48 protein-coding genes (1 of these 48 running past the window's edge) are annotated in these 57,671 nt (G+C 64.3%); 29 read left to right on the top strand and 19 right to left on the bottom strand.

Annotation, left to right across the window (positions count from 1 at the left end):
• Nucleotides 1-7: 7 nt before the first annotated feature.
• The 8 genes from tldD to mreB form a co-directional block, all read right to left on the bottom strand.
• Entirely contained in the window at nt 8-1,447 is a 1,440-nt protein-coding gene (gene tldD, locus ACQ4N9_RS17135) for a metalloprotease TldD (RefSeq protein WP_390968385.1), read from the bottom strand.
• Nucleotides 1,448-1,449: 2 nt separating this feature from the next.
• On the bottom strand, nt 1,450-2,301 hold the full coding sequence (locus tag ACQ4N9_RS17140) for a carbon-nitrogen hydrolase family protein (RefSeq protein ID WP_125465351.1): 852 nt from the start codon (nt 2,299-2,301) through the stop codon (nt 1,450-1,452).
• Between the two features lie 13 nt (nt 2,302-2,314).
• The gene (locus ACQ4N9_RS17145) at nt 2,315-6,124 is read right to left on the bottom strand and encodes a YhdP family protein (RefSeq protein ID WP_390968387.1); all 3,810 of its coding nucleotides are present in this window, start codon (nt 6,122-6,124) and stop codon (nt 2,315-2,317) included.
• Between the two features lie 88 nt (nt 6,125-6,212).
• A complete protein-coding gene (gene rng, locus ACQ4N9_RS17150; protein ID WP_125465353.1) occupies nt 6,213-7,670 on the bottom strand; it encodes a ribonuclease G in 1,458 nt (485 codons plus the stop codon).
• A gap of 53 nt (nt 7,671-7,723) precedes the next feature.
• Nucleotides 7,724-8,323 (bottom strand): Maf family protein, encoded by a 600-nt coding sequence (locus ACQ4N9_RS17155; protein WP_125465354.1) that lies wholly within the window; start codon nt 8,321-8,323, stop codon nt 7,724-7,726.
• 32 nt (nt 8,324-8,355) lie between these two features.
• Complete coding sequence (gene mreD / locus ACQ4N9_RS17160; RefSeq protein WP_125465355.1) at nt 8,356-8,844, bottom strand: rod shape-determining protein MreD; 489 nt, start codon at nt 8,842-8,844, stop codon at nt 8,356-8,358.
• Nucleotides 8,844-9,830: a rod shape-determining protein MreC gene (gene mreC / locus ACQ4N9_RS17165; protein WP_390968390.1), complete on the bottom strand. Its 987-nt coding sequence runs from the start codon at nt 9,828-9,830 to the stop codon at nt 8,844-8,846. Before mreC ends, mreD begins: the two co-directional genes overlap by 1 nt.
• A gap of 215 nt (nt 9,831-10,045) precedes the next feature.
• Nucleotides 10,046-11,083, bottom strand: coding sequence for a rod shape-determining protein MreB (gene mreB, locus ACQ4N9_RS17170; RefSeq protein ID WP_003255163.1), 1,038 nt, complete (start codon nt 11,081-11,083; stop codon nt 10,046-10,048).
• A gap of 208 nt (nt 11,084-11,291) precedes the next feature.
• Between mreB and gatC the strand changes: the two genes are divergently transcribed.
• The 6 genes from gatC to ACQ4N9_RS17200 all read left to right on the top strand — a co-directional run bounded on the left by gatC (nt 11,292) and on the right by ACQ4N9_RS17200 (nt 16,497).
• On the top strand, nt 11,292-11,579 hold the full coding sequence (gene gatC, locus ACQ4N9_RS17175; protein ID WP_110993452.1) for an Asp-tRNA(Asn)/Glu-tRNA(Gln) amidotransferase subunit GatC: 288 nt from the start codon (nt 11,292-11,294) through the stop codon (nt 11,577-11,579).
• A 15-nt stretch (nt 11,580-11,594) separates the two neighbouring features.
• On the top strand, nt 11,595-13,046 hold the full coding sequence (gene gatA, locus ACQ4N9_RS17180; RefSeq protein WP_390968393.1) for an Asp-tRNA(Asn)/Glu-tRNA(Gln) amidotransferase subunit GatA: 1,452 nt from the start codon (nt 11,595-11,597) through the stop codon (nt 13,044-13,046).
• An 11-nt stretch (nt 13,047-13,057) separates the two neighbouring features.
• Nucleotides 13,058-14,503, top strand: coding sequence for an Asp-tRNA(Asn)/Glu-tRNA(Gln) amidotransferase subunit GatB (gene gatB, locus ACQ4N9_RS17185; RefSeq protein WP_125465358.1), 1,446 nt, complete (start codon nt 13,058-13,060; stop codon nt 14,501-14,503).
• A 129-nt stretch (nt 14,504-14,632) separates the two neighbouring features.
• A complete protein-coding gene (locus ACQ4N9_RS17190) occupies nt 14,633-15,007 on the top strand; it encodes a septal ring lytic transglycosylase RlpA family protein (RefSeq protein WP_125860105.1) in 375 nt (124 codons plus the stop codon).
• Between the two features lie 61 nt (nt 15,008-15,068).
• On the top strand, nt 15,069-16,112 hold the full coding sequence (locus ACQ4N9_RS17195) for a calcium/sodium antiporter (protein ID WP_390968480.1): 1,044 nt from the start codon (nt 15,069-15,071) through the stop codon (nt 16,110-16,112).
• A 10-nt stretch (nt 16,113-16,122) separates the two neighbouring features.
• Complete coding sequence (locus ACQ4N9_RS17200) at nt 16,123-16,497, top strand: carboxymuconolactone decarboxylase family protein (protein ID WP_125465361.1); 375 nt, start codon at nt 16,123-16,125, stop codon at nt 16,495-16,497.
• A gap of 118 nt (nt 16,498-16,615) precedes the next feature.
• Here ACQ4N9_RS17200 and ACQ4N9_RS17205 read toward each other — a convergent pair whose 3' ends face one another.
• Both ACQ4N9_RS17205 and ACQ4N9_RS17210 read right to left on the bottom strand, forming a co-directional pair.
• Nucleotides 16,616-17,977, bottom strand: coding sequence for an amino acid permease (locus tag ACQ4N9_RS17205; RefSeq protein WP_390968395.1), 1,362 nt, complete (start codon nt 17,975-17,977; stop codon nt 16,616-16,618).
• 51 nt (nt 17,978-18,028) lie between these two features.
• Nucleotides 18,029-18,970 (bottom strand): AEC family transporter, encoded by a 942-nt coding sequence (locus tag ACQ4N9_RS17210; protein WP_125465363.1) that lies wholly within the window; start codon nt 18,968-18,970, stop codon nt 18,029-18,031.
• A gap of 188 nt (nt 18,971-19,158) precedes the next feature.
• Between ACQ4N9_RS17210 and ACQ4N9_RS17215 the strand changes: the two genes are divergently transcribed.
• Both ACQ4N9_RS17215 and ACQ4N9_RS17220 read left to right on the top strand, forming a co-directional pair.
• Complete coding sequence (locus tag ACQ4N9_RS17215; RefSeq protein WP_390968397.1) at nt 19,159-20,793, top strand: phospholipase; 1,635 nt, start codon at nt 19,159-19,161, stop codon at nt 20,791-20,793.
• A 14-nt stretch (nt 20,794-20,807) separates the two neighbouring features.
• The gene (locus tag ACQ4N9_RS17220; RefSeq protein WP_390968399.1) at nt 20,808-20,996 is read left to right on the top strand and encodes a hypothetical protein; all 189 of its coding nucleotides are present in this window, start codon (nt 20,808-20,810) and stop codon (nt 20,994-20,996) included.
• A 111-nt stretch (nt 20,997-21,107) separates the two neighbouring features.
• Here ACQ4N9_RS17220 and ACQ4N9_RS17225 read toward each other — a convergent pair whose 3' ends face one another.
• Together ACQ4N9_RS17225 and ACQ4N9_RS17230 are read right to left on the bottom strand one after the other, a co-directional pair.
• Nucleotides 21,108-21,668 carry a response regulator transcription factor gene (locus ACQ4N9_RS17225; protein WP_390968401.1) on the bottom strand — a complete coding sequence of 187 codons (561 nt, stop codon included), beginning with the start codon at nt 21,666-21,668 and terminating at the stop codon, nt 21,108-21,110.
• Complete coding sequence (locus ACQ4N9_RS17230) at nt 21,668-22,924, bottom strand: ATP-binding protein (RefSeq protein ID WP_110993463.1); 1,257 nt, start codon at nt 22,922-22,924, stop codon at nt 21,668-21,670. Before ACQ4N9_RS17230 ends, ACQ4N9_RS17225 begins: the two co-directional genes overlap by 1 nt.
• 308 nt (nt 22,925-23,232) lie before the next feature.
• Between ACQ4N9_RS17230 and ACQ4N9_RS17235 the strand changes: the two genes are divergently transcribed.
• The 13 genes from ACQ4N9_RS17235 (at nt 23,233) to ACQ4N9_RS17295 (ending at nt 39,046) form a co-directional block, all read left to right on the top strand.
• Entirely contained in the window at nt 23,233-23,949 is a 717-nt protein-coding gene (locus tag ACQ4N9_RS17235; RefSeq protein WP_125465366.1) for an SIMPL domain-containing protein, read from the top strand.
• A gap of 312 nt (nt 23,950-24,261) precedes the next feature.
• Nucleotides 24,262-25,887, top strand: a complete 1,626-nt coding sequence (locus ACQ4N9_RS17240; protein ID WP_125465367.1) for an ABC transporter substrate-binding protein — start codon at nt 24,262-24,264, stop codon at nt 25,885-25,887.
• 217 nt (nt 25,888-26,104) lie between these two features.
• The gene (locus tag ACQ4N9_RS17245; RefSeq protein ID WP_390968404.1) at nt 26,105-27,697 is read left to right on the top strand and encodes an ABC transporter substrate-binding protein; all 1,593 of its coding nucleotides are present in this window, start codon (nt 26,105-26,107) and stop codon (nt 27,695-27,697) included.
• Nucleotides 27,698-27,872: 175 nt separating this feature from the next.
• Nucleotides 27,873-29,237, top strand: a complete 1,365-nt coding sequence (locus tag ACQ4N9_RS17250) for an OprD family porin (protein ID WP_390968406.1) — start codon at nt 27,873-27,875, stop codon at nt 29,235-29,237.
• A 71-nt stretch (nt 29,238-29,308) separates the two neighbouring features.
• Entirely contained in the window at nt 29,309-30,904 is a 1,596-nt protein-coding gene (locus ACQ4N9_RS17255) for an ABC transporter substrate-binding protein (RefSeq protein ID WP_390968408.1), read from the top strand.
• Between the two features lie 74 nt (nt 30,905-30,978).
• A complete protein-coding gene (locus ACQ4N9_RS17260) occupies nt 30,979-31,989 on the top strand; it encodes an ABC transporter permease subunit (protein ID WP_125465371.1) in 1,011 nt (336 codons plus the stop codon).
• Nucleotides 31,990-31,999: 10 nt separating this feature from the next.
• Nucleotides 32,000-32,926 carry an ABC transporter permease subunit gene (locus tag ACQ4N9_RS17265; protein WP_125465372.1) on the top strand — a complete coding sequence of 309 codons (927 nt, stop codon included), beginning with the start codon at nt 32,000-32,002 and terminating at the stop codon, nt 32,924-32,926.
• A gap of 10 nt (nt 32,927-32,936) precedes the next feature.
• Entirely contained in the window at nt 32,937-33,905 is a 969-nt protein-coding gene (locus ACQ4N9_RS17270) for an ABC transporter ATP-binding protein (RefSeq protein ID WP_125860121.1), read from the top strand.
• Complete coding sequence (locus ACQ4N9_RS17275; protein WP_390968411.1) at nt 33,905-34,873, top strand: peptide ABC transporter ATP-binding protein; 969 nt, start codon at nt 33,905-33,907, stop codon at nt 34,871-34,873. Before ACQ4N9_RS17270 ends, ACQ4N9_RS17275 begins: the two co-directional genes overlap by 1 nt.
• A 385-nt stretch (nt 34,874-35,258) precedes the next feature.
• Entirely contained in the window at nt 35,259-36,068 is an 810-nt protein-coding gene (locus ACQ4N9_RS17280) for a helix-turn-helix domain-containing protein (protein ID WP_390968413.1), read from the top strand.
• 64 nt (nt 36,069-36,132) lie between these two features.
• A complete protein-coding gene (locus ACQ4N9_RS17285; RefSeq protein ID WP_390968415.1) occupies nt 36,133-37,539 on the top strand; it encodes an NAD(P)/FAD-dependent oxidoreductase in 1,407 nt (468 codons plus the stop codon).
• Nucleotides 37,540-37,572: 33 nt separating this feature from the next.
• Nucleotides 37,573-37,914, top strand: coding sequence for a cupin domain-containing protein (locus ACQ4N9_RS17290; protein WP_390968416.1), 342 nt, complete (start codon nt 37,573-37,575; stop codon nt 37,912-37,914).
• A gap of 52 nt (nt 37,915-37,966) precedes the next feature.
• Complete coding sequence (locus tag ACQ4N9_RS17295) at nt 37,967-39,046, top strand: polyamine ABC transporter substrate-binding protein (RefSeq protein WP_390968418.1); 1,080 nt, start codon at nt 37,967-37,969, stop codon at nt 39,044-39,046.
• A gap of 103 nt (nt 39,047-39,149) precedes the next feature.
• Here the strand turns inward: ACQ4N9_RS17295 and ACQ4N9_RS17300 are convergent, their stop codons facing one another.
• On the bottom strand, nt 39,150-40,733 hold the full coding sequence (locus ACQ4N9_RS17300; protein WP_125860125.1) for a peptide chain release factor 3: 1,584 nt from the start codon (nt 40,731-40,733) through the stop codon (nt 39,150-39,152).
• Between the two features lie 168 nt (nt 40,734-40,901).
• On the opposite strand from ACQ4N9_RS17300, the gene ACQ4N9_RS17305 reads away from it, so the two are divergent.
• The 5 genes from ACQ4N9_RS17305 to ACQ4N9_RS17325 all read left to right on the top strand — a co-directional run bounded on the left by ACQ4N9_RS17305 (nt 40,902) and on the right by ACQ4N9_RS17325 (nt 44,783).
• Nucleotides 40,902-41,096: a hypothetical protein gene (locus ACQ4N9_RS17305; protein WP_390968420.1), complete on the top strand. Its 195-nt coding sequence runs from the start codon at nt 40,902-40,904 to the stop codon at nt 41,094-41,096.
• Nucleotides 41,097-41,341: 245 nt separating this feature from the next.
• A complete protein-coding gene (locus tag ACQ4N9_RS17310) occupies nt 41,342-42,055 on the top strand; it encodes an ABC transporter permease (protein ID WP_390968422.1) in 714 nt (237 codons plus the stop codon).
• A 12-nt stretch (nt 42,056-42,067) separates the two neighbouring features.
• Nucleotides 42,068-42,979 (top strand): glycine betaine ABC transporter substrate-binding protein, encoded by a 912-nt coding sequence (locus ACQ4N9_RS17315; RefSeq protein WP_390968424.1) that lies wholly within the window; start codon nt 42,068-42,070, stop codon nt 42,977-42,979.
• Nucleotides 42,976-43,629: an ABC transporter permease gene (locus ACQ4N9_RS17320; RefSeq protein WP_125860131.1), complete on the top strand. Its 654-nt coding sequence runs from the start codon at nt 42,976-42,978 to the stop codon at nt 43,627-43,629. Before ACQ4N9_RS17315 ends, ACQ4N9_RS17320 begins: the two co-directional genes overlap by 4 nt.
• On the top strand, nt 43,626-44,783 hold the full coding sequence (locus ACQ4N9_RS17325; protein WP_390968426.1) for an osmoprotectant ABC transporter ATP-binding protein OsmV: 1,158 nt from the start codon (nt 43,626-43,628) through the stop codon (nt 44,781-44,783). Before ACQ4N9_RS17320 ends, ACQ4N9_RS17325 begins: the two co-directional genes overlap by 4 nt.
• Nucleotides 44,784-44,912: 129 nt before the next feature.
• Here the strand turns inward: ACQ4N9_RS17325 and ACQ4N9_RS17330 are convergent, their stop codons facing one another.
• The 3 genes from ACQ4N9_RS17330 to ACQ4N9_RS17340 all read right to left on the bottom strand — a co-directional run bounded on the left by ACQ4N9_RS17330 (nt 44,913) and on the right by ACQ4N9_RS17340 (nt 48,908).
• Nucleotides 44,913-47,330: a TonB-dependent siderophore receptor gene (locus tag ACQ4N9_RS17330; protein WP_390968428.1), complete on the bottom strand. Its 2,418-nt coding sequence runs from the start codon at nt 47,328-47,330 to the stop codon at nt 44,913-44,915.
• Nucleotides 47,331-47,439: 109 nt separating this feature from the next.
• Nucleotides 47,440-48,402 carry a FecR family protein gene (locus tag ACQ4N9_RS17335; RefSeq protein ID WP_390968431.1) on the bottom strand — a complete coding sequence of 321 codons (963 nt, stop codon included), beginning with the start codon at nt 48,400-48,402 and terminating at the stop codon, nt 47,440-47,442.
• A gap of 17 nt (nt 48,403-48,419) precedes the next feature.
• Nucleotides 48,420-48,908: a sigma-70 family RNA polymerase sigma factor gene (locus tag ACQ4N9_RS17340; RefSeq protein ID WP_390968432.1), complete on the bottom strand. Its 489-nt coding sequence runs from the start codon at nt 48,906-48,908 to the stop codon at nt 48,420-48,422.
• A 584-nt stretch (nt 48,909-49,492) separates the two neighbouring features.
• Here ACQ4N9_RS17340 and ACQ4N9_RS17345 point away from each other — a divergent pair.
• Complete coding sequence (locus tag ACQ4N9_RS17345; protein WP_390968434.1) at nt 49,493-50,656, top strand: type III PLP-dependent enzyme; 1,164 nt, start codon at nt 49,493-49,495, stop codon at nt 50,654-50,656.
• Between the two features lie 47 nt (nt 50,657-50,703).
• Here ACQ4N9_RS17345 and ACQ4N9_RS17350 read toward each other — a convergent pair whose 3' ends face one another.
• Genes ACQ4N9_RS17350 through ACQ4N9_RS17360 form a run of 3 tightly spaced genes read right to left on the bottom strand, consistent with a single transcriptional unit; the run spans nt 50,704 to nt 52,733 of the window.
• Entirely contained in the window at nt 50,704-51,225 is a 522-nt protein-coding gene (locus ACQ4N9_RS17350) for a hypothetical protein (protein WP_430933360.1), read from the bottom strand.
• A gap of 53 nt (nt 51,226-51,278) precedes the next feature.
• Nucleotides 51,279-52,049: a tetratricopeptide repeat protein gene (locus ACQ4N9_RS17355; RefSeq protein ID WP_390968438.1), complete on the bottom strand. Its 771-nt coding sequence runs from the start codon at nt 52,047-52,049 to the stop codon at nt 51,279-51,281.
• Between the two features lie 3 nt (nt 52,050-52,052).
• A complete protein-coding gene (locus ACQ4N9_RS17360; protein WP_390968440.1) occupies nt 52,053-52,733 on the bottom strand; it encodes a Fe2+-dependent dioxygenase in 681 nt (226 codons plus the stop codon).
• Between the two features lie 221 nt (nt 52,734-52,954).
• On the opposite strand from ACQ4N9_RS17360, the gene ACQ4N9_RS17365 reads away from it, so the two are divergent.
• Together ACQ4N9_RS17365 and ACQ4N9_RS17370 are read left to right on the top strand one after the other, a co-directional pair.
• On the top strand, nt 52,955-55,258 hold the full coding sequence (locus tag ACQ4N9_RS17365) for a TonB-dependent receptor (protein ID WP_390968442.1): 2,304 nt from the start codon (nt 52,955-52,957) through the stop codon (nt 55,256-55,258).
• Nucleotides 55,259-55,357: 99 nt separating this feature from the next.
• Nucleotides 55,358-57,671, top strand: the 5' portion of a protein-coding gene (locus tag ACQ4N9_RS17370; RefSeq protein WP_390968444.1) for a PepSY domain-containing protein. It continues 242 nt past the right edge of the window; the window shows 2,314 of its 2,556 coding nt (coding positions 1-2,314); the start codon lies at nt 55,358-55,360; the stop codon falls past the right edge of the window.

Genomic DNA, 57,671 nt, shown 5'->3' on the forward strand with positions numbered 1-57,671 from the left:
TCGTTCATCAAGCGCCCGTACCGCCCACGGTAATGGCGTCCAGTTTCAGGGTCGGCTGGCCTACGCCCACCGGCACCGACTGCCCATCCTTCCCGCACGTCCCCACGCCGCTGTCCAGTGCCAGGTCGTTGCCGACCATCGACACCCGGCTCATCGCCTCCGGGCCATTGCCGATCAGCGTCGCGCCCTTGACCGGCGCGGTGATCTTGCCGTCCTCGATCAGGTAGGCCTCGCTGGTGGAAAACACGAACTTGCCGCTGGTGATGTCCACCTGGCCACCGCCGAGGTTGGCGCAATAGATGCCCTTCTTCACCGAGGCGATGATCTCCTGCGGGTCGCTGTCGCCAGCACGCATGTAGGTGTTGGTCATGCGCGGCATCGGCAGGTGAGCGTAGGATTCGCGACGGCCGTTACCGGTCACCGCCATGCCCATCAGGCGGGCGTTGAGCTTGTCCTGCATGTAGCCCTTGAGGATGCCGTTCTCGATCAGCGTGGTGCACTCGGTCGGGGTGCCTTCGTCATCGACGCTCAGCGAACCACGGCGCCCTTCCAGGGTGCCGTCGTCGACGATGGTGCACAGGCTCGACGCCACTTGCTCACCGATGCGCCCGCTGAACGCCGAGCTGCCCTTGCGGTTGAAATCGCCTTCCAGGCCATGGCCGACCGCTTCATGCAGCAGCACGCCAGACCAGCCCGAGCCCAGCACCACCGGCAGGGTACCGGCCGGAGCAGGGATCGCTTCAAGGTTGACCAGCGCCTGGCGCAGCGCTTCGCGGGCATAGCCCATCACCCGTTCTTCGGTGAAATAGCGGTAGTCGGTACGCCCGCCACCGCCCTGCCCGCCGCGCTCGCGACGGCCGTTCTGCTCGACGATCACGCTGACGTTGAAACGCACCAGCGGCCGAATATCGGCAGCCAGACTGCCGTCGGCGGCGGCAATCAGAATGCGCTCCCACACCCCGGCCATGCTCACGCTGACTTGCTGGATCCGCGGATCGAGCGCACGGGTGGCGGCGTCGACGCGCTTGAGCAACTCGACCTTTTCGGCACGGCTGAGCACGTCCAGGGGGTTGTCCGCTGCGTACAGCGCGGTCACGTCCTGGCTGCGGAACGCCTGCACCGTGCCGTTCTGCCCGGCGCGGGAGATCGAGCGGGCGGCGCGGGCGGCCGAGGTCAGGGCTTCCAGGTTGATCGCATTGCTGTAGGCAAAGCCGGTTTTCTCACCGGACTGGGCACGCACGCCCACGCCTTGGTCGAGGTTGAAGCTGCCTTCTTTGACGATGCCATCTTCCAGCGCCCAGGTTTCCGAAATCTGGCCCTGGAAATACAGGTCTGCCGCGTCGATACCGGGGCCCGCCAACTCGCCGAGCACCGTCTGCAAGCTGTCGAGGGTCAATCCGCCCGGGGCCAGGAGCTGCTCACTGACGGTGGATAACATCTGGCTCATAGTCACTCCGAGGTCTGCGCAGGCCGCAATGCGTCCTGCGGGAAAAAGCGCCGGTGGGTAACCACCGGCATGCGCGCCCGGATGGACGCCTGTTCTTCGCTGTCGCGCGTGGCCAGCAAGACTGCTTCGCCACGCGCCTGTTGCGCGACGATCCGCCCCCAAGGGTCGACGATCGCCGCCTGGCCGTGGGTTTCCCGCGGCCCTGGATGCATGCCGCCCTGGGCGGCGGCCAGTACATAGCACTGGGTCTCGATGGCCCGCGCACGGATCAGCACTTCCCAGTGCGCCGCGCCGGTCACCGCGGTGAACGCCGCCGGTGCACTGATCAGCTCGGCACCGGCTGCGCGCAGGGCGCTGTACAGCTCTGGAAAGCGCAGGTCGTAGCACACCGACAAGCCCAGGCGCCCCACTGGCGTATCGGCGACCACCACCTGGCTGCCATGGGCGTAGTCATCCGACTCGCGGTAGCGGCCACGGTTGTCGGCCACATCCACGTCGAACAGGTGCAGCTTGTCGTAGCGCGCAGCGATCTCGCCGTGCTCATCGATCAGCAGCGAGCAGGCGTGGGACTTTGCCTCAGGCTGGCCAACCGGTGGCAGCGGCAACGTGCCGGCGACAATCCATAACTTGAGGTCGCGGGCCGTGCGTTTCAACCACGGCAGGATCGGCCCCTCGCCCAGGGCCTCGGCCCGCCCGATGGCGGCAGCGTCGCGCCGGCCCATGGCCGCGAAATTCTCCGGCAGCACCGCCAGCCGCGCGCCGCCGGCAGCGGCCTGCTCAAGCAGCGCAGTGGCACGTTGCAGGTTGGCCAGCACATCGTCCTGGCTGACCATCTGGATCACTGCTGACGTCATCGCAACCCCGGGCTTATTTATCAAAAGGTTTCACAAAGGTGATTTTAGGCTCTTTCACCGGCCCCTCGACGCGGTAATGCACGCTGGCAAAACGCGCCACACGGTCGCCGATCAGGCGGTCGACCAGGAACAGTGCCCCACCCACCGCCGGCGCACCAATGATCAGCGCGGCGAGCGGCAGGTTGTTGGTCACCGGCAGCGTCACCATCAGGTTGGCGTCGACCCGATCGCGCGCCAGATCCAGGGTCCCATCGAGCTCGAAGTTGCTCGACGGGCCGGTGACAGTGATCGGCTCGCGGGTCACGTACACCCCCTCGCTCGCCACCAGCAGGCCTTTCACCCGGTCGTAGGCCAGGCCTTTGCTGAACAGGTCGGAGAAGTCCAGGCGCAAGCGCCGGCCAATCGAGTTGAAGTTGAGCAGGCCGAATACCCGCAGGGCCTGGGCGCTGCCTTCGACCTCGACGAACTGGCCAGAACGCAGCGCCGCGTCGAGGCTGCCCGAATAGCGATCGAGGCTCACCCAGGCAGGCGAACCCGGCCAGCGGCCGTCCACGTCCATGCGGAAGTCACGGCTGGTCACGGTGGGCGCAAAGCCCCAGGCTTTGAGCACGTCGCTCAGGTTCTTGCCGTCCAGGCGCCCCTTGTACCAGCTCGACGTGTTGCCCGGTTCACCTTCCCAGCCGCCGCTGCCGTCGATGTGCAGGCCCTTGAGGTCCAGATCGACGTCGCTGAGGGCGATACCACGGGGCACCTGGCGCAGTTTCAGGGTTGCACTGCCGAACAGGTCGTCGCCCCGATACAGCTTGTCGATGGTCAGGTCCAGCGGCGGCACGTTGCGTGGATCGACGCTGGCCAACGGGTCCGGGGCCTTCTCCGGCGCGGTCACACTTGGATCAGCGGGCGGCAGGCGCAGCGATGGCAAGCGGATGGTGAGCGGCACACCCTTGGCATCGGGAATACGTGCATTGCCAATGACTTCCTTGCTGTCCAGGCGCAGGTCCCAGGCTGGGCCGCTGCGCGCCAGGCGCACCACGGCCTGGTTGAGGTCCATGCCGAAAGCCTTGAGCTGGCCGATGCTCAGGTCGACGCCTTGCAGGTTCTGCCGGGCACTGCCGCCTGGGTCCTGGCCGGCCAGGCTCGACATCTGTGCCTGCCAGGGGGCCAGGTCCAGCGTTTCGAGGTGTCCGCGGACCCGCAAGCCCTGGCCGCCGGGCAGGTTGGCCTCACCGCTGCCCAACAGCAGTTCGCCACGGCCCTGGCCAAGCTTGTCGGCGGGCGCGGCATAGGCAAAGCGGGCCAGGTCTGCATAAGCTGCGTCGATACGCCGCTCCGGGCCTTGCAAGGTCAGGCTGAAGCGGCTGTCGCGGATATCCGAGGCCGCCTTGCCGAATGGCGCCGGCAGGTCGATGGCCAGGCCCTTGAGCGAGGAGTTGACGGTCAGACGGTTATCGCGGCTGCCCAGCAGCAATTGCAACTGGTAGGGCAGCTCACCCGAAACGGGCAGTGCCTGCTGGAACTGCAGCCAGTCGGTCAGCGCCTTGAGGCCCACCTGGCCATTGGCGGTGATGCGGCTCTGGATCTGCCCGTCCTTGCCTTCGGCGGCAATCTGCGCCGTGACCGGTTTGCCGAACGCCTGCAGAGCAATGTCCTTGCCGCTCAGCCCCTTGTCGTAATCGAAGCTGAAATCACCTTTGAGGCGGCTCAGCTCCAGGGTTGGCGGCGCCACCTTGAGCGTGGCGTTCGCGGTTGCAAAGTCCACCAGCACCTTGGGCCGCTGGCCATGCTCCAGGGGAATGTCCAGCTTGAGCTTGCCCTTGAGCGGCCCCTCGCCTTCCCAGCCAGCGAAGATCGCCCCCGTGCCGATGGGGGCTTCCTTGAGAATCTTCAGGCCATCGCCGAGGCTGCCGTCGAAATCGCCATCCAGGTAAAGGTGGCTGTGCTGCCCCGCGTCGACATGTGGAATGTTGACGCGGACATCACTGACCTTGGTGTCGAGCAGCATGCCACTGCGGGCATTGACGCGAACGCCGGTGTCTTCGATGAATACATCGCCGTCCACCTGCTGCACCTGCGGCCAGCCCGGCTGGAAGTCCAGTGCCGCGTCATGCACTTTGAAGAACAGGCTGATGTCGCGGGCATGTGGCGGCGCGCCGTGGTTGAGCGAACCCTGGTACTGGAAGTAGCCCTCGTCGACGTTGCCCTTGACGACGGCACTGCGCAGCCATTCGTCGAGCGCCGGGCTGAGCACCTCGGGCAGGTACTTGGCGGTGTAGCGGCCGTCACCCTCGGTCATGCCGACACGCAGGTCCATGTAGTCCTCGCGGCCCTCTTCGAACAGCAGCCGGATCAGGAAGTCAGCCGCGATCTTGCCCTCCTCGCCCAGCACCTTGATGTAGGGGGCGATCAGCGTGAACCCTTCCTTGTCGAGCTTCCAGGTCAGGCGGGCATTGGCCTTTTGGTAATGCCAGGGCTTGGCGAAGATCGGGTACAAGTGCAGCATGAACGCCTCGGTATCCAGGCGCAGCTCACCCTGGCCCAGGTCGCCGCTGATGGCGCCGCTGACATTACCGGCCGCAGGCGCTCCGTGGTAGGCATCGAAGCCGACCTTCTCCAGGTTGGCGGCGAACTGCACACGCTGGTCGCCTTCGGCCTTGGGGCGGATATCCAGGCGCACATTACGCAAGGCACCCGTGACCTTGAGGGCATCGACCACGGCCTTGAGGTTGTCCGGCAGCGGCGCCAGGGCGTCGATCAACGGGGTCAGGGGCGTCAGCTCGAGGCGATCGGCCTGGACCTGCCAGGACTCCTCGGCCGGCGTCTGTCCCGTGCGCTGCGCCAGTTGCAGGTGAGACTCCCAGCGGGTCTTGCCGATGCTCGCGGCAAGCGAGTCCACGGCCACATCGAAACCTTCGCTGCGGCGCTGGAACCAGGCCGACAACGCCACGTTGTCGAGGGCGACCGCTTTACGCTCGCTGTAGGCGCCCTTGAGTTGCGGTGCATTCAGGCGCACCACGGCGCTTTGCAGCTGGCCTTGGCTCCAGTCGACCCAGAACTCCCCGCCGGCCCGCAGGGTATCGGCTTGCCACTGGCCCAGCAGGCGCGGCGGCAGCCAGCGCGCCCAGTCACTCTGCGGCAGGCTGAGGTAGGCTTCGACCTGACCATCGCGCCAGGCCTTGGCCGTGGCCCGGCTGCGCAGGCTGACGGCCAGCGGCTGGCCATCGGGCAAGGTGGCTCGCAGGTCCAGGCTCTGGCGCGAGGCACCGGCCTGCAGGCCGAGGCTGACATAGGTGAGGGTAAGGGGCTCGCGCTGCCACGGGTGCAAGGTAACCTGGCTGTCGAACAGGTCGACCCGGCCCAACTGGCGCAGGCGCTTGAGGGCATCTGCCGGGTCGAGCGGCGCATCATCCTTGTGCGGCAAGCCTTCCAGGGCCCAAGCGCCCTGCTCGTTTTCACGCAGGATCAACTGCAGGCCACCAAGCTGGATGCGCGCCAGGCGCACTTCGCGCGCCTTGAGGCTGGCCCACAGGTCCGGCACCAGCTTGACGTCGTCCAGGCGCAGCGCGGCGGCGCCTTCGCCCAGTTGCAGATCGCGCACCCGCAGGACCGGGGCCAGGCCGCTCCAGCGGCCTTCCAGCGCCCCCACATGCACAGGCAGGCCCAAGGCCTGTTCGGCCTTGAGTTCGGCGTCCGCACGGTATTCGGCGACCAGCGGTATCAGTTGCCGACCGAGGCTGACGTACAGCGCCACCAGCACCGCCAGCAGGGCGCAAATTGCCAACCCCCAGCGGGTCAAGGCGCTCAGAACGCGGGTCAGACGCTCCATGGCCAAGGCCCTCCAAGTCGTCCACTAACTATGGCCGCTGAATAGCGCTTTGCCAGCCCGTCCCTGGGGCAGATAGGTTCAGTGACGGTCAGAGCAGCACCACATCATATTGTTCCTGGGAATACATGGACTCGACCTGGAAACGAATGGTTCGCCCGATGAAAGTCTCGAGTTCGGCGACGTTACCCGACTCTTCGTCCAGCAGCCGGTCGACCACCTTCTGGTTGGCCAGGACCCGATAGCCCTCTGCCTGGTAGGCGCGGGCTTCGCGAAGGATCTCACGGAAGATCTCGTAGCAAATGGTCTCGGGCGTCTTCAGTTTGCCGCGCCCCTGGCAGGCGGCACACGGCTCGCACAGCACCTGTTCGAGGCTCTCGCGGGTGCGCTTGCGGGTCATCTGCACCAGGCCCAGCTCGGTGATGCCGATGATGTTGGTCTTGGCATGATCGCGCTCCAGCTGCTTCTCCAGCGTGCGCAGCACCTGGCGTTGGTGCTCTTCGTCTTCCATGTCGATGAAGTCGATGATGATGATCCCGCCGATGTTGCGCAGGCGCAGTTGCCGGGCAATGGCCGTGGCCGCTTCCAGGTTGGTCTTGAAAATGGTCTCTTCAAGGTTGCGATGGCCAACGAACGCGCCGGTGTTGACGTCGATGGTGGTCATCGCCTCCGCCGGGTCGACCACAAGGTAGCCGCCGGACTTGAGCGGCACCTTGCGGTCCAGGGCACGCTGGATTTCGTCCTCCACGCCATACAGGTCGAAGATCGGCCGCTCGCCCGGGTAGTGCTCGAGGCGATCGGCGATTTCCGGCATCAGTTCGCCGACGAACTGCGTGGTCTTCTGGAAAGTTTCCCGCGAATCGATGCGGATCTTCTCGATCTTGGCGTTGACCAGGTCGCGCAGCGTTCGCAGCGCCAGGCCCAGGTCTTCATAGATCACGGTAGGGGCGCCGCAGGTCTTGATCTGCGAGCCAATCTGCTCCCACAGGCGGCGCAGGTAGCGGATGTCCTGGAGAATGTCCTCGGCACGCGCGCCCTCGGCGGCGGTGCGCAGGATGAACCCGCCGGCGTCCTTCATCTCTTCCTGGGCCATGCAGTCGGTGACCACCTGCTTGAGGCGATCACGCTCGGCTTCTTCCTCGATTTTCAGCGAGATGCCGACATGGCTGCTGCGCGGCATGTACACCAGGTAGCGCGAGGGGATCGACAACTGGGTGGTGAGGCGCGCGCCCTTGGTACCGATGGGGTCCTTGGTCACCTGCACCACCAGTGCCTGCCCTTCATGCACCAGCGCAGTGATGGTCTCTACCGCCGACCCTTCGCGCAGGGAGATCTCCGAGGCATGAATGAACGCCGCACGCTCCAGGCCAATATCGACGAACGCTGCCTGCATGCCCGGCAACACCCGGACCACCTTGCCTTTATAGATGTTGCCGACGATGCCGCGGCGCTGGGTGCGCTCTACGTGCACCTCCTGCAGGACACCGTTCTCCACCACTGCCACGCGTGATTCCATCGGGGTGATGTTGATCAGAATCTCTTCACTCATGGCAGGCTCTCGTCAAGGTTTTCGGTAATGATGGATCGCTGCGGGATGGCTGGCTAGCGCGCTGTCGAACCCTCTTGCGGCTGCCAGACAGCAACGGCGAATTGCTCCAGCAGCTCGGCGGTCTCGCTCAAGGGCAGGCCGACCACGGCCGAATAGCTGCCCTCGATGCCGCTGACGAATACCGCGCCCAAACCCTGGATGGCATAGCCACCGGCCTTGTCCAGCGGCTCGCCGCTGGCCCAGTAGCGCAGGGCTTCTTCGAAGGAGATGGCGCGAAAGCGCACCGTGGTGCTGACGCAGCGGCTGATGCTGCGCCGGCCGTCGGTCAGCGCCACCGCGGTGAGCACCTGGTGCTCGCGCTTGGACAGATCGCCGAGCATGGCCAGGAAATGTTCACGGTCTTCTGGCTTGCCGAGGATTTCGTCGTCGAGCACCACCGTGGTGTCCGCGCCCAGCACCACGCCGTTGCCATCGGTGTGGGCGAAACCGGCCACCGCCTTGGCCTGGGCCAGGCGCTCGACATAGGCTGCCGGGGCTTCGCCGGGCAACGGGGTTTCATCGATGGGGGCACTGACGACCGTGAACGGCACGCCGATCTGGGTCAGCAGTTCACGACGACGCGGCGAACCGGAGGCCAGGTAAAGTTGAGGCATGTGGACATCTCCCTGTCAGTGGTGGCGCAGCGTCAATGAATATGCAAGCGCACGCGCAAGCCGCGCAGGGCGAAGCTGACCCACGGCCAGAGCAAGGCACTGATCACCGCCGACCAGACCAACGCCAGCGTTGGCAGGCGGTTGCCGGTCAGGGCGCTGAGCCATAGCTGGATCAGCTGGGCGATACCGAAGATCACCAGGATCACCAGGCTCTGCTGCCACATGGGGAACATGCGCAGGCGCTGCTGCAACGACAGCACGAGGAACGTGATGAGGGTAAGGATGAGCGCATTCTGCCCCAGCAAGGTGCCGTACAGCACGTCTTCGGCCAGGCCCAGCACGAAGGCGGTGGTCATGCCGACCTTGGTGGGCACGGTGAGGGTCCAGAACGCCAGCAGCAACGCCAGCCACATGGGCCGGAACACTTCCATGAACTGCGGCATCGGCGAGACGCTGAGCAACAGGCCGATGGCAAAGGTCAGCCAGATGGCCCAGCCGTTTCTGCTACGGGTGCTGGCCATTATTGCCTCCGGGGTTGAGCGGGCGCTGCGGCCGGGTGGGCCGGGGCCGTGACGTTTGCGGCAGGTGTCGGAGCTGCGGCGGGTGCGGCAGGCTGCGCGGCGTTGGCCGCGGCTGGCGTTGCCGGGGCCGCAGGGGCCTGGCCATGGCCGGCACCCTGGCGGTCGGCTTCTTCCTGGGCAATCGCCGCTTCCGTTGCACGCTCTTCCGGGGTACGCCGGTCGCTGAACACCAGCAGCATGTAGCGGCTGCGGTTGAGCGCGGCGGTCGGGATGGCGCGGACGATGGCGAATGGCTGGCCGGAATCGTGGATCACTTCATTGACCGTGGCCACCGGGTAGCCGGCCGGGAAGCGCTGGCCCATGCCGGAGCTGACCAGCAGGTCGCCTTCCTTGACGTCGGCGGTGTCGGCCACGTGGCGCAGTTCCAGGCGTTCCGGGTTGCCGGTGCCGCTGGCGATGGCGCGCAGGCCGTTGCGGTTGACCTGCACCGGAATGCTGTGGGTGGTATCGGTGAGCAGCAGCACCCGCGAGGTGTACGGCATCAGCTCGACCACCTGGCCCATCAGGCCACGGGCATCGAGCACCGGCTGGCCGAGGAACACACCGTCGCGCTCGCCCTTGTTGATCAGGATGCGGTGGGTGAACGGGTTGGGGTCGACACCGATCAGCTCGGCAACCTCGACCTTCTCGTTGACCAGCGCCGAGGAATTGAGCAGCTCACGCAGGCGCACGTTCTGCTCGGTCAAGGCCGCCAGCTTTTGCAGGCGCCCTTGCAGCAGCAAGGCTTCGGTCTTGAGTTTCTCGTTTTCGGCGATCAGCTCGGTGCGGCTGCCGAACTGGCCAGCCACACCCTGCCACATGCGCTGCGGCAGGTCGGTGATCCAGTAGGACTCCATCAACACCAGGCCCATCTGACTGCGCACGGGCTTGAGCAGGTCGAAACGCGAGTCGACCACCATCAGTGCGATCGACATCACCACCAGCACGAGCAGGCGTACGCCCAGCGAGGGGCCTTTGGAGAAAAGCGGTTTAATGGGCCGTTCCTCGCGGACGACTCAGGAAGTCACTGAACATGGGGCAACGCACCGGCCTGCTTGCGGATTGACGGAAAACGACGCCCTCACGGGCGCCAACCCAGCGCATACAGGTAGCACTGCGCGTGCTACCTGTAAACCGGGCGATGAAACGGCAGCGTCAGGGCTCACTCGCTGGAGAGCAGGTCCATCGCGTGCTTGTCCATCATTTCCAGGGCGCGGCCGCCGCCACGGGCGACGCAGGTCAGCGGGTCTTCGGCGACGATCACCGGCAGGCCGGTTTCCTGGGCCAGCAGCTTGTCCAGGTCACGCAGCAGCGCGCCACCACCGGTCAGCACCAGGCCGCGCTCGGCGATGTCCGAGGCCAGCTCAGGCGGCGATTGCTCCAGGGCGCTCTTGACCGCCTGGACGATAGTCGCCAGCGACTCTTGCAGGGCTTCAAGCACTTCGTTGGAGTTCAGGGTGAAGGCGCGTGGAACGCCTTCGGCCAGGTTACGGCCACGGACGTCGACTTCGCGCACTTCGCCGCCTGGGTAGGCGGTGCCGATTTCCTGCTTGATGCGCTCGGCGGTGGATTCGCCGATCAGGCTGCCGTAGTTACGGCGCACATAGGTGACGATGGCTTCGTCGAAGCGGTCGCCGCCAACACGCACGGACTCGGCGTAGACCACGCCGTTGAGCGAGATCAGCGCGATTTCGGTGGTACCACCACCAATATCGACGACCATCGAACCGCGGGCTTCTTCGACCGGCAGGCCGGCACCGATGGCAGCGGCCATCGGCTCTTCGATCAGGAACACTTCACGGGCACCGGCACCCAGGGCCGACTCGCGAATGGCGCGACGCTCTACCTGGGTCGACTTGCACGGCACGCAGATCAGCACGCGAGGGCTGGGCTGCAGGAAGCTGTTTTCGTGAACCTTGTTGATGAAATACTGCAACATTTTTTCACAAACGCTGAAGTCGGCGATCACGCCATCTTTCATCGGACGAATGGCCGCAATGTTACCGGGCGTACGGCCCAGCATGCGCTTGGCTTCGGTACCGACAGCGACGACGCTTTTCTGGTTGCCGTGGGTACGGATGGCAACAACCGAGGGCTCATTCAGGACGATACCGCGCTCACGCACGTAAATAAGGGTGTTGGCAGTACCCAGGTCGATAGACAGATCGCTGGAAAACATGCCACGCAGTTTCTTGAACATGGGAAAGTGACCCTGGGGAAAGCGTGGGTAAAAAAGTGCGGCAAACTCTAACAATGGCAGGGATTTTGGGCAAGGAGCCAATATGTTAAATTGGCTGTTTTTCCGAGCATGCCTACCGATGATCGCGGCCCTTTGACCGCCAGAATCCTGACATGTTCCTCATTTTGTTAGCGGACAATTCCGTTCATCGTTCCTCCTGGAGATCCCCATGGCGCTGCAACGCTCCGACGTGGAAAAGATCGCCCATCTGGCCCGTCTGGGCCTGAATGAAGGCGAGCTGCCACGCATTACCGACGCCTTGAACAGCATTCTCGGGCTGGTCGACCAGATGCAAGCTGTCGACACCACAGGCATCGAACCGCTCGCCCACCCGCTGGAAACCACCCAGCGCCTGCGTCCCGACCAGGTCACCGAGAGCAATCAGCGCGACCAGTATCAAGCCGTCGCCCCGTCGACCGAGAACGGTCTGTACCTGGTTCCGAAAGTCATCGATTAAGGGATAGCGCCTGCCATGCATCAATTCACTCTGGCCGAGATCGCCCGCGGCCTCGCTGACAAGTCGTTCTCCTCGGCAGAACTGACCGGCGCGCTGCTGTCGCGCATCAAGCAGCTCGACCCGCAGCTCAACAGTTTCATCACCGTCACCGAAGAGCAGGCACTGGAGCAGGCGCGCGCCGCCGACGCCCGCCGCGCCGCTGGTGAAACCGGTGCGCTGCTGGGCGCGCCGATCGCCCACAAGGACCTGTTCTGCACCAACGGCACCCGCACCAGCTGCGGTTCGAAGATGCTCGACAACTTCACCGCCCCGTATGACGCCACCGTGGTCGCCAAGCTGGCCGCAGCCGGCATGGTCAGCCTGGGCAAGACCAACATGGACGAGTTCGCCATGGGCTCGGCCAACGAGTCCAGCCACTACGGCGCGGTGAAGAACCCGTGGAACCTGGAACACGTGCCTGGCGGTTCGTCCGGCGGTTCGGCCGCGGCCGTGGCCGCGCGCCTGCTGCCGGCCACCACCGGTACCGACACCGGCGGTTCGATCCGCCAGCCCGCGGCCTTCACCAACCTGACCGGCCTCAAGCCGACCTACGGCCGTGTTTCGCGCTGGGGCATGATTGCCTATGCCTCCAGCCTCGACCAGGGCGGCCCGCTGGCCCGCACCGCTGAAGACTGCGCCCTGCTGCTGCAAGGCATGGCCGGTTTCGACGCCAAGGACTCGACCTCGGTCGACGAGCCAGTGCCAGACTTCAGCGCCAACCTGAACGGCTCGCTGCAAGGCCTGCGCATCGGCGTGCCGAAGGAATACTTCGGTGCCGGCCTCGACCCGCGCATCGCCGAACTGGTGCATGCCAGCGTCAAGGAGCTGGAAAAGCTCGGCGCCGTGGTCAAGCAAATCAGCCTGCCGAACATGCAGCACGCCATCCCGGCCTACTACGTGATCGCTCCGGCGGAAGCTTCCTCCAACCTGTCGCGTTTCGACGGCGTGCGCTTCGGCCATCGCTGCGAAAACCCCAAAGACCTCACCGACCTGTACAAGCGCTCGCGCGGTGAAGGCTTCGGCGCAGAAGTGCAGCGCCGGATCATGGTCGGCACCTACGCCCTGTCGGCCGGCTACTACGATGCCTACTACGTCAAGGCGCAGCAGATCCGCCGCCTGATCAAGAACGACTTCGTGGCCGCCTTCCACGACGTCGACGTGATCCTCGGCCCGACCACGCCAAACCCGGCCTGGAGGCTCGGCGCCAAGAGCAGCGACCCGGTCGCCGCCTACCTGGAAGACGTCTACACCATCACCGCCAACCTGGCGGGCCTGCCGGGCCTGTCGATGCCGGCCGGCTTCGTCGATGGCCTGCCGGTGGGCGTGCAGCTGCTGGCCCCGTATTTCCAGGAAGGCCGCCTGCTCAACATCGCGCACCGTTACCAGCAAGTCACCGACTGGCACACCCGCGCCCCCAACGGCTTCTGAGGAATTCACACATGCAATGGGAAGTTGTGATCGGGCTGGAAATTCATACCCAGCTCGCCACCCAGTCGAAGATTTTCTCCGGCAGCGCCACCACCTTCGGTTCCGAGCCGAACACCCAGGCCAGCCTGGTCGATCTGGGCATGCCCGGCGTACTGCCGGTGCTCAACCAGGAAGCCGTGCGCATGGCGTGCATGTTCGGCCTGGCAATCGATGCCGAAATCGGCCCGCGCAACGTGTTCGCGCGCAAGAACTACTTCTACCCTGACCTGCCCAAGGGCTACCAGATCAGCCAGATGGACCTGCCGATCGTCGGCAAGGGCCACCTGGACATCGCCCTGGAAGACGGCACCGTCAAGCGCATTGGCGTGACCCGCGCGCACCTTGAAGAAGACGCCGGCAAAAGCCTGCACGAAGACTTCAACGGCGCCACCGGCATCGACCTGAACCGCGCCGGCACGCCGCTGCTGGAGATCGTCTCCGAGCCGGACATGCGCAGCGCCAAAGAGGCCGTGGCCTACGTCAAGGCGATCCATGCCCTGGTGCGCTACCTGGGCATCTGCGACGGCAACATGGCCGAAGGCTCGCTGCGCTGCGACTGCAACGTGTCGATCCGCCCGAAAGGCCAGGCCGAGTTCGGCACCCGCTGCGAGATCAAGAACGTCAACTCGTTCCGCTTCATCGAGCGTGCGATCAACAGCGAAATCCAGCGCCAGATCGACCTGATCGAGGACGGCGGCAAGGTAGTGCAGGAAACCCGCCTGTACGACCCGAACAAGGACGAGACCCGCTCCATGCGCAGCAAGGAGGAAGCCAACGACTACCGTTACTTCCCCGACCCGGACCTGCTGCCGGTGGTCATCGAGCCCGCGTTCCTCGACAGCGTGCGCGCCGGCCTGCCGGAGCTGCCGCCACAGAAAGTCGAACGCTTCCAGAGCCAGTACGGCCTGTCGGCCTACGACGCCAACGTGCTGGCCTCCAGCCGCGAGCAGGCCGACTACTTCGAGCAGGTGGTGAAGATCGGCGGCGACGCCAAGCTGGCCGCCAACTGGGTCATGGTCGAGCTGGGCAGCCTGCTGAACAAGCTGGGCCTGGAAATCGACCAGTCGCCGGTCAGCGCCGAGCAACTGGGCGGCATGCTGCTGCGCATCCGTGACAACACCATCAGCGGCAAGATCGCCAAGACCGTGTTCGAAGCCATGGCCGCCGGTGAAGGCGATGCCGACAGCATCATCGAAAGCAAAGGCCTGAAGCAGGTCACCGACACCGGCGCGATCGACAAGATGCTCGACGAGATGCTCGCCGCCAACGCCGACCAGGTCGAACAGTACCGCGCCGCTGACGAAGCCAAGCGCGGCAAGATGTTCGGCTTCTTCGTCGGCCAGGCGATGAAGGCCTCCAAAGGCAAGGCCAACCCGGGACAAGTGAACCAATTGCTCAAGTCCAAGCTCGAAGGGTGACCTGAAAGCGCGGCGAGGGCTTCGCCCTCGTTCGCGGGTAAACCCGCTCCCACAGGACAGCGACATACCTGTGGGAGCGGGTTTACCCGCGAAGGGCCGCACAGCGGCCCCAATGGCGGAGCTTCCAAATTGCAGAAATATTTCCTCACCAGCCTCACCCTCTTCGCCCTGCTGGCCGGCTGCGCCAGCCACGACATCGACCCTCGCGGTTACAACGAAACCGGCACCGCCTCCTACTACGGCAGCCGCCACCACGGCAAACGCACCGCCAGTGGCGAACCGTTCAACCAGCACGGCCTCACCGCCGCCCACCGCAGCCTGCCCTTCGGCAGCCGGGTGCTGGTGACCAACCTCGCCAACCAGCGCAGCGTGGTGGTACGCATCAACGACCGCGGCCCGCACACACGCGGCCGGCTGATTGACCTGTCACGCGCCGCAGCAGAAAAAATCGGCATGCTCCGTAGCGGAACGGCGCGAGTCCGGGTACAAGGTCTGAGCGATTGACCTGACTGGAGCCCTCGCCATTTTCGACCTGGCCACCCTCCCCACCTTCAGCCTGCTGCAACTGGGCCTGGGCCTGCTGTTGCTGATCCTCGGCGCCGAGCTGCTGGTCCGCGCGGCGCTGCGCCTGGCCACCCGCCTGCATGTTCGCCCGCTGATCATCGGCCTGAGCCTGGTGGCGTTCGGCAGTACCGCGCCGCAACTCACCGTCAGCCTGCAGGCTGCCTATCAAGGCGCGCCTGATGTGGCGGTGGGCAGCGTGATCGGCAGCAATATCTTCAACGTGCTGGTGATTCTCGGCCTGGCCGCGCTGATCATTCCGCTGCGCGTGTCGCGCCAGCTGGTGCGCCTGGACATTCCCTTGATGATCGCCGCCAGCGGCCTGGTCTATCTGCTGGCCGGCAACGGCCAGCTGGGGCGCTTCGAAGGTGCGCTGTTGCTGCTCGGCCTGCTCGGCTACCTGCTGATGCTCCGGCACCAGTCGCGCCACCATGCGCGCACCTACCCGGCAGCGAATACGCCGGCCACAGGCGCCGGACGCTTCTGGAGCGGCGTATTGCTGCAGGTCTTCCTGGGCCTCGGCCTGCTGAGCCTGGCCGGGCACCTGCTGCTGCAGGCCGCCGTCGAGGTCGCTACCGACCTCGGGCTCTCCGAACGGGTTATCGGCCTGACCGTGGTCGCGGTGTGCACCTCGCTGCCGGAGTTGGCCGCCGCCCTGATCGCCGCGCTGCGCGGCGAGCGCGAGGTGGCCGTGGGCACGGTAATCGGCAGCAACCTGTTCAACCTGCTGGCGGTGCTGGGGCTGACCGCCGTGGTTGCACCCGAGCCGCTGTCGATCTCGCCCAACGCCCTGGATTTCGACCTGCCGGTAATGCTCGGAGTCGCGGCGCTATGCCTGCCGGTGTTCTATTCGGGCTTTCGGGTGACCCGCGCCGAGGGCTTGGTGTTCCTCTGCCTGTACCTGGCCTACGGCCTGCACGTGGTGACGTTCACCACCGGGCTGCCCCTGGCCGGGCGCCTGGAAAACCTGATGCTGTTCTACGTTCTGCCAGCGCTCGGCGTCGTGCTGCTGTATACGACGGTGCGCGCCTGGCGCCGCCAACACTAAGGAAAACAACATGGCTGACACAAAACAGACCGGCGAAAGCATTCGCCGCCAGGTGATGGGCGATGCCTTCGTCGACCGCGCCTTGGGCAACGCGACCGCGTTCACCCAGCCGCTGCAGGACTTCGTCAACGAACATGCCTGGGGCAGCGTCTGGGCCCGCGACGGGCTGCCACTGAAGACCCGCAGCCTGATCACCCTGGCCACGCTGACCGCGCTCAAGTGCCCGCAAGAGCTCAAGGGGCATGTGCGTGGGGCGTTGAACAATGGCTGCACGGTGGAGGAAATTCGCGAGGCGTTACTGCATTGCGCCGTGTATGCCGGCGTGCCGGCGGCGATCGATGCGTTCCGCGCGGCGCAGGAAGTAATCGACAGCTACCAGAACTGAGAGCTCACAAACCTCTTCGCGGGTTAACCCGCTCCCACAGGTACTGTGCATTCCCTGGGATGGCACAGCACCTGTGGGAGCGGGTTTACCCGCGAAGAAACCAACGCGACAACCGAAGTCAGGCCTTGGCCTGACGGTGCTTCTTCATGCGGAACGCCACCCACAGCACCAGGATCCACGCCGGGATCAGCATCACCGAGATACGAATCGGTGGCGTCAGGTACATCACCACCAGAATCAGCACGATGAACGCCAGGCACAGGTAGTTGCTCACCGGGTGCCCCCAACTGCGGTAGGTCGGCGTGATACCGGCCGCCAGCTTGGCCTTGCGGAACTTCAGGTGGGTGATGCTGATGCTCGCCCAGTTGATCACCAGCGCCGAAACGGCCAGGGCCATCAACAGGCCGAAGGCTTCACCAGGCATCAGGTAGTTGATCAGCACGCACATCCCCGTGGCGAATGCCGACACGCCCAATGCGGTGAGCGGCACGCCCCGGCGGCTGACTTTGAGCAGCTGGCGCGGCGCATCACCCTGGGAGGCCAGGCCGAACAGCATGCGGCTGTTGGCGTAAACGCAGCTGTTGTACACCGACAGCGCGGCGGTCAGCACCACCACGTTGAGGATGGTCGCCACCAGGTCGCTGTCCAGCTCGTGGAAGATCATCACGAACGGGCTACCGCCCTGCACCACCTTCTGCCACGGATACAGCGACAGCAGCACCGCCAGGGCACCGATGTAGAAGATCAGGATGCGATACACCACCTGATTGGTGGCCTTGGGGATGCTCTCGCGCGGGTTTTCAGCTTCGGCGGCAGTGATGCCGACCAGCTCCAGGCCGCCGAAGGAGAACATGATCACCGCCAGCGCCATGATCAGCCCGGTCACGCCATTGGGGAAGAAGCCACCGTATTGCCACAGGTTGGCGACGCTGGCGTCCGGCCCGCCGTGGCCGCTGCCCAGCAGCCAGGCGCCAAAGCCGATCATGCTGACGATGGCCACCACCTTGATCAGGGCGAACCAGAACTCCATCTCGCCATACACCTTCACCTGGGTCAGGTTGATGGCGTTGATGGCCACGAAGAAGATCGCCGCCGTGGCCCAGGTGGGGAAGTCCGGCCACCAGTACTGCACGTAGATGCCCACGGCGGTGAGCTCGGCCATGCCGACCAGCACGTAGACCACCCAGTAGTTCCAACCCGAGACGAAGCCTGCAAACTCGCTCCAGTAGTGGTGCGCGAAGTGGCTGAAGCTGCCGGCCACCGGTTCCTCGACCACCATCTCGCCAAGCTGGCGCATGATCAGGAAGGCCATCAGGCCGGCGACGGCATAGCCCAACAGCACGGAGGGGCCGGCCAGCTGGATGGTCTGGGCGATGCCCAGGAACAGCCCGGTGCCGATGGCACCGCCCAGCGCGATCAGCTGTATATGGCGATTCTTCAGCCCGCGCTGCAAGCGCTCGGGCGTGCTCTGGTCTTGCATGAAGTGTCCTTTAGGTGAGGCCGTGTTGTTGGTGTTGTGTGCAGTCAAGCTCTAGATCCAGCCGCCCCACTGCAAGACGAAAATTCCGATATTGGTGGTGATGGCCGCCATCAGTGTAGTGATCACGATGATCGAGGCGGCCAGTTCGTGGTTGCCGTTGGCCGCCCGCGCCATCACATAGCTCGCCGCCGCAGTGGGGCTGCCGATGTAGAGGAACAGGATGCCCAGCTCGGCCCCGCGGAAACCGCAGAGCCAGGCGCCCAGGGTACCCAGTAGCGGCAGCCAGACCATCTTCACCAGGCTCACATCGAACGCCAGCCTGCCGCTGTCGCGCAGCGCCGCCAGCGACAAGGTGCCACCGATGCAGATCAGCGCCAGCGGCAAGGTCATCTGCGCCAGGTAGTCGGCAGAGGTCAGCAGCCAGTTGGGCAGCGGCACCTGGCCATAGGCCATGGGCGTTGCGAGCAGCACGCTGATGATCAGCGGGTTGCTGAGAATGCTCTTGCAGATGCTCCACGGGTCGGACTTCAGGTCCGGGCTGTACACCGCCAGTACCACTGCCGACAGCGAGTTGTACATGAGGATGACCAGCCCGGCCAGCACCGCGCCGAGGGAGATACCGTAGTCGCCGTAGAGGCTGGCGGCCAGCGCCAGGCCGATCACGCCATTGTTGCCGCGAAATGCGCCCTGGGTGTAGATGCCTCGGTCCGCCTGCGGGCAGCGCCAGATCGCCAGGCCCCAGGCCAGGCCGAACCCCACCAGGGTGGCAACGATGAAGTAGAGGATGACCCCGGGCTTGACCGCGGCGGCCAAGTCGGCGTGGTAGATGCCAAGGAACAATAGCGCCGGCATGCAGACGTTGAACACCAGCGATGACGCGACCTTGCTGAAGTTGTCGTCGATCACGCGGATGCGCTTGAGCAGCACGCCCATGAACAGCATGGCGAACACGGGCGCCGTGATGTTCAGTGTCTGGATAAGAAGGGCGAGCATGCAGCCTGATCCTGGGAGTTGCCGTTAGGGGGCTAATCATACGTCAGTGCCAGGGCCTTGCGCCCATCGAAGGTGCCAGTTGGCAGCACAAACTGAGCTTGACGTAGGAAATTTCCCGAATATGATGGCAAATACTGTATATGCATACAGTTAAAAATGGATTATCCCGACATCGCAAGGAGCTGATCATGTCAGGAATGCAAACCGCGCCCGTGGCCAACCAAGCCCAGGCCAAACAGGTCGTTGCCGACCTCGATCAACTGTTCGATCCGCAGGGCATCGACCTTCCCGGGCCGGACAGCCAGCTGATGCTGGTCATGCACGGCCACCACACCCTCAAGTACCATCGCTTCGCCGTGCCGCAAGGCACAGGCCAGGCGCCCAAACGCAAACCCGAGCTGTTCTTCGAAGGGGGTGAGCACACCGCTATCGGTGACAACACCCTGCTGCGCTATGAAGCTGGCCAGCCGGGCATCCCCGCCCACCAGTCGCCCCTGCCGTTGCCCAACGGCCTGAGCCTGACCTACGGTCAGGTCATCGCCCTGGGCGGCGACTTCTATGGCGTGCCCGAGCGGCCCATCGCCGATGGCGCCAGCGAGGCCGAACGCATCACACGCTTCACCCAGGCCTTCGACTCCCTGGCTCGCCTGCCGGCGGCCAAGGAAGAAGCCGGGCAGATCCTCGCCGTGATGCAGGAAGAAATCGCCGCCGCCAACCAGGCCATCCAGGACGGCCGCCAGCCCCACGAAGCCTACGACGCACTGGGCGACAGCCTGTCGGCACGCTGGAATCGCATCACCGGCGGCGGCAGCTTCGCGTCCGACCTGTTCCCGCTTGGCCGCTACCTGAAGCTGGCCGCCAGCAACTGGGACCATTTCGGCCCCTGGGCGCTGCTGGCCTACCAGGCCGGCCACGCCGCAGCCTTGCAGCAAGCCGTGAAGGCGCATGCCAGTGGCGAGGAGCGGGACCTGCAACTGGCCTACGCCATGAATGCCTTCGCCGATCACTTCCTCACCGACCTGTTCTCCGCCGGCCATTTGCGGGTGCCGCGCAAGGCCCTGGCCGACAGCGTCACCCCGAGCGACGTCGGCTCGCTGATTTCGCGTTTCATGCACGATGAAGACAGCAAGTACGGCCTGCTGGTGCGCAACGCCGAAGGCGAGCAATGGCGCGCCTATGGCGACAAACGCTACTTCGACAGCGTCGATGTGGCCAACCGTCGCCAGGTTGGCCGGGCAGTGCAGCGCTCGGCCGACGAGGTGTTCCAGGCGTTCGTCGATGGCCGCCTGCCCTTGGCCAAGGACTATGCCGCCCTGCGCCTGGCACCAGATCTGCACGCCGCCGAGCAGGACCTGGTGCCGGGCAACTTTGCCCCGCTGTATTTCCAGAACGGCAAGACCGTGCTCCGGCGCAAGGACGTCAACAACCTCAACGACCGCGAGCGCATCGCCGACTGGTGGGGCTGGAGCACCTACCTGCTGCTCAAGGACTACAAGCCCAATACCCCCAGCGGATTCATCGCCCCACCGAGTGCGTCACCGGCCATCATTGGCTGGCAAAGCAGCGAACCGGATGGCCTCAACTGGCAGCGTGGCAACTCGGTGCGTTACGCCTTCAGCGTGAGCGAGCAGTTCAACGAATCCTATATCGGGCCGTGGAGCGCCTATGCCCTACTGGGCGAGCAGTTCCACCCGACCGTACAGGTGCCGCTGGACGGCAAGCAGCGCGGGCGCAACCTGTTCCGCCAGTTCCGCGGCGGCTCGCCGGAGCTGATCGCCAGCCTGAACGGCGTGGCAACCACTTACATCGATCGCAATGCGTGACAAGGAGGTCACCGATGAACATCAGGATCAAACTGGAGCTGGCTTCGGGTCAGTCGCTGGCAGGCATGCCGCTGGAGTTGCTGCGTGATGGCAAGGTCATTGGCCGGGCCAAGGTGCCGGCTGGAGGGCTGGTGGCGTTCGAGGCGCCTGCTGGTGCAGGGCAACTGGCGGTGCGAGTTGACCGCTCGGGGCTGAAAGCCTGACAGATTGCTTGGGCCGCCTTGCGGCCCTTTCGCTGGCAAGCCAGCTCCCACAGACAAGTTGTCAACACATCCTGTGGGAGCCGGCTTGCCGGCGATAGGGACGACGCGCTCTTAGCGCCGTACCGGGCGCTTCTGCAATTTGCGCTGCAAGGTGCGCCGGTGCATGCCCAGCGCTCGCGCGGTGGCGGAGATATTGCCTTCATGCTCGCCGAGCACGCGCTGGATATGCTCCCACTGCAAGCGATCCACCGACATCGGGTTTTCCGGCACCAGGGCATCCAGGTCGGTGTGCTCCGACAGCAGTGCAGCCAGCACATCGTCGGCATCTGCAGGTTTGCACAGGTAGTTGCAGGCCCCGCGCTTCACCGCTTCGACCGCAGTGGCGATGCTCGAGTAACCGGTCAGGATCACCACGCGCATCTCCGGGTCCAGCTCCAGCAGCTTGGGCAGCAGCACCAGGCCCGAATCGCCTTCCATCTTCAGGTCCAGCGTGGCGTAGTCCGGCAGGTCCTGCTCGGCCAGCTTCAGGCCCTCCTCGGCAGAGCCAGCGGTACTCACGCGGAAACCACGGCGGCTCATGGCCCGCGCCATGACCCGGGTGAAGGTGGCATCGTCATCCACCAGCAGCAGGTGCGGCAGTTCTTCGCCTTCGACCTGGTTTTCTTCGCTCATCATTCATCTCCTCGCTTGCCATGGGGCAGGCGCAATTCGGTCAGGGTGCCACCCTGCTCATGACTATAGAGTTTCACCGAACCGCCCGCACGCGTCACGCTGGCCTTGCTCAAGAACAGGCCCAGGCCGAAGCCTTTGCCCTTGGTGGTAATAAAGGGTTTGCCGATCGCTTCGGCAATGGCCGGCGGCATGCCGGGGCCATGGTCGCGGATGCTGATGACGATATCCTGGGCGTCCCAGTCAAGGCGCACCTCCAGGTCGTCCGGGCAAGCATCGGCGGCATTGTTCAACAGGTTCAGCAGGGCCTGGGTCAGGTCGGGCGGCGGCGCCAGCCGCGGTACCTGGCCATCACGCAGGCGCTGGAAACGGTAGCTGGCTTCAGGGCGCATCAGGTGCCAGCGGTTGAGCGCTTCGTCGAGCCAGGCCGTGACGTCCTGCTCGACGATGGCCAGGCGGCGGTTGGCTTCGGCGGCGCGTACCAGTTGCTGCAGGGTTTCCTTGCACAGCTTGACCTGGTCCTGAAGGATCTGCAGATCTTCCTGCAGCAACGGATCGGTGTGGTCCTGGCGCATTTCATTGAGCAGCACGCTCATGGTCGCCAACGGCGTGCCCAGCTCATGGGCGGCGCCGGCGGCCTGGGTGGCCACCGCCAGCAGTTGTTCGTCGCGCAGGCTCTCTTCACGGCGCTCGGCACGCAGGTGCTCCTGGCGGCGCAACTCCTCGGCCATGCGTGCGGCGAAGAAAGTAATCACCGCCGCGGCCAGGGCGATACTCAGCCACATGCCGTAGACCTGCATGGTGTCGCGCGACTGCGGCAAGGTTTCCAGCGGGTAGAACTGCACCAACAGCAGGCTGTAGGCCACCAGGGCGATGCCCGACAGCACCAGCGAGTAGATCCACGGCAGGGTGACGGCGGCGATCGCCAGCGGCACCAGGTAATAAGAGACGAAGGGGTTGGTCGAACCACCGGAGTAATACAGCAGCGCGCTGTGGATCAGCAGGTCGCAGGCCAGCTGCAGCGCATACTCGAGTTCGGTGACCGGCAGTGACAGGCGCAAGCGCACGGCGGTGAACGCGCACAGCAGCGACGACAGGGCCAGGGTGACCACCAGCGAGAACCATGGCAGCGGCAGCAACTCGGTCCAGTAGGCCACGCCCACGGAACCGGCCTGGGCAGCCAGCACAAGGATGCGGATGAAGGTCAGGCGCCAAAGGTTCTGGCGTGTAGCGGACAGCGGATGTGCGGCGGCGAGCATGAGCTCTCCCGATGAGGCTCCAAGAAAATCGGCTGGAGTATACCGAAGCCAGGCGCTTCACTGCAGCGATGCGGCAAAGCGCCACACGAGTCAGCTTCAAGACTCTAGCTACAAGCTTCAAGCGTTCTCGCGGCGAATCTTCATTAGATGCTCTGACCTTGGGGCTGTGAAACTTATCTCGATAATATTCACATACTTTCTTACAGCTTGCCGCTTGTCGCTTTGAACTGCCTAAACTGTCCCCGGTCTGATCGGCCATGCGTGGCACGAACGTTCTAACCACGCTTTTCATTGCCAAGGAGCTACACATGCACATTTCCCGTCGCGGCAAAGCCTTCGCCCTGTCCTGCGGCCTGCTCGCCACCCTGCCCGCCGTGGCCGCCGACGAGCCACGCTACAACCAGGTGTCGCTGCGCGCCGAAGTCAGCAAGGAAGTCGCCCGCGACCTGATGGTCGTGACGCTGTACAGCGAAGCGCAGAACAGCGACCCGGGCAAGCTCGCCAAGCAGATCACCGAAACCATGAACAAGGCCGTGCAGCAGGCCCGTGACGTGAAGGACGTGAAGATCAGCCAGGGCAGCCGCAACAGCTACCCGATCTACGACACCAAGGGCCAGAAGATCACCGGCTGGCGTGAGCGCGCCGAACTGCGCCTGGAAAGTGCCGATTTCCCGGCCCTGTCCAAGCTCACCGGCGAACTGCTGCAGGACCTGAAGATGGGCGGCATGGACTTCTCCATCGCCCCGGCCACCCGCAAGACCAGCGAAGACGAGCTGCTCAAGGATGCCGTGGCCGCGTTCAAGGCTCGCGCCCAGCTGGCCACCGAAGCGCTCGGCGGCAAGGGCTACAAGGTGGTCAGCCTGAACCTCAACAGCAGCGGCTACCCGCGCCCGTACCTGCGCAGCGCACCGATGGCGATGATGGCCAAGGCTGCCGACGAAGCGGCGCCAGCGCCCGATATCGAGGCCGGCACCAGCGAAGTCAGCATGAGCGCCGATGGCCTGATCGAAGTCCAGGTGCCCTGACCCCTCCAAGTGGATGTCCGTGGCGGTGAAATCCGCCTCGGACAGCACTTTCCGACTATTCCTACGCACTAATCAGGTGCGTCCACCTGTCATCGAAAATGCGAAACATCTTGAAATTCTTGCCATTTCAGGCCGCGCAAACGATCAACATTCGACAAACTTATATTTTTGCGACATCCATGTACGACCGTCCCACGTTTTGCCGCCAACCACTCTGCTGAGTGTTGCATTGGGAATAGCCCCTGCATAAGTATCCGCAGGTCGGCTCACGAGGCCGCCTCACTCTAAAAAAATGACAACAATGAGGCCACCATGCTCAAACACGCAGTCATTCCGTTCCTGGTCGGCGCAGGCTTGCTAGCCGGCGCTCCCTCCGCCCTCGCCGCGACCAACCTGGTGTTCTGCTCCGAAGGCAGCCCGGCCGGCTTCGACCCAGGCCAATACACCACCGGAACCGACTTCGACGCCTCGGCTGAAACCATCTTCAACCGGCTCACGCAATTCGAACGTGGCGGCACCGCGGTGATTCCGGGCCTAGCCACCAAGTGGGAAGTGTCCGACGACGGCAAGGCCTACGTCTTCCACCTGCGTGAAGGCGTCAAGTTCCACACCACCGACTACTTCAAGCCGACCCGCGAATTCAACGCCGACGACGTGCTGTTCACCTTCAACCGCATGCTCGACAAGGACCAGCCGTTCCGCAAGGCGTACCCCACCGAATTCCCGTACTTCACCGACATGGGCATGGACAAGAACATCGCCAAGGTCGAGAAGGTCGATGACCACACCGTGAAGTTCACCCTCAACGAGGTCGACGCCGCGTTCATCCAGAACCTGGCCATGAGCTTCGCCTCGATCCAGTCGGCCGAATACGCCGACCAGTTGCTCAAGCAAGGCAAGCCTGCCGACATCAACCAGAAGCCGATCGGCACCGGCCCGTTCGTGTTCAGCAAGTACCAGAAGGACGCGCAGATCCGCTACAAGGGCAACAAGGACTACTGGAAGCCCGAGGACGTGAAGATCGACAACCTGATCTTCGCCATCAGCACCGACGCTTCGGTACGCATGCAGAAGCTCAAGAAGAACGAGTGCCAGGTCACCCTGTTCCCCCGCCCGGCCGATATCCAGCCGCTGAAGCAGGACCCGAAGCTGAAGATGCCCGACCAGGCCGGCTTCAACCTCGGCTACATCGCCTACAACGTGATGGACAAGGTCAAGGGCAGCAACGAGCCTAACCCGCTGTCGCAACTCAAGGTGCGTGAAGCCCTGGACATGGCGGTGAACAAGCAGCAGATCATCGAGTCGGTGTACCAGGGCGCCGGCCAGCTGGCGGTCAACGCCATGCCGCCAACGCAGTGGTCCTACGACACCACCATCAAGGACGCCAAGTACGACCCCGAAAAGGCCAAGCAGCTGCTCAAGGAAGCCGGCATCAAGGAAGGCACCGAGATCACCCTGTGGGCCATGCCGGTGCAACGCCCGTACAACCCCAACGCCAAGCTGATGGCCGAAATGCTGCAGTCCGACTGGGCCAAGATCGGCATCAAGGCCAAGATCGTCAGCTACGAATGGGGTGAGTACATCAAGCGCTCCAAGGGCGGCGAGCAGGGTGCCATGCTGATTGGCTGGAGCGGCGACAACGGTGACCCGGACAACTGGCTGGGCACCCTCTATGGCTGCGACGCCATGGACGGCAACAACTTCTCCAAGTGGTGCTACAAGCCGTACGACGACCTGATCAAGCAAGCCAAGGCCACCCCCGACCAGGCCAAACGCACCGAGCTGTACAAGCAGGCGCAACACATCCTCAAGGAACAGGTGCCGATCACCCCGATCGCCCACTCCACCGTGTATCAGCCCATGAGCACGTCCGTGAAGGACTTCAAGATCAGCCCCTTCGGCCTGAACTCCTTCTACGGGGTAAGCGTGGACAAGTAACGGCCATGCTCGCCCCGCCCGCACGGTTTGCGGCGGGGCGACTACATGACCGGGCGGCGCGTAGGACTTTTCCAACGCAGTCGCCGGAATACTCCCGCTCCCTTATCAGTCTCTGAACCATGGCTCCCACGCCTTGACGACTCTATCGTCAGGGCCGGGATGTCATCGCCGCGCTTTGCCTGTCGCGGCCAGAAAAGACCAGGACAAAGGATTTGCCATGCGCCCTACCACGCTGTGCTCCACCCTCTTTGCACTCGGCCTGCTGAGCCACGCGCCGCTGACACTGGCCAACAACCTGGTGTTCTGCTCCGAAGGCAGCCCGGCAGGCTTCGACACCGCCCAGTACACCTCGGCCACCGACAACGATGCCGCCGAACCGATCTACAACCGCCTGGTCGAGTTCGAGCGCGGCGGCACCGCCGTGCATCCGGCCCTGGCCACCGACTGGCAGGTCTCCGACGACGGCCTGCGCTACACCTTCCACCTGCGGCCCGGGGTGAAGTTCCACGCCAACAAGGGCTTCCAGCCCACCAGGGATTTCAACGCCGACGACGTGCTGTTCACCTTCAACCGCATGCTCGACAAGCAGCACCCGTTCCGCCAGGCCTACCCCACCGAATTTCCGTACTTCATCAGCATGGGGCTGGACAAGAACATCGCCAAGGTCGAGAAGACCGCCCCGCTGACCGTGGCATTCACCCTCAACAAGGTCGATGCCGCGTTCATCCAGAACCTCGCCATGGCCTTCGCCGCTATCCTCTCCGCCGAGTACGCCGAGCACCTGCTGGCCGAGGGCAGGCCGAGCGACATCAACCAGAAACCGATCGGCACCGGCCCGTTCGTGTTCCAGCGTTACCAGAAAGACGCGCAGATTCGCTACAAGGGCAACAAGGACTATTGGGCACCGGACCAGGTGAAGCTCGACAACCTGGTGTTCTCCATCAACATCGACCCGTCGGTACGCATCCAGAAGCTGCGCCGCAACGAATGCCAGGTCACCCTGCACCCGCGCCCGGCCGACCTGCCCGCACTCAGGCAGGACGGCAAGCTGCAGGTGCTGCAGCAACCCGGCTTCAACCTCGGCTACATCGCCTACAACACCCAGCACCCACCCTTCGACCGCCTCGAAGTACGCCAGGCCATGGACATGGCGGTGAACAAGCAGGCGATCATCCAGGCCGTCTACCAGGAAGCCGGGCAACTGGCGGTGAACGCCATGCCGCCCACCCAGTGGTCCTACGACGACTCGCTCAAGGACGCACCTTTCGACCCGCAAAAAGCCAAGAGCCTGCTCAAGCAGGCCGGGGTCAAGGAAGGCACCGAGATCACCCTCTGGGCCATGCCCGTACAGCGCCCCTACAACCCCAACGCCAAGCTCATGGCCGAAATGCTCCAGGCCGACTGGAGCAAGCTCGGTTTCAAGGTGCGCATCGTCAGCTACGAGTGGGGGGAATACCTCAAGCGCATGAAAAGCGGTGAGCACGATATCGCCCTGATCGGCTGGACCGGCGACAACGGCGACCCCGACAACTGGCTGGGCACGCTCTACAACTGCGACGCCATCGGCAGCAACAACTACTCGCTGTGGTGCGACCCGCAGTACGACGCGCTGGTCAAGCAAGCCAAACAGGTCACCGACCGCGAACAACGCAGCGCCCTCTACCAGCAGGCCCAGCAACGCCTCAAGCAACAGGTACCGATCACGCCCGTAGCCCATTCCACGGTCAACCAACCGCTGAGCAGCAACGTCAACGATTTCAAGGTCAGCCCCTTCGGACGCAACGTTTTCTCCGGCGTCAGTATCGATTGACCCCTGCATTGTCTGGCCGGGAGTGCGACCCACTCCCGCGGCCGCGTGCAGCCTGGATTTGCCTGGCGACCCCAGGCGAATACCTGCAGTACCGCGTCACCGTTGCAGGCCCGGCCCACGAGGCACGGGTAATAACTAAAAGAATAGAAAGGGAGCTTTGATTTTGAAACGCACCATGAAAACCGCACTGGCCTTGTCCATCGGCGCCTTCAGCGCCCTGGCCCAGGCCGAACCGATGAGCCAGGACTTCGTCCCCACCACGCTCAAGTCCAGCAGTGAACAAGCCGAGGCCAAGGGCTTCATCGACGGCCAGAGTCTGTCCGGCAGTACTCGCAACTGGTATGCCCGCGAACGCGCCACCCGCGCACCACTGTGGAAGTACTACAAGAGCGACGGCACCCGTCATCCCACCCACAGCCGCGACAACTGGGTGCAGGGCACCATCCTCAACTACAGCTCTGGCTTCACCGAGGGCACCGTGGGCTTCGCCGTCGAGGCCGCCGCCTACAACGCCGTTGCGCTGGAGCGCGGCCGTGCCGCCGTGGCCGGCCCCAACAACCGCACGCTCACCCACAGCGACGGCGACGTGATCGGCCAGTGGAGCAAGATGGGCCTGGGCAACGTCAAGGCGCGGGTGTCCAACACCACCCTCACCCTCGGCCGCCAGGCGGTCGACACCCCGATGATCGCCTACATCGGCAACCGCGCGCTGCCGTCGAGCTTCCAGGGTGCGTTCCTGCACAGCGCCGAGTTCGACAACCTGTCGTTCGACCTGGGCACCTTCGACCGCGTCTCGCCACGTACCGAGCAGAGCCTGAGCAAGTTCCGCAGCGAATACGGCAATGGCGTGGAAACCGACCGCGCCAGCACCGCCGGCATCAACTACCAGCCGCTGAAAAGCCTGAGTACCAGCCTGTACGCCACCAAGGTCGACGACTTCTGGAACCAGTACTACTTCGGCGCCAACCATGTGCTGGGCGACAGCGCGGTGCTGAGCCTGACCACCGGCTTGAACTACTACAAGACCGTAGACGCCGGCAGCAAGAAGATGGGCGAGATCGACAACGACACCTACAGCCTGTCGTTCGGCCTGACCCATCAGGCCCACACCCTGAGCGCGTCGTGGCAGCAGGTGAATGGCAACGAGTACTTCGACTACCTGCATGAAACCAACGGCATCTACCTGGCCAACTCGCTGCTGTCGGACTTCAACGGCCCCAACGAGAAATCGCTGCAGATCAGCTATGTGCTGAACATGGCGCCCTACGGTGTGCCGGGCCTCAAGTTCAACCTGTACAACGCCCGCGGCTGGGGCATCGACGGCACCCACTACAAGGGTAACGTCTACGACGTGAAAGGCCTCGACGGCGAAACCCACTACGAGTGGGGCTTCGGCACCAGCTACGCGGTGCAGAGCGGCCCGCTGAAAGACACCAGCATCCGTGCCACCTACACCGCCCACCGCGCCAGCAAGGCCCAGGGCGATGGCAGCCTCGACGAGTTCCGCCTGGTCACCACCATTCCATTCAACATTCTCTGACCGCTGGCGCCACGGCCCGACTCCCCACGGGCCGTGGCGGCTACGCTGGAATAGCACTGCAGGGAGGTTTCATGAAATCGTTACCGCTACGCGCTGCCCTGGCAGCGGTCATCCTGGGCGCTGCATCCACCGTTGCGGCCAAGCCGCTGGTGGTGTGCACCGAGGCCAGCCCCGAGGGCTTCGACATTGTCCAGTACACCACCGCCGTCACCGCCGACGCCTCGGCCGAAACCGTCTTCAATCGCCTGGTCGACTTCAAACCAGGCACCACGGATATCCAGCCAGCCCTGGCCACCCATTGGGACATCAGCCCGGACGGCCTGGTCTACACCTTCCACCTGCGCGAAGGCGTGAAGTTCCACAGCACCGACTACTTCACCCCCACCCGCGATTTCAACGCCGACGACGTGCTGTGGAGCCTGAACCGCCAGCTCAGGCCAGACCACCCGTGGCACGACAAGAGCAGCGTCGGCTACCCCTATTTCGAGAGCATGGCCTTCAAGGACCTGCTCAAATCGGTGGAGAAGACCGACGACCACACCGTGGTGATCACCCTGACCCGCCCGGAAGCACCGTTCCTGCATGACCTGGGCATGGCCTTCACCTCGATCTACTCCGCCGAATACGGCGACCAGTTGCTCAAGGCCGGCAAAACCGCCGAGCTCAACAGCAAGCCCATCGGCACCGGCCCGTTCGTCTTTCAGCGCTACAACAAGGATGCCCAGGTCCGCTACAAGCCCAACCCGGACTACTTCCGTGGCAAGCCACCGGCCGACGCTCTGATCTTCGCCATCGCCACCGACAGCAATGTTCGCCTGCAAAAACTGCGTGCCAACGAGTGCCAGGTGGCGCTGTACCCCAAGCCTGACGACGTGTCCTCGATCAAGGCCGACCCGAAACTCAAGGTTGCCGAGATCGAAGCGCTGGTCACCGGCTACATCGCGATGAACACCGAGCACAAGTACCTGAGCGACGTCCGCGTGCGCAAGGCGATCAACATGGCCTTCGACCGCCAGACCCACGTCGACCAGCTGTTCGGCAAGGGCAACGCGATGGTTGGGGTCAACCCGTATCCACCGTCCATGCTCGGCTACAACAGTGCCAACCAGAACCCGCCCCACGACCTGGACAAGGCTCGCGCCCTGCTCAAGGAAGCCGGCGTACCGGAAGGCACCGTGATCACCCTGTTCACCCGCAATGGTGGTGGCGCGACCAACCCCAACCCACGCCTGTCCGCAGAAATGCTCCAGGCCGACCTGGCCAAGGTCGGCATCAAGCTCGATATTCGCGTGATGGAATGGGCCGAAATGTTGCGCCGAGCCAAGAACGGCGAGGCCGACCTCGTGTCGACCGGCTGGGCCGGTGACAACGGCGACCCGGACAACTTCCTCAGCCCGCTGCTCAGCTGCGATGCAGCAAAATCCGGCGAGAACTATGCACGCTGGTGCAACCCCAAGTTCCAGCAGTTGATCACCCGCGCCCGCGAAGCCATCGACAACGACGAACGCGCCAAGCTCTATAGCGAAGCGCTGGCGGTGTACGATGAGGACCAACCGTGGATCAGCATGGCCCACCCGAAGATGTTCACTGCGATGCGCGAGAACGTCGAGGGCTACGTGATCAACCCACTGACCAACAATAACTTCGCCACCACCAAGGTGAAGTAGAACAACAACGACCGCCGGCGATCTGCAAGGCAGCCGGCGGCTGTGCCCTTAGTGGCTGATGAGGTACCCCCAACATGTTGAGTTTCATTGCCCGGCGCCTAGGCCTGCTGATCCCGACCTTCTTCGGTATCACCCTGCTGACCTTCGCACTCATACGCCTGATCCCTGGCGACCCTGTCGAAGTGATGATGGGCGAACGCAGGGTCGACCCCGAAATGCACGCCCAGGCCATGGAGCGCCTGGGCCTGAACAAACCGCTCCCGGTGCAGTACCTGGACTACGTCGGCAAGCTTGCCCAGGGCGATCTCGGTGAGTCGCTGCGCACCCGCGAAAGCGTCTGGCACGAGTTCACCACGCTGTTCCCGGCGACCCTCGAACTGGCCTTTGCCGCCCTGCTGTTCGCCGGCATCATCGGCCTGCTGGCCGGGGTGATCGCCGCGCTCAAGCGCGGTTCGCTGTTCGACCACGGCGTCATGGGCATCTCGCTGGCCGGCTACTCCATGCCGATCTTCTGGTGGGGCCTGATTCTGATCATGTTCTTCTCCGTGAGCCTGGGCTGGACGCCAGTTTCCGGGCGCATCGACCTGCTTTACGACATCGAGCCGAAGACCGGCTTCATGCTCATCGACACCCTGCTCAGCGACGAAGAAGGGGCGTTCAAGGACGCGCTGATGCACCTGATCCTGCCGGCCATCGTGCTGGGCACCATCCCGCTGGCGGTGATCGCCCGCATGACCCGCTCGTCGATGCTCGAAGTGCTGCGCGAGGATTACATCCGCACCGCCCGCGCCAAAGGCCTGTCGCCCGCCCGCGTGGTGTTCATCCACGGCCTGCGCAACGCCCTGATCCCGGTACTGACCGTGTTCGGCCTGCAGGTCGGCACGCTGCTGGCCGGCGCCGTGCTCACCGAAACCATCTTCTCCTGGCCGGGCATCGGCAAATGGCTGATCGAAGCCATCGGCGCCCGTGACTACCCTGTGGTGCAGAACGGCATTCTGCTGATCGCCTGCCTGGTGATCCTGGTCAACTTCGTCGTGGACATCCTCTACGGCCTGGTCAACCCACGCATCCGCCATCAGCGCTGAGGACTTCGTCATGACCAGCCCGATTCCAAAATCCGTCACTCCGCCAGCCGCGGTTGACCAAAGTTTGCTCTACCCCTCGCCCTACAAGGAGTTCTGGCAGGCCTTCTCGCGCAACAAAGGCGCGGTGGCCGGCCTGGCCTTCATGACCCTGGTGGTGTTCTGCGCACTGTTCGCCCCCTGGGTGGCACCGCACAACCCCAGCGAGCAGTACCGCGACTTCCTGCTCACGCCACCGGTGTGGCTCGAAGGCGGCACCTGGCAGTTCATCCTCGGCACCGACGAACTGGGCCGCGACCTGCTTTCACGGCTTATCCAGGGCGCACGCCTGTCGCTGCTGATCGGCCTGTCGTCGGTGGTGATGTCGCTGATCCCCGGCATCCTGCTGGGCCTGTTGGCCGGGTTCTTCCCGCAGATTCTCGGCCCGTCGATCATGCGCCTGATGGATGTGATGCTCGCCCTGCCCTCGCTGCTGCTGGCCGTGGCCATCGTCGCCATCCTCGGGCCTGGCCTGATCAACACGGTGATCGCCATCGCCATCGTCTCGCTGCCGTCCTACGTACGCCTGACCCGCGCCGCGGTGATGGGCGAGCTGAACCGTGACTACGTGACCGCCGCACGCCTGGCCGGCGCCAGCCTGCCACGGCTGATGTTCGTCACCGTGCTGCCCAACTGCATGGCGCCATTGATCGTGCAGGCCACCTTGAGTTTCTCCTCGGCAATCCTCGACGCCGCCGCCCTGGGCTTCCTCGGCCTTGGCGTGCAACCGCCCACCCCCGAGTGGGGCACCATGCTGGCCTCGGCGCGCGACTACATCGAGCGCGCCTGGTGGGTGGTGAGCCTGCCCGGCCTGACCATCCTGCTCAGTGTCCTGGCCATCAACCTGATGGGCGACGGCCTGCGCGATGCGCTGGACCCGAAACTCAAGAACGCCGCCTGAGGAGACCGCCATGTCACTGTTGCAGATCAACAACCTGAACGTGCGCTTCGGCGACGCCAATGCAGTACCGGTGGTGGACGGCCTCGACCTGAACGTGGACGCCGGCGAGATCCTCGCCATCGTAGGCGAGTCCGGCTCCGGCAAATCGGTCACCATGATGGCCCTGATGGGGCTGATCGACGCCCCCGGGCGCATCACCGCCGATGCCCTCACCTTCGATGGCACCGACATGCTCAAGCTCAGCGGCCGACAACGGCGCAAGGTGGTGGGCAAGGACATCGCCATGGTCTTCCAGGACCCGATGACCGCGCTCAACCCCAGTTACACCGTGGGCTACCAGATCGAGGAAGTGCTGCGTCAACACCTCGGGCTCAAGGGCAAGGCCGCCCGCCAGCGGGCCCTGGAGTTGCTGAAAAAAGTCGAGATCCCGGGCGCCGAAAGCCGCCTGGACGCCTACCCGCACCAGCTGTCCGGTGGCATGAGCCAACGGGTGGCGATCGCCATGGCCATCGCCGGTGAGCCCAAGCTGCTGATCGCCGACGAACCGACCACCGCGCTGGATGTGACCATCCAGGCGCAGATCATGGAGCTGCTGGTCAACCTGCAGAAAGAGCGCAACATGGCGCTCATCCTGATCACCCACGACCTGGCCGTGGTCGCCGAGACCGCCAAACGCGTGTGTGTGATGTATGCAGGCCAGGCCGTCGAAGTCGGCCAGGTGCCGGAGCTGTTCGACATCCCCGCCCACCCCTACAGCGAAGCGCTGCTGGCGGCCATCCCCGAGCACAGCATCGGCGCCGAACGCCTGGCCACCCTGCCCGGCATCGTCCCCGGCCGCTACGACCGCCCGCAGGGTTGCCTGCTGTCGCCACGCTGCCCTTACGTGCAGGACAACTGCCGCCGCCAACGCCCCGCCCTCGACCCACAGGCCCATAGCCTGGTGCGTTGCTTCTACCCGCTCAACCAGGAGGTGGCGTGATGGCCGTCGTTCTTTCAGCCCGTGAGCTGACCCGTCATTACGAAGTGTCCCGCGGCCTGTTCAAGGGCAATGCCCTGGTGCGTGCGCTGAACGGCGTCTCGTTCGAACTGGAAGCTGGCAAAACCCTGGCCGTGGTCGGCGAATCGGGTTGCGGCAAGTCGACCCTGGCCCGTGCCTTGACCTTGATCGAGGAGCCGTCGTCCGGCTCGCTGCAGATCGCCGGCACCGAGGTCAACGGCGCCGGCAAGGCCGAGCGCAAGCAACTGCGCCGCGATGTGCAGATGGTGTTCCAGAGCCCCTACGCCTCGCTCAACCCGCGGCAGAAGATCGGTGACCAGTTGGCCGAGCCACTGCTGATCAACACCTCGCTGAGCAAGGCCGAGCGCCGCGAGAAAGTGCAGAAGATGATGGAGCAGGTGGGCCTGCGCCCCGAGCACTACCAGCGCTACCCGCACATGTTTTCCGGTGGCCAGCGCCAGCGCATCGCCCTGGCCCGGGCGATGATGCTGCAGCCCAAGGTGCTGGTGGCGGATGAGCCGACCTCGGCGCTCGACGTGTCGATCCAGGCCCAGGTGCTGAACCTGTTCATGGATCTGCAGAAGGAGTTCAACACCGCCTACGTGTTCATCTCCCACAACCTGGCGGTGGTGCGCCATGTGGCTGACCAGGTGCTGGTGATGTACCTGGGCCGCCCGGCGGAGATGGGGCCGAAGGAGGATATCTACGATAAACCCCTGCATCCGTACACCCAGGCACTGTTGTCGGCGACGCCAGCGATTCATCCGGACCCGCTGAAGCCGAAGATCCGCATTGCCGGTGAGCTGCCCAACCCGCTGAATCCGCCGGATGGCTGTGCGTTCCACAAGCGTTGCCCGTATGCGACCGAGCGTTGCGCCAAGGAGGTGCCGGCGCTGAGGCAAGTGGGTACAAGGCAGGTGGCCTGCCATTACGCGGAACAGTTCCTTTAAGTCCGCGTAAGCTTCTTCGCGGGTAAACCCGCTCCCACAGGACTTCCATCAAACCTTTGGGAGCGGGCTTACCCGCGAAGGGCCGCAAGGCGGCACCAGGGATCTCAATGCATGAAGAACCAGATCAGAATGATCACCGGAATCGGCACACCAATCATCCACAGCAGTATCGAGCGCATGATGCTTCTCCTCGTTCGTGGTCTACCAAGGTCCGTGCAGCGCTCATGCCAGTTGTGTCAAAAAATGACATCCATATGAAACAAGGCCTTAGCTGTTAAGCCGCTTTGATTCGCCGTGCAAAATGCCGGATCACCGCTTGGCCCCAAAGGCGTTCTGCAATGCCTGGCCTTGTCACCCGCAAGCGGGCCAATGCACTATCGCTGCCATGACCTCGACCACCCTCCCCGACGGCCCCGGGCAAACCCCGCTCACCGCCGACACCGTCATGCGCTACCACCTGTGCTGGAAGCATCGCGACCTGGACGGGGTGATGGCGCTGTACCACCCGGATATCCAGTACCACGACTTCTTCCAGAACCGCGTGCTCGGCCATGACGAGCTGCGCGACTACGTGCGCGCCTGCCTGCCCCACGAGGCCGGCGAGGACATCGTCCACAGCGACCGCATTCGCGTCGACGGCTGTACCGCGTTCATCCAGTACCAGGTCACCGTGCAAGGTGGCGAAGGGCTGGTGGCGTTCCAGTCCAGCGAGGCGATCACGGTCAAGGACGGGTTGATCTGGCGGATCAACGAATACGCAACGCTGGTGCGCCAGCACGCCAAGGGCAGCCAGGCGGACGGCCCGCGCCCGGCCACCAGCCGCCTGGGTCTGTCGCCGCGCCAGCTGTCGACCATGGCCCAGGACCTGGAGCACTACTTCAATCACCAGCGCCCCTACCTGGACCCCGAGCTGGACCTGCAACAAGTGGCCGACGAAAGCGGCTACAGCCGCAACCAGATTTCCTACCTGCTCAACCAGGTGCTGGGCCAGAGCTTCTACCGCTACGTCAACCAGGCGCGCCTGCAATACCTGATGGCCGGCCTGGACAACGGCAGCGCCGAAGCCCCGATCGACCAGCTGGCGTTCAATGCCGGGTTCAACTCGCTGTCGGCGTTCTACAAGTGCTTCCGCGAACACACCGGGCTCTCACCCAAGGCCTACCTCAAGCAAATTTCCCTGCGTGCACGCACGTAAGACAGCCATCGCAGCGCACTAATAGGATCGCCCACAGACCAAGACGGATGTGGAGCACGACCCGATGCAACCCCTGCGCACGATCAGCCTGTGGATGGACCAGCTCGATGAGCCGCTGTGCGCACGCCCGGCACTGCGCGCAGACCTGGACCTCGATGTATGCATCATCGGCGCCGGCTACACCGGGCTGTGGACCGCCTACTACCTCAAGCGCCAGGCCCCGCAACTGAACATTGCGGTGATCGAGGCCAACATCGCCGGCTTCGGCGCCTCCGGGCGCAATGGCGGCTGGCTGATGGGCAACCTACTGGGTGAGGACCGCCTGCTGGCCAGCCTGTCACCGCAACAGCGCCGAGCCAGCATCGACCTGCTGCACGGCATCCCCGACGAAGTGCACAGCGTGCTGCAGCGCGAAGGCATCGACTGCGACTACCGCAAGGGCGGCGTACTCTACTGTGCAGCCCGCTACCCGGAGCAGGAACGCAGCCTGCGCGCCTGGCTGGACGACCTGTATCGCCAGGGCATGACCGAGGACGACTACCACTGGCTGCGCCCCGAGCAGCTGGATGCGCACCTGCGCATCAGCAACCCCTACGGCGCGATCTTCAGCCCGCACACCGCGACCATCCAGCCGGCCAAGCTGGTGCGCGGGCTGGCTCGAGCCGTGGAAAACCTGGGTGTAGCCATCTACGAAAACACCCCGGCCATCGACTGGCAAACCGGCGAGGTACGCACACCCTTGGCGCGCATCCGCAGCCACTGGGTCGTGCCGGCAGTGGAGGGCTATGCCGCCAGCCTGCCGCCGCTCGGGCGCCATCAGTTGCCGGTGCAGAGCCTGCTGGTGGCCACCGAGCCGCTGCCGGAATCGACCTGGGAGCAGATCGGCCTGAGCCAGGGCCAGGCCTTCAGCGAAAGCAGCCGCCAGGTCACCTATGGCCAGCGCAGCGCCGATAACCGCCTGGTGTTCGGCGCCCGCGGTGGCTACCGCTTCGGCGGCAGGCTACGCGAAGATTTCACCCTCACCGACAGCGAAGTCGACCTGCGTCGCTACCTGTTCGGCGAGCTGTTCCCGCAGCTCAAGCACGTGCGCATCACCCATTCCTGGGGCGGCAACCTGGGCATGGCCCGGCGCTTCAGGCCGCACATGCTCTGCGACCGCCAGCGTGGCATGGCCCTGTCGGGCGGCTACGGCGGCGAAGGCGTCGGTGCCACCAACCTCGGCGGGCGCACCCTGGCGGCGCTGATCCTCGGCCAGCACAACGCCCTCACCGCCCAGCCCTGGGTACACGACAACCGCCCGCTGGCCAGCCTGGCCAGTTGGCCGCCCGAGCCGTGCCGCTGGCTGGGCTACAACGCGATCATCCAGAGTTTCGTCCACGAGGACCGGACCCTCGCCAGCCCGGCCAGCGCCCCCTGGCGGCGGCGCCTGGCCAGCGGGCTGGCCGACTTCATGGAAGGCTTCATGCACTGACTTCCCCCTCCACCACAACAGGATCCACCGGTCATGAGCATCACCCAGTTCAAGCACACCGACAGCGCCATCCTGCAGAGCAGCAACCCGGTCGCCGTGCCCCTCGGCGAGCCGGTCGCCGTCACCTCGGTCACCTGCGTCGAACGCAGCGACGGGGTCGAGACCGGCATCTGGGAATGCACCCCCGGGCGCTGGCGGCGGCAGATCGTGCAACAGGAGTTCTGCCATTTCATCAAGGGCCGCTGCACCTTCACCCCCGACGGTGGCGAGCCCCTGGTCATAGAAGCCGGAGACGCACTGATGCTACCGGCCAACAGCGTCGGCACCTGGGACATCCAGGAGACCGTGCGCAAGACCTACGTTCTGATCTTCTGATCCGCTGATCGCCTGCCTTCGATAACAACAGACAAAGCAAGGTAACCCCGACATGCGCACGCTCCTTCTCGCTCCCCTGATGCTGGCCGCCAGCGTGGCCAGCGCCGCCGACACGGTGAAGATCTACAACTGGTCGAGCTACATCGCCCCCGACACCCTGAAGAACTTCCAGCAGGCCAGTGGCATCGTGCCGACCTACGACGTGTTCGACAGCAACGAGACCCTCGACGGCAAGCTGATGACCGGCAACTCCGGCTACGACGTGGTGTTCCCCTCCAACCACTTCATGGCCCGGCAGATCCAGGGCAAGGCCTTGAAGAAGCTCGACAAGTCGCAGCTGCCCAACTGGAAGAACCTCAACCCGGTGCTGCTCAAGGCCCTGGAGGTCAACGACCCGGGCAACCAGTACGGTTTCCCGTACCTGTGGGGCAGCACCGGCATCGGCTACAACATCGACAAGGTCAAGGCGGTGCTGGGCGACAACGCCCCGGTCGATTCCTGGGACCTGATCTTCAAGCCCGAGTACATCGGCAAGCTGAAAAGCTGCGGCGTGGCGGTGCTGGACAACGGCCCCGAACTGCTGCCGATCGCCCTGCATTACCTGGGCTTGCCGCAACACAGCCAGGACCCGGCCGACTACGACAAGGCCAAGGCGCTGCTGATGAAGGTGCGCCCGTACATCAGCTACTTCCATTCGTCGAAGTACACCGGCGACCTGGCCAATGGCGATGTGTGCGTGGTGGTGGGTTTCTCGGGCGACGTGCTGCAGGCGAAGAACCGCGCCGAAGAGGCGAAGAACGGGGTGAAGGTGGGGTATTCGATCCCCAAGGAAGGCGCACCGTTGTGGTTCGACATGGTCGCCATGCCGGCCGATGCCCCGGACGAAAAAGCGGGCTATGCCTACATGAACTACCTGCTGCAGCCTGAGGTGATGGCGGGCATCAGCAATTTCGTGCAGTACGCCAATGGCAACCAGCAGGCCGACGCGAAGGTGGACCCGGCCATCAAGGGCAACACGATGATCTACCCGAGCGAGGATGTGATGGGCAAGCTGTATGCCCTGGAGGCGATGCCGGCGAAGATTGACCGCATCAGGACGCGGATCTGGACCAGCATAAAAGCAGGCAACTGACATTCGTCAGTTGCAAAGTCTCAAGCTGCAAGCGGCAAGAAGAAACGGGCCAATTCGGGCCCGCTTCTTCTTGTAGCTTGTAGCTTGCAACTTGTAGCTGCTGTTAATGATGCTCGCGGGTCGCGCGGAACTTCACATCCGGCCAGCGCTCTTCCATCAGCGACAGGTTGACCCGGGTCGGCGCCAGGTAGGTCAGGTGCCCGCCGCCATCGATGGCCAGGTTCTCCATGGCCTTGTTCTGGAAGTCCTCGAGCTTCTTCTTGTCATCGCAGCTGATCCAGCGCGCCGACCACACGGTGATGGGCTCGTAGGCGCACTCGACCTTGTACTCTTCCTTCAAACGGCTGGCGACCACATCGAACTGCAGCACACCGACCGCACCCAGGATGATGTCGTTGCTGCGCTGGGGGAAGAACACCTGGGTCGCACCCTCTTCGGCCAACTGCTGCAGGCCTTGGCGCAGCTGCTTGGATTTCAGCGGGTCCTTCAGGCGCACGCGGCGGAACAGCTCCGGGGCGAAGTGCGGGATACCAGTGAAGCCCAGCGCCTCGCCTTCAGTGAAGGTGTCGCCGATCTGGATGGTGCCGTGGTTGTGCAGGCCGATGATGTCGCCGGCGAAGGCCTCGTCGAGCTGTTCACGCTCGGAGGAGAAGAAGGTCAGCGCATCGCCGATGCGCAGGTCCTTGCCGGTGCGCACGTGGCGCATCTTCATGCCCTTTTCGTACTTGCCCGAGCAGATGCGCATGAAGGCGATGCGGTCGCGGTGTTTCGGGTCCATGTTCGCCTGGATCTTGAACACGAAGCCCGAGAATTTCTCTTCCACCGGCTCCACGGTACGCTCGTGGGCCACACGTGCCAGCGGGCGCGGCGCCCAGTCGACCACCGCGTCGAGCACATGGTCGACACCGAAGTTGCCCAATGCAGTACCGAAGAACACCGGGGTGAGCTGGCCGTTGATGAACTCGTCCTGGTCGAACTCGTGGCAGGCGCCCTGCACCAGCTCAAGTTGCTCGAGGAAGCGCTCGTATTCGTCACCCAGGTGCGCGCGGGCTTCATCGGAGTCGAGCTTTTCGATGATCTTCACCGCGGTACGCTCGTGGCCGTGGCCCGGGGTGTAGACGATGATGTAGTCGCCCGCCAGGTGGTACACGCCCTTGAAATCGCGGTAGCAACCGATCGGCCAGGTGATCGGCGCGGCCTTGATCTTCAGTACTGCCTCGATTTCGTCGAGCAGCTCGATCGGGTCGCGGATATCACGGTCGAGTTTGTTGATGAAGCTGACGATGGGCGTGTCGCGCAGGCGGCAGACGTCCATCAGGGCGATGGTGCGCGGCTCTACACCCTTACCGCCGTCGAGCACCATCAGCGCCGAGTCCACCGCGGTCAGGGTGCGGTAGGTATCTTCCGAGAAGTCTTCGTGGCCGGGGGTGTCGAGCAGGTTGATCATGTGCTCGCGGTAAGGGAACTGCATCACCGAGGTGGTGATGGAGATGCCGCGCTGCTTCTCCATTTCCATCCAGTCGGAGGTGGCGTGGCGGTCGGACTTGCGCGACTTCACGGTGCCCGCGACGGAGATCGCCTTGCCCATCAACAGGAGCTTCTCGGTGATGGTGGTCTTACCGGCGTCGGGGTGGGAAATGATTGCGAAAGTGCGGCGCTTCGCGACTTCGGCGGCCTGGTTGGTCATGGGAAATCGCCTGACTGGGGGATTAAAAAAGGGGCCGTATCATACCTGAAGTTGGCCCTAGACCAAAATTTGCGGAACCAGCGGCACCTGTTCCGGCCCTTTCGCGGGTGAACCCGCTCCCACAGGTACTGCACTTGGCCTGAGGTCAGTGGAGAGCTCAGGTGCTGCATGGCTATCGCACAAGACTTTGGGGCAATGCAGAACCCTGTGGGAGCGGGTTTACCCGCGAAAGGGCCGGCACTGCCACAGCAAATTCATCAGGCAACCGCTTCATCACGACAAATAGCCGCAGCGCAGTTATTTCAACGCCTGCAGCGCATTAACCTGCTGTTTTTTCTCGCCAAAATCCCCTCACCCCAGTGATTAACACTGGCCAAATGCCGCCTCAGATGGGAACCTTTACGCCCACGGAGACGTCCACTCCCCTGCAACCCGCTTCGGTTGGGGGATTGGTTTCATCAGCATTTTCGGGCCCGACGGGGTTCGGCTCATGGCGTGATCGCGGCGTTCTGCCCGCCTCGCGCTGCTACTCGCGTTCACACCGCCCGCCGCCAGGAATGGCCGGCCACACGGGGGTGCGAGCGCCGACTACAAGAAGGAGTCCGCCTGTGGCTGCACGCTACGGAAAAGGGCTGTTGGGATGGGCCGCCGTGCTCGTCATCCTGGCCCTGCTGATCCACTGGATCGGCATCGATACGATCGCCCGCTACCGCGACGATCTTGCTTTCTACCTGCAAGCGCACCTGATGCTGGTGCTGGCTTCGATGGCGGCGGCGTTGGCCGTGGGCATCCCCGCCGGCATTGCCCTGAGTCGACCGCAACGGGTCGACAAAGCCGAACGCTTCATGCAGTTTTTCAACATTGGCAACACCATTCCTCCCCTGGCCGTTCTGGCCATCGCCCTGAGCGTTCTGGGCATCGGCGCAGGTCCTGCGATCTTCGCGCTGTTCCTCGCCTCGCTGCTGCCCATCGTGCGCAACACCTACGAGGGCCTGAAAAACGTCCCTGCCTCGCTCAAGGAAGCCGCCACCGGCATCGGCATGACCCCGCGCCAGCAGTTGTGGCAGGTGGAGCTGCCCAACGCCGTGCCGATCATTGTCGGCGGCGTGCGGGTGGCCCTGGCCTTGAACGTGGGCACCGCGCCCCTGGCGTTCCTCATCGGCGCCAACAGCCTGGGCAGTTTGATCTTCCCCGGCATCGCCCTGAACAACCAACCGCAGCTGTTGCTCGGCGCCGCGTGCACGGCACTGCTGGCCCTGGTGCTCGACGCGCTGGTGAGTGCCTCCAGCAAGCGCTGGCTGGAACGTGGCCTGGCCCACTAAAAAAGGGAATCCATGAACAAGACAATCGCCTTGCTGCTGGGCGCGGCCCTGCTGTACGCAGGATTTGCCCAGGCAGCGGAAAAACCGCTGATCCACGTCGGTGCGCGGATGTTCACCGAACAGACCGTGCTCGCCGAAATCACCGCCCAGTACCTGCGTGCCCACGGCTTCGAGGTACGCGTGACCACCGGCCTTGGCAGCAACATCGCGCGCCAGGCGCAGGAGACCGGCCAGCTCGACCTGATGTGGGAATACACCGGCGTGTCGCTGGTGTCCTACAACCATATCGACGAGCGCATGCCCAACGCAGACGCCACCTACGCCCGAGTAAAAGCACTCGATGGCAAAAAAGGCCTGGTCTGGCTGACCCCGTCGAAGTTCAGCAACACCTATGCCCTGGGCCTGCCCAAGCAGGTCGCCGAGGCCTATCCGCAGATCAACACGATCAGCGACCTCAACCGGGTACTGCACGACGAGCACCAACGCCTGCACCTGGTCGCGCTGGACACCGAGTTCGCCAACCGCCCCGATGGCCTGGTCGGCCTGCGCGAGCAGTACGGCCTGCCGCTGGACCGGCGCAACATCCGCCAGATGGACGGCGGCCTGGTGTACACCGCGATGCGCAATAACCAGGTATTCGCCGGCCTGGTCTACACCACCGACGGTCGCCTGAACGCGTTCAGCCTCAAGCTGCTCGAAGACGACAAGCACTACTTCCCCGACTACACCGCCGCCCCGGTGCTGCGCCAGGCCGTGCTCGACGCCCACCCGCAGCTGGCCACGCTGCTCAAGCCACTGGCCGAACAGCTGGATGACGAGACAATGCGCCAGCTCAACGCCAAGGTCGATGTCGAGCACCAGAGCCCGACCGTGGTCGCCGCAGCGTTCCTGCAAGCGCACCCACTCAGCGAGGTGAAACCATGAACCTGCTCGACACCTTCGCCCACCTGGACTGGGCCCAAGTCCTGCAACTGACCGGGCAGCACATCACCCTGGTCGGCATCGCGGTGGGCCTGGCGATCCTCGTCGGCGTGCCGCTGGGCATCCTGATGACCCGCTTCCCGTCACTGGCCGGCCCGCTGCAGGCCAGCGCCACGGTGCTGCTGACCATTCCGTCGATCGCCCTGTTCGGCCTGCTGCTGCCGTTCTACTCGAAGTTCGGCCAGGGCCTCGGCCCGCTGCCGGCCATCACCGCGGTGTTCCTTTACTCACTGCTGCCGATCCTGCGCAACACCTACCTGGCCCTGACCAATGTCGAGCCGGGTATCCGTGAGGCCGCGCGCGGCATCGGCATGACCTTCGGCCAGCGCCTGCGCATGGTCGAGCTGCCCATCGCCGTGCCGGTGATCCTCGCCGGCGTGCGCACCGCCGTGGTGATGAACATCGGCGTGATGACCATCGCCGCCACCATCGGCGCCGGCGGCCTGGGCGTGCTGATCCTTACCTCCATCAGCCGCAGCGACATGTCGATGCTGCTGGTCGGCGCCGTGCTGGTCAGCCTGCTGGCGATCGTCGCCGACCTGCTCCTGCAAACCCTGCAACGTGCCCTGACTCCAGAAGGACTGCGCCCATGATCGAACTGAAGAACCTCAGCAAGACCTTCCACGCCAACGGCAAGGAGGTCAAAGCCGTCGATACCGTGAGCCTCACCGTCAACGAAGGCGAGATCTGTGTGTTCCTCGGCCCCTCGGGCTGCGGCAAGAGCACCACGCTGAAAATGATCAACCGCCTGATCACCCCCACCTCGGGCCAGGTGTTCATCAATGGCGAGGACACCAGCGGGCTGGACGAAGTGACCCTGCGCCGCCGTATCGGCTACGTGATCCAGCAGATCGGCCTGTTCCCCAACATGACCATCGAGGAAAACATCACCGTCGTGCCGCGCCTGCTCGGCTGGGACAAACAGCAATGCCACGACCGCGCCCGCGAACTGATGAGCATGATCAAGCTGGAGCCCAAGCAGTACCTGCAGCGTTACCCGCGCGAGCTGTCCGGTGGCCAGCAACAGCGCATCGGGGTGATCCGCGCACTGGCCGCCGAGGCGCCGGTGCTGTTGATGGATGAGCCGTTCGGCGCGGTCGACCCGATCAACCGCGAGCTGATCCAGAACGAGTTCTTCGAGATGCAGCGGGCGCTGAACAAGACCGTGATCATGGTCAGCCACGACATCGACGAGGCGATCAAGCTGGGTGACAAGATCGCCATCTTCCGTGCCGGCAAGCTGTTGCAGCTGGATCACCCGGACTCCCTGCTGGCGCACCCGGTGGACGACTTCGTCAGCAACTTCGTCGGCCAGGACAGCACGCTCAAGCGCCTGCTGCTGGTGCGTGCCGAAGATGCCGCGGACAACGCGCCGTCGGTGAGCCCGCAAACGCCGGTGGCCGATGCGCTCGAGCTGCTCGATGAGCACGACCGCCGCTATGTGGTGGTGACCGACGAGCAGAACAAGGCGCTGGGCTATGTGCGCCGGCGCGACATGCATCGCCAACAGGGCACCTGCGGGGACTTCCTGCGGCCGTTCAACGCCACGGCATCACACGATGAACATCTGCGCATCCTGCTGTCGCGGATGTACGAGTTCAACCGGGCGTGGCTGCCGGTGCTGGATGCCGAGCAGGTGTTCCTCGGGGAGGTGACGCAGGAGTCGATTGCCGCGTACCTGAGCTCCGGGCGCTCGCGGGGTGGCAAGACCAGTATCGTGTCGCCGGCTGAGGCGGTGGCCTCCTGATAGAAAGCCGGGGGCGCTTTGCGCCCCTTTCGCCGGCAAGCCGGCTCCCACATTGGTAACCCTGGCCAATACCCTGTGGGAGCCGGCTTGCCGGCGAAAGGGCCGCACAGCGGCCCCGGCAATCTCGGATCAGAACCCTACACTGGCCTGCACATAGAAGGTGCGCGGCTCACCCACATAGATCCCCGAGTTGTTGTCGCTGGAGCGGGTGAAGTACTGCTTGTCGAACAGGTTCTTCACCCCGGCTGCCAGCTTCAGGTTGGACAACTGCGGCCCGAAGTCATAGCCACCCCGGGCATGCCAGGTCACGTAGCCCGGGATATCGCCATACTGCCCATCGGCGCTCGGTTCGGTGATGTAGTTGCCGGTGAACTGGCCGGTCTTGGTCATGCCGGTACCCGGTGCGCGCTGCCCGGACTGGGCGAACGCATCGAGGTTCCAGGTCCAGCGGTTGACCTGGTAACGCAGGCCGGCAGTCGCCACCTGGCGCGAGTAGAACGGCAGGTCGCGGCCTTCGAAGCCGGGGATGTCACCCTCGTAGGTGGCACGGGTGTAGGTGTACCCGGCATTCACCGACAACCCTTGCAGGCGTGGGTCCAGCCCGGCCAGGTCATAGCGCGCCGACGCCTCGATACCCTGGTGCGTGGTGGCGCCGAGGTTGGTCCAGCCCACCGTGTTGCTGATGTACTGCAGTTCGTCATCGAAGTCGATGTAGAACGCCGTCAGCTCACCGGCGAAATGGCCATCGTCATAGCGCGTGCCGAGCTCGTAAGTCTTGGCCTTCTCCGGCTCCAGGCCATTGGCGGTACTGTCGCCGCTACCGCCCTGGCCCAGCTGGAAGTACTGCAGGCTGCCGAACGAGGTCTCGTAGTTGGCGAACAGCTTCCACGCATCGGACAGGTGGTACATCACACTCAGCGCCGGCAGCGGCTCGTTGCTGGTGATGCTGCGGTTCTTCTCCACCACCGGCTTGAGGCTGTCGTCCAGCACCGGGCGGTCGCGCCAGTCGGTGTTGATGTGCTCGAAGCGGATACCCGGGGTGATGGTCCAGTTGCCCACGTCGATCTTGTCATCGATGTAGTAGGCGCTGGCTTCGGTGCCGCCGCTGCGGTCCTGGAACACATGGCCGTCGGACTTGGCGGTCTGGGTCGGCACATTGTCGATCAACGACAACCGGGTCGATTGCTCGCGCATGGCCTCCTTCAGGTAGCGGTAGCCGACGCTGACCTCCTGGGTGGTCGGGCCGACGAAGAACACCCGCGACAAGCGCGGCTCGATGGCGAAGGTGTGGTAGTTGCGCGGGTACGACGACAGGGTCTTCATGTCGCTGGAGGCGATGGTGCTGCCACGGAAACTGTCGGTGTAGTAGGTCAACACCTCGAACTGGGTGGCGTCGTCGAGCTGGCGCTGCCACTTGAACGACACGTCCTTGCGCCGGCCTGCGAAGTAGTCGTAGTCACGCAGCGACTGGTAGGGGTCCTGGTCGTACTGGGCCTGGGTCAGGCCGCCGGGCATGTCGGCGCGGCCATCGTAGTAGTGGAAGTTCAGCCAGAACTCGTCGACATCGGTCGGCGCCCAGTGGGTCTTGAGCAGCACATCGTCGATGTCGTTGTCGTTGTTGCTGCGCCGGTAACCATTGCCGTTGACGCCGCTGTACAGCAACGCGACGCCGATGCCGTTGTCGGCGGTGCCGCCGAGGAAGGCCGACTCGGTGTGCTTCCAGCCGCCATAACGCGAGGTTTCAAGGGTAGTCGCCAGCTCGCCGCTGGCCTTTTCGGGAATCGCCCGGGTGACGAAGTTGATCACCCCGCCGACGTTCTGCGGGCCATAGCGCACCGAGCCTGCACCACGCACCACGTCGATGCTGTCGAGGTTGCCCGAAGAGATCGGCGCCATCGACAGCTGCGGCTGGCCATAGGGCGCGAAGGCAGCGGGGATGCCGTCGATCAGCACGGTCGAGCGCGGCGACAGGCGCGAGGTGAGGCCACGCACGCCGACGTTCAGCGACAGGTCGCTGCCGCCGGTGCCGTTGGAGTCCTGCACCTGCACCCCGGGGATACCCCGCAGGGCATCGCGCACGTTCATGGTGCCCTGCTCCACCATCGCCTCGCGGCGTACCACGGTGCGAGCGCCGGGGTGGTTCTGCACCACGCTCTGCTGGGCATCGCCCAGCCAGTCACCGACCACTTTCACATCGGTGGGCGCCAACTCCAGGCTGCCGGTGGTGAGGGTGCCGGCCGCCTGGGCCGGCTTCACCACCACGGTGTCGGCCGACTGCTCATAGGTCAGGCCGCTGCCTTGCAGCAGCTGCTGCAGCGCCTGTTCCGGAGCCAGGTCGCCGGACACCGCCGGGGCCTCTTTGCCCGCCACCAGTTCGGGGCTGAAGAACAGCTGCAGGTTGGTCTGCTGGCCCAGTTGCTTGAGGGCGGTCGCCAGCGGCTGGGCCTGGATCTGGATGCTGTCGGCGTAGCTGTTGGCGGCAGCGGCACTGACCGCCAGGGCCAGCGCCAGGCGGCGCAGCTGGAGAAGGGGTTTGTTGTTGTTCACGTCTTCGAGAAATCCTGAAAGGTCGGGATAAACGCCAACCGCACGCAAATGTAAATGCTTGGCAGTTGCAGCTGGCGGGGAAGACGAACGGGCGAAAAAAAACCTGAATCTATTTTGCAATTATTTCGCTGGAGCCATCGGCATGCTGCCTGATCGCCACCGGCAGGATGCTCGGCAAGGCGCGCAGCAGGGCATCGGGGTCATCTGTGCTGAAGCTGCTCGACAGGCGCAGGCCGGCCACTTTGCCGGGGGCGACCCGCAGCGGTTGGGCACGGTAGCGCGACACTTCGACGACCACTTCGCTGAGCGGCGTGTTGTCGAACACCAGCTTGCCCTGGCGCCAGGCGGTGAGCGAATCGACGTCGATGGCATAAGGGGCGGCAACCTTGCCGTGGGCATCGATATGCGAGCCCTGGCCGGCCCCCAACTGCGCCAGCCCATCACCTGCGCCTTGCACCCGCACCGAGCCCTGCTCCACTGCAACGCGGGTGCTGGCCAGGTCCTGGCGCACGTCGAAGCGCGTGCCGGTGACCGTCACTTCACCCTGGGCGGTGCTGACCACAAAGGGGCGACTAGTGTCGTGGGCGACGATGAACATCGCCTCGCCCTGGCTCAACAGCACATGCCGGCGGCCCGCTGAAAAGTCCACGCTCAGCCGTGTGCCGCTGTTGAGCTGCAACTGCGAACCGTCCGGCAGGTCGAACTGGCGGCGCTCGCCCAGTGCCGTTTGCAATGCGTCCTGATGATTGAGCCGCTGGTAGTGCCAGCCACTCCAGCCCAGGCCAAGTGCGGCGATCGCCACCCCGGCCGCCAGGGCCTGGCGCAGCACCCGTCGGCGTGGCAACTGGCGCACCGGCTCAGGCGCGCAGAGCGCCTGAAGCCGTTGCCGTGGAATCAGCTCGGCGGCGCGCCACAGCTGCGTGAGCCGGCGATACTCGTCGCGGTGCCGTGCATCCTGCGCCAGCCACTGCTCCAGGGCCGCCTGCAGCTCGGCGTCGCCCGGCGCGTCCTGAACCCGGGCGAACCAGGCCGCCGCCTGCTCACCGACGGGATCGAACGCATGCTGTTTCATCAATGGGGTCTCCTGACTCATCTGGCCGACACATCCAGGTGCTCACGCAGATGTCGGAGCGTGCGGATCATATACTTTTCGACCATGTTCTTGCTCAAGCCCATGCGCTCGGCGATCTCGGCCTGGCTCAAGCCTTCGAGCTTCTGCCAGACGAACACCTGCCGGCAGTTCAGTGGCAGTTCGGCCAGCGCCCGCTCGACAGTGTCGGCCAATTCCAGGGCATGCACGTAGGCTTCCGGGTCATCACCCGCCGCCGCTTCGTCGTCGAAGCCTTCCAGCACCAGGGCCTGGCGGCGGTCTTCGCGGCGGTAGCCATCGACAGCGATATTGCGTGCGGTCTGGTGCAGGTAGGCGCGTGGCTGCTCGACCTGATCGCGCGGACTTTCCAGAACCCGCACGAAGGCATCATGGGTGAGGTCCTCGGCCTGCTGACGACTGCGCAACTTGCGCGTCCAGGTGCCGATCAGCTCGTGATAGTGGTCGAGGAAGCCTTTGTGTCCGGACACGGTGGGTGATCATCAGGCAGGCAGATAAGGGTGCGAATAGTAATGTTTCTCATCAAAAGCGGCAATTCCGCCAGTCGGTAACAAAAAATTTATGACGAGTTTCATGCACCGACGTACCAGGGATACGTGGCCATAAATATGAACACCTCGGCCCCCTTCGCGGGTGAACCCGCTCCCACAGGAATCGCGTAATCCCTGTGGGAGCGGGTTCACCCGCGAAGGGGCCAACCCGGTCTATTCCACAATATTTAACGCTTCAAAGATCCCGGGGAACATCTGCCGGTCACACGAGTCGGTTATTCAGGTAGCTGCTCGTCGATCCACGGCGAACCCACCGGGATTGCCTGTTGATCTTGCTGGAATCACGCCCTAAAGTGCGCGCCGAACGTCCATGCTGGAAACGATCCATCCGGCTCAAGTACTGACGACGAGACAGCAAGGTCACCCGCAGCCACACCCTGGCACGGTTGACCTTTTTGCTTTCGGCGACATGCCTTGGGAAGTAGGCGAACCAAAGTGGGGATACGGAGGACGTTCAGTTTGCAGCCACTTATTCTTTCAGTTTGCCCATGGAGCCCTTGAGCATGTCGATCCAGGTCGAAGACTATTTCGCGCGTGACACCTTCCAGAAAATGAAGGCGTTCGCCGACAAGCAGGAAACCCCGTTCGTACTCATCGACACCCAGATGATCAGCCAGGCCTACGACGACCTGCGCGCCGGGTTCGAATTCGCCAAGGTCTACTACGCGGTCAAGGCCAACCCGGCCGTCGAGATCATCGACCTGCTCAAAGAGAAAGGCTCGAGCTTCGACATCGCCTCGATCTACGAGCTGGACAAAGTGCTTGGCCGTGGCGTCAGCCCTGACCGCATCAGCTACGGCAACACCATCAAGAAGTCCAAGGACATCCGCTACTTCTTCGAAAAAGGCGTGCGCCTGTTCGCCACCGACTCCGAAGCCGACCTGCGCAACATCGCCAAGGCCGCGCCGGGCTCGAAAGTCTACGTGCGTATCCTCACCGAAGGCTCCACCACTGCGGACTGGCCGCTGTCGCGCAAGTTCGGCTGCCAGACCGACATGGCCATGGACCTGCTGATCCTCGCCCGCGACCTGGGCCTGGTGCCGTACGGCATCTCCTTCCACGTGGGCTCGCAGCAGCGCGACATCAGCGTGTGGGACGCCGCCATCGCCAAGGTCAAGGTGATCTTCGAGCGCCTGAAGCAAGAAGACGGCATCGAGCTGAAGCTGATCAACATGGGTGGCGGCTTCCCGGCCAACTACATCACCCGCACCAACAGCCTCGAGACCTATGCCGAAGAGATCATTCGCTTCCTCAAGGAAGACTTCGGTGACGACCTGCCGGAAATCATCCTCGAGCCAGGCCGTTCGCTGATCGCCAACGCCGGCATCCTGGTCAGCGAAGTGGTACTGGTGGCACGCAAGTCGCGCACCGCGGTCGAGCGCTGGATCTACACCGACGTGGGCAAGTTCTCCGGCCTGATCGAAACCATGGACGAGGCCATCAAGTTCCCGATCTGGACCGAGAAGAAAGGCGAGACCGAAGAAGTGGTCATCGCCGGCCCGACCTGCGACAGCGCCGACATCATGTATGAGAACTACAAGTACGGCCTGCCACTGAACCTGGCCATCGGCGACCGCCTGTACTGGCTGTCCACCGGTGCCTACACCACCAGCTACAGCGCGGTGGAATTCAACGGCTTCCCGCCGCTGAAGGCTTACTACCTGTAACGAAAAACGGGGCCGCAAGGCCCCGTTTTCACATGTGCGATAAAGACTTAAAGCGGTTCTTCGACACCCATCTGCAGAATTTCCACATCGAACAGGGCAGACGAATCCGCACCCGTGCACAGGTAACTGCCCATGCGCCCGGTGGTCCAGGCAGCCTTGTCCCAGCGCACGCCCACCCCTTTGTTATCGAGGGTGGTCATACGCATCTTGCCGTCATCGGTATGCGCCACGCGCCAAAGTGGGCCCACGATGGGGGTGAGCTCATAGAAGCCGAGGTAATCGTTGGTGCTGATGTCGACCCGCTGGTTGTACATCGGATGCGCACTGTTGCTGGTCCACAGACGGACCTCGTAGACATGCCCTTCGTCACCGTACTCCACGGCGCCGAACCACAGCTTCAGCGCATCTCGGTCCTGGCGGGAGGTGGTCAGCCAGGTGTTCTGATGCCAGTGGACGCTGCCGTTGTAGCCCGGGCTGTACTCCCAGCGACCTACAGGCCCCGGATACTTGGTGTTGAGCACGTTAAGACGGGCAATGAAGGATTGTTCGGTGATGTAGGGTTCAGACATGGTGCAACTCCTGTGGGAAAGTCGCCTCAGCATGCTCGTCACCCCGCGCACACTTAAGATCGAAGGTTTTCCCCTGCACCAGCACGCAGCTCGAGCTCGCCGGTATAACGGGCCGCCTGAGCAGACAGCAGCGGCCCGGCCGCCAGCAGGTGCACCTGGCTGCTGCGCAGGAAGTTCAGGTTGCCCTCTGCACGGGCCTGCTCGAACCATGGCTCTGCCTCGGCCATCTGACCGCGCTCGACCAGCACCATTGCCAGGCTGAACATGCCACGAAAATCACCCGCCTCGGCAGAACGGCGATACCAGCGCACGGCGCGGGCCGGGCTGGCGGCAGTGGCGATACCTTGTTCCAGGTAACGGCCGTACAGGTTCATCGACTTGGCATGGCCCAGCTGAGCTGCCTTCTCGTAGCAGGCCAATGCCTGAGCCTGGTTGGCCGGCACCCCGCGCCCGGTGGCCAGCAGGTTACCCAGGTTGTACATACCCCAGTCCAGCCCGGTGTCGGCCGCGCGCGCGTAGTGAATGGCCGCCTGGACCAGGTCCACCGCACCGCCCCAGCCATGCTCCAGGCAGCGCCCGAGCATGTTGTGCGCCATGCCGTCGCCCCCTTGGGCGGCAATCTGGAACCAGCGCCGAGCTACCTCGGCATCCTGCTCGATACCGCGGCCGTCGAGCAGGATCTGCCCCAGCAGCAACTGTGCCTCGACCACGCCCTGCCCTGCCGCCGCGAGGATGGCCTGGGCGGCCTGGCCCGGGCTGTGTTCGAGCATGGCCTGCAGCCCGGCCAGGTCCACCACCTGTTCACGACGCAACTGATAGGACACGGCTCAGACCTCGGCCCAGCGGCGCAGCAGGTTGTGGTAGGTGCCGGTCAGTTGCAGCAGCGACGGGTGCTCCGGCACATCGGCGGTGAGCTGGCGGATGGCATTGTCCATCTCGAACAGCAAGGTGCGCTGGCTGTCCTCGCGCACCAGGCTCTGGGTCCAGAAGAACGCCGCGTAGCGTTCGCCACGGGTGACCGGGTTGACCTTGTGCAGGCTGGTGCCGGGGTACAGCACCATGTCGCCCGCCGCCAGCTTGACCTGTTGCACGCCATAGGTGTCCTGGATCACCAGTTCGCCGCCGTCGTAACTGGCCGGGTCGCTGAGGAACAGCGTCGAGGACAGATCGGTGCGCACCCGCTCCGCGCTGCCCTTGGGCTGGCGCAAGGCGTTATCGATGTGGAAATCGAAATTGCCACCTTCGCGGTAGCAGTTGACCAGCGGCGGGAACACCTTGTGCGGCAGCGCCGCCGACATGAACAGCGGGTTGCGCCACAGCCGTTCGATCAGCGCGCTGCCGATCTCCTTGGCCAGCGGATGGCCTTCGGCCAACTGCAGGTTGTGCTTGGCCTTGGCCGACTGGTAACCCGCCGTGACCTTGCCATCGGCCCAGTCGGCCTGCTCCAGGGCCTGGCGAATACGCGAGATTTCGTCGGCGTCGAACAGCCCGGGAATGTGAAGCAGCATGGCGGTGGCACCTGGCGCGGGTTAGGGGCGCCAATGATATTGATTCCCTTTTACCTATCACAAGCCCCTTTCGGACCAATCGACGCACGAACCCGTAAAAACCGTAAGGTGAAAATGTAAAGAATGTAAATTTCTAGCGAATGGTAACGCTTCTCAATTGTTCCTTACATTCGCTTACATTAACATCCGCGGCCTTCAAACCTTGGGGAAGGTCAATAACAATGCGTCACGTGCCAACCGCCGTCAGTTCACCACGCCTGCTCGCCTCCGCCATCGGCCTGGCGATCACTGCCACTTCTGCTTACGCCGCCGACCCGGCCGCCAACAACGCCATCACCCTCGACGCCACCAGCGTCAACGGCAAGGCCGAACAGGCGAACACCGAGTACAAGGTCGAGAAAGCCTCTTCGCAGAAGTACACCGCACCCTTGGTGGACACGCCGCGTTCGGTCACCGTGATCCCGCAGCAAGTGATCAAGGACACCAACGCCCTGAACCTGCAGGATGCCCTGCGCACCGTGCCTGGCATCACCTTCGGCGCTGGCGAAGGCGGCAACCCGCAAGGCGACCGCCCGTTCATCCGTGGCTTCGACGCCCAGGGCGATACCTACCTGGACGGCGTGCGTGACACTGGCGCGCAAACCCGTGAGATCTTCGCCATCGAATCGGTGGAAGTGGCCAAGGGCCCGAACTCGGCCATCGGTGGCCGTGGCGCGGCGGGCGGCACCATCAACCTGGTGAGCAAGCGCGCGCACCTGGGTAACTCGCTGGACGGCGCCTGGACCTGGGGCAGCGACCAGACCCAGCGTTATACCTTCGACGGCAACTACCAGTTCAGCGATACCGTTGCCGGGCGCCTGAACCTGATGACCCACGAAAGCAACGTCGCCGGCCGCGACAAGGTCAACTACGACCGTTGGGGTATCGCCCCGTCGCTGGCCTTCGGCCTGGGTACGCCGACCCGCGTCAACCTCGACTACTACCACCTGGAAAGCGACGACCTGCCGGATTCGGGCATTCCGTACACTATTCCAGCTGGCGGCGGTAACGCTCGCACCTCGGCGCACCCGAGCAAGCCATATGACGGTGGCGACAGCGACAATTTCTATGGCCTGACCGACCGTGACTTCCGCAAGTCGCGGGTGGACATCGCCACCTTCGCCATCGAGCACGACCTGACCGACGCGTTGACCATCAAGAACACCCTGCGCCACGGCAACAGCATGCAGGACTACATCCTGACCCAGCCCGACGACAGCCAGGGCAACGTCAACCGCGGCAGCGTCTGGCGCCGGGCCAACACCCGTGTCGGCAATACCTCCACCACCACCAACCAGACCGACCTGTTCGGTGAGTTCTACCTGGGTGGCCTGAAGAACAGCTTCTCCACCGGTATCGAGCTGAGCCGCGAGGAGTCCGACCGGACGTCCTACAATGTGAGCACATTGGCTGGCACCACCAAGGTCAACAACTTGAACGTGTGCAATGGCATCGGCGCACCGTCCTACAACTGCACCTCGCTGAGCAACCCGACCCCGGACGACCCGTGGAACGGCGACATCTCGCGCAACTACGCTGGCACCAACACCAAGAGCAACACCCGTGCGCTGTACGTGTTCGACACCCTCGAGCTGACCCCGGCCTGGCTGCTGAACATGGGCCTGCGCTACGACCACTTCGACACCCAGTACCGCAGCCGCAACGCCAACGGCAGCACCGTAGTAAACGCCAAGAAGGTCGCCGCCAAGGGCGAAGACACCAGCGAGTTCATCACCGGCCAGCTGGGCCTGGTGTGGAAACCGGCCGACAACGGCAGCATCTATGTGTCCTACGCCACGTCCGCCACCCCGCCGGGTGCGCAGCTGGGTGAAGGCATGGAAGGCAACCCGCTGGGCAACACCACCAACCGCGCCGGCGACATGCTCTCCAGCGACATGGAGCCGGAAGAAACCACCAACTACGAGATCGGCACCAAGTGGGACCTGCTCGAAGAGCGTCTGTCCCTCACCGCCGCACTGTTCCGCACCGAGAAAGAAAACGCCCGCGTGCAGGTTGGCACCACCAGCTACGAAAACGTCGGCGAAACCCGCGTGCAGGGCATCGAGCTGTCGGCCAGCGGCAAGCTGACCAACAAGTGGCAGGTATTCGCCGGCTACACCTACATGCAGGCCCGCCAGATCGACGGCGGCCCGCTGGGTAAAGCCAACGACGGCAACCAGCTGCCGAACACCCCGAACAACAGCGCCAGCCTGTGGACCACCTACCAGGTCACGCCTAAGTTCACCGTCGGCGGCGGCGCCTTCTACGTCGATGACGTGTTCGGCAACGTGGCCAACACCACCATGGTCGACAGCTACGTGCGTTACGACGCCATGGCCGCCTACAAGCTGACCAAGAACGTCGACCTGCAGCTGAACGTGCAGAACCTCACCAACGAGGTCTACTACGACAAGGCGTTCTCCACCCACTTCGCCAACCAGGCGGCGGGCCGGACCGCATTGCTGACCACCAGCGTCCACTTCTAAAGGATGCAGCCCAAGCCCCGTTCATTTGCTTGAACGGGGCTTTTGCGTATCAAGGCATAATGCACGCCGCGCGGTAGGCGGCCAGACAAGGTGATCGATGTGTTGAAGAAGACGCTGTTCCAGGTCCACTGGTTGTTTGGCATCACCGCTGGCCTGGTGCTGGCGCTGATGGGCATCACCGGGGCGATCTGGTCGTTCCAGGAAGAGCTGCTGCGCGCGTTCAACGCCGAGGTGCTCAAGGTCGAGGTTCGCCAGGAGGGCGTGTTGCCGCCGGCCGAGCTGGTGCGCCGGGTCGAAACCGCGCAAGGCGACAAGGTCTCGATGCTGTGGGTAGACACCCGCGAGGGCAATGCCGCGCGGATCTTCTTCACCCCCGCGCCCGGTGAGCGCCGTGGCGAGTTGCGCTATGCCGACCCCTACACTGGAGAGCTCAAGGGCGAAGTGAGCGGGCTGGGCTTCTTCAACTTCGTGTTGCAGCTGCACCGCTTCCTCGCCGTCGGCGACACCGGCCGGCAGATCACCGGTGCCTGCACCCTGATGCTGATCTTCTTCTGCCTGTCCGGCCTGTACCTGCGCTGGCCGCGCAAGGCCCTGAACTGGCGGACCTGGCTGACCCTGGACTGGGCCAAGAAAGGCCGCGCTTTCAATTGGGACCTGCATGCGGTGTTCGGCACCTGGTGCCTGCTGTTCTACCTGTTGTTCGCCCTGACCGGGCTGTTCTGGTCCTATGAGTGGTACCGCGCAGGCCTGAACAAGTTGCTGGCCGACCCACCGGTGGCCGGCGAGCAGAAGCGCGGCGAAGGCCGCGGTGGCCGCCACGGCCCGCCCATGGTCGACAACAACGCCCCGCCACTGGTAGTCGACTACGACGCCATCTGGGCCAACCTCAAGGACGCGGCGGGCCCTGGCCTTGCCACCTACAACCTGCGGCTGCCGCCGGCCGGCGGCCAGCCGGCCACGCTGTTCTACCTGTTGCAGGGCGCCGACCACGAGCGCGCCTTCAACACCCTCACCCTCGACCCGGCCAGCGGCCAGATCAAGCGCCACCAGCGCTACAGCGACAGCTCGTTCAAGGCCCAATTGCTGCAGAGCGTCTACGCCCTGCACGTGGGCAGCTACTTTGGCTTGCCGGGGCGAATCATCGTCACCGTGGCCAGCCTGACCATGCCGCTGTTCTTCGTCACCGGCTGGCTGCTGTACCTCGACCGCCGGCGCAAGAAGCGCCAGGTGCGTGCCGCCCGCGGCGCGGTATCTGCTGCCGCCGGCAACGGCGACAGCTGGCTGATCGGTTTCGCCAGCCAGAGCGGCTTCGCCGAGCAACTGGCCTGGCAGAGCGCCGGCCAACTGCAGGCCGCCGGCTTGCCGGTGCAGGTGCGCCCGCTGGCCCAGTTGGGCGAAGCCGAACTGCGCCAGGCCAACCGCGCGCTGTTCGTGGTGAGCACCTTCGGCGACGGCGAAGCGCCGGACAGCGCTCGGGCCTTCGAGCGCAAAGTCATCGGCAAGCCTTGGGCACTGGAACACCTGGACTATGCCGTGCTGGCCCTGGGCGACCGCCAGTATCCGCACTTCTGCGGCTTTGCCCGACGGCTGCAGGCCTGGCTCAGTGAGCGTGGCGCCAGCAGCGCCTTCAGCGCGGTCGAAGTGGACAACGCCGACCCCGCCGCGCTGCAACTGTGGCAACAAGAACTGGCACAACTGACCGGCGCGCACCCGGTAGCCGCGTGGCAGCCCGCCAGCTTCGGCAATTGGCGCCTGAGCCGCCGTGAACTGCTCAACCCGGGCAGCCAGGGCGCACCAGTTTTCCTGCTGGGGTTGCAGGCGCAAACCCCGGCAAGCTGGGCGGCCGGCGACCTGGTGGAGATCCTGCCGCGCAATGGCCAACCCCGCGTGGCGGCGTTGCTGGCAGGCCTCGGGCTCGATCCGCACAGCCCGGTGCAACTGGACGGCCTCGAACAAACCCTGGCCCAGGCCTTGTCCAGCCGGCAGCTGCCGGCCAGCCGCGAGCACCTGGTGGGCCTGCATGCCCAGGCGCTGGTCGATGCGCTGATCCCGCTGAGTGCCCGTGAATACTCAATCGCCTCGATTGCCAGCGATGGCGAGCTGGAATTGATCGTGCGCCAGGAACGCCACCCCGATGGCAACCTGGGCCTGGGTTCTGGGTGGCTGACGGAGTACCTGGCGCTGGACGGCACGGTCAGCGCTCGTCTGCGCCGAAACAGCGGCTTCCACTTGCCCGACGCTACCGCGCCGATGGTACTGATCGGCAACGGCACCGGCCTTGCCGGTTTGCGCAGCCTCTTGAAGGCACGTATTGGCGCAGGCGAACAGCGCAACTGGCTGCTGTTTGGCGAGCGCAATCGTGCCCACGACCTGCTGTGTGGCGAGGAGCTGCAGGGCTGGTTGGCCAAGGGTG

It is taken from the genome of Pseudomonas sp. ES1, from assembly GCF_050586605.1.
Taxonomy (GTDB): Bacteria; Pseudomonadota; Gammaproteobacteria; order Pseudomonadales; family Pseudomonadaceae; genus Aquipseudomonas; species Aquipseudomonas sichuanensis.

Excerpts from the sequence above, each read along its gene's own strand:
- tldD (WP_390968385.1), bottom strand. The coding sequence starts at position 1,447 with ATGAGCCAGATGTTATCCACCGTCAGTGAGCAGCTCCTGGCCCCGGGC.
- ACQ4N9_RS17140 (WP_125465351.1), bottom strand. The coding sequence starts at position 2,301 with ATGACGTCAGCAGTGATCCAGATGGTCAGCCAGGACGATGTGCTGGCC.
- ACQ4N9_RS17145 (WP_390968387.1), bottom strand. The coding sequence starts at position 6,124 with ATGGAGCGTCTGACCCGCGTTCTGAGCGCCTTGACCCGCTGGGGGTTG.
- rng (WP_125465353.1), bottom strand. The coding sequence starts at position 7,670 with ATGAGTGAAGAGATTCTGATCAACATCACCCCGATGGAATCACGCGTG.
- ACQ4N9_RS17155 (WP_125465354.1), bottom strand. The coding sequence starts at position 8,323 with ATGCCTCAACTTTACCTGGCCTCCGGTTCGCCGCGTCGTCGTGAACTG.
- mreD (WP_125465355.1), bottom strand. The coding sequence starts at position 8,844 with ATGGCCAGCACCCGTAGCAGAAACGGCTGGGCCATCTGGCTGACCTTT.
- mreB (WP_003255163.1), bottom strand. The coding sequence starts at position 11,083 with ATGTTCAAGAAACTGCGTGGCATGTTTTCCAGCGATCTGTCTATCGAC.
- gatC (WP_110993452.1), top strand. The coding sequence starts at position 11,292 with ATGGCGCTGCAACGCTCCGACGTGGAAAAGATCGCCCATCTGGCCCGT.
- gatA (WP_390968393.1), top strand. The coding sequence starts at position 11,595 with ATGCATCAATTCACTCTGGCCGAGATCGCCCGCGGCCTCGCTGACAAG.
- gatB (WP_125465358.1), top strand. The coding sequence starts at position 13,058 with ATGCAATGGGAAGTTGTGATCGGGCTGGAAATTCATACCCAGCTCGCC.
- ACQ4N9_RS17200 (WP_125465361.1), top strand. The coding sequence starts at position 16,123 with ATGGCTGACACAAAACAGACCGGCGAAAGCATTCGCCGCCAGGTGATG.
- ACQ4N9_RS17205 (WP_390968395.1), bottom strand. The coding sequence starts at position 17,977 with ATGCAAGACCAGAGCACGCCCGAGCGCTTGCAGCGCGGGCTGAAGAAT.
- ACQ4N9_RS17210 (WP_125465363.1), bottom strand. The coding sequence starts at position 18,970 with ATGCTCGCCCTTCTTATCCAGACACTGAACATCACGGCGCCCGTGTTC.
- ACQ4N9_RS17215 (WP_390968397.1), top strand. The coding sequence starts at position 19,159 with ATGTCAGGAATGCAAACCGCGCCCGTGGCCAACCAAGCCCAGGCCAAA.
- ACQ4N9_RS17220 (WP_390968399.1), top strand. The coding sequence starts at position 20,808 with ATGAACATCAGGATCAAACTGGAGCTGGCTTCGGGTCAGTCGCTGGCA.
- ACQ4N9_RS17225 (WP_390968401.1), bottom strand. The coding sequence starts at position 21,668 with ATGAGCGAAGAAAACCAGGTCGAAGGCGAAGAACTGCCGCACCTGCTG.
- ACQ4N9_RS17230 (WP_110993463.1), bottom strand. The coding sequence starts at position 22,924 with ATGCTCGCCGCCGCACATCCGCTGTCCGCTACACGCCAGAACCTTTGG.
- ACQ4N9_RS17235 (WP_125465366.1), top strand. The coding sequence starts at position 23,233 with ATGCACATTTCCCGTCGCGGCAAAGCCTTCGCCCTGTCCTGCGGCCTG.
- ACQ4N9_RS17240 (WP_125465367.1), top strand. The coding sequence starts at position 24,262 with ATGCTCAAACACGCAGTCATTCCGTTCCTGGTCGGCGCAGGCTTGCTA.
- ACQ4N9_RS17245 (WP_390968404.1), top strand. The coding sequence starts at position 26,105 with ATGCGCCCTACCACGCTGTGCTCCACCCTCTTTGCACTCGGCCTGCTG.
- ACQ4N9_RS17250 (WP_390968406.1), top strand. The coding sequence starts at position 27,873 with ATGAAAACCGCACTGGCCTTGTCCATCGGCGCCTTCAGCGCCCTGGCC.
- ACQ4N9_RS17255 (WP_390968408.1), top strand. The coding sequence starts at position 29,309 with ATGAAATCGTTACCGCTACGCGCTGCCCTGGCAGCGGTCATCCTGGGC.
- ACQ4N9_RS17260 (WP_125465371.1), top strand. The coding sequence starts at position 30,979 with ATGTTGAGTTTCATTGCCCGGCGCCTAGGCCTGCTGATCCCGACCTTC.
- ACQ4N9_RS17265 (WP_125465372.1), top strand. The coding sequence starts at position 32,000 with ATGACCAGCCCGATTCCAAAATCCGTCACTCCGCCAGCCGCGGTTGAC.
- ACQ4N9_RS17270 (WP_125860121.1), top strand. The coding sequence starts at position 32,937 with ATGTCACTGTTGCAGATCAACAACCTGAACGTGCGCTTCGGCGACGCC.
- ACQ4N9_RS17275 (WP_390968411.1), top strand. The coding sequence starts at position 33,905 with ATGGCCGTCGTTCTTTCAGCCCGTGAGCTGACCCGTCATTACGAAGTG.
- ACQ4N9_RS17280 (WP_390968413.1), top strand. The coding sequence starts at position 35,259 with ATGACCTCGACCACCCTCCCCGACGGCCCCGGGCAAACCCCGCTCACC.
- ACQ4N9_RS17285 (WP_390968415.1), top strand. The coding sequence starts at position 36,133 with ATGCAACCCCTGCGCACGATCAGCCTGTGGATGGACCAGCTCGATGAG.
- ACQ4N9_RS17290 (WP_390968416.1), top strand. The coding sequence starts at position 37,573 with ATGAGCATCACCCAGTTCAAGCACACCGACAGCGCCATCCTGCAGAGC.
- ACQ4N9_RS17295 (WP_390968418.1), top strand. The coding sequence starts at position 37,967 with ATGCGCACGCTCCTTCTCGCTCCCCTGATGCTGGCCGCCAGCGTGGCC.
- ACQ4N9_RS17300 (WP_125860125.1), bottom strand. The coding sequence starts at position 40,733 with ATGACCAACCAGGCCGCCGAAGTCGCGAAGCGCCGCACTTTCGCAATC.
- ACQ4N9_RS17305 (WP_390968420.1), top strand. The coding sequence starts at position 40,902 with ATGGCTATCGCACAAGACTTTGGGGCAATGCAGAACCCTGTGGGAGCG.
- ACQ4N9_RS17315 (WP_390968424.1), top strand. The coding sequence starts at position 42,068 with ATGAACAAGACAATCGCCTTGCTGCTGGGCGCGGCCCTGCTGTACGCA.
- ACQ4N9_RS17320 (WP_125860131.1), top strand. The coding sequence starts at position 42,976 with ATGAACCTGCTCGACACCTTCGCCCACCTGGACTGGGCCCAAGTCCTG.
- ACQ4N9_RS17325 (WP_390968426.1), top strand. The coding sequence starts at position 43,626 with ATGATCGAACTGAAGAACCTCAGCAAGACCTTCCACGCCAACGGCAAG.
- ACQ4N9_RS17335 (WP_390968431.1), bottom strand. The coding sequence starts at position 48,402 with ATGAAACAGCATGCGTTCGATCCCGTCGGTGAGCAGGCGGCGGCCTGG.
- ACQ4N9_RS17345 (WP_390968434.1), top strand. The coding sequence starts at position 49,493 with ATGTCGATCCAGGTCGAAGACTATTTCGCGCGTGACACCTTCCAGAAA.
- ACQ4N9_RS17350 (WP_430933360.1), bottom strand. The coding sequence starts at position 51,225 with ATGTCTGAACCCTACATCACCGAACAATCCTTCATTGCCCGTCTTAAC.
- ACQ4N9_RS17360 (WP_390968440.1), bottom strand. The coding sequence starts at position 52,733 with ATGCTGCTTCACATTCCCGGGCTGTTCGACGCCGACGAAATCTCGCGT.
- ACQ4N9_RS17365 (WP_390968442.1), top strand. The coding sequence starts at position 52,955 with ATGCGTCACGTGCCAACCGCCGTCAGTTCACCACGCCTGCTCGCCTCC.